Origin of the sequence: Dyadobacter frigoris (genome assembly GCF_005280585.1) — a bacterium.
Classification (GTDB): domain Bacteria; phylum Bacteroidota; class Bacteroidia; order Cytophagales; family Spirosomataceae; genus Dyadobacter; species Dyadobacter frigoris.
Genome location: NZ_SZVO01000011.1, coordinates 1 through 57671, shown reverse-complemented (window position 1 = coordinate 57671; position 57671 = coordinate 1). Strand labels below are relative to the sequence as shown.

46 protein-coding genes (1 of these 46 running past the window's edge) are annotated in these 57671 nt (G+C 40.0%); 17 read left to right on the top strand and 29 right to left on the bottom strand.

Annotation, left to right across the window (positions count from 1 at the left end):
- The 3 genes from argG to FDK13_RS22185 form a co-directional block, all read right to left on the bottom strand.
- Positions 1-728, bottom strand: the 5' portion of a protein-coding gene (gene argG, locus FDK13_RS22195; protein ID WP_137342217.1) for an argininosuccinate synthase. The gene continues 472 nt to the left of window position 1, outside the view; only the first 728 of its 1200 coding nucleotides appear in the window; the start codon lies at positions 726-728; its stop codon lies beyond the left edge, outside the window.
- A gap of 46 nt (positions 729-774) precedes the next feature.
- Positions 775-1017 carry a hypothetical protein gene (locus FDK13_RS22190; protein ID WP_137342216.1) on the bottom strand — a complete coding sequence of 81 codons (243 nt, stop codon included), beginning with the start codon at positions 1015-1017 and terminating at the stop codon, positions 775-777.
- A 162-nt stretch (positions 1018-1179) separates the two neighbouring features.
- Positions 1180-1890: a GNAT family N-acetyltransferase gene (locus tag FDK13_RS22185; protein ID WP_137342215.1), complete on the bottom strand. Its 711-nt coding sequence runs from the start codon at positions 1888-1890 to the stop codon at positions 1180-1182.
- A gap of 360 nt (positions 1891-2250) precedes the next feature.
- Here FDK13_RS22185 and aat point away from each other — a divergent pair, with 360 nt between their 5' ends.
- From aat to FDK13_RS22170, 3 genes are all read left to right on the top strand, one after another.
- Positions 2251-2880 carry a leucyl/phenylalanyl-tRNA--protein transferase gene (aat, locus tag FDK13_RS22180; RefSeq protein WP_137342214.1) on the top strand — a complete coding sequence of 210 codons (630 nt, stop codon included), beginning with the start codon at positions 2251-2253 and terminating at the stop codon, positions 2878-2880.
- A 72-nt stretch (positions 2881-2952) separates the two neighbouring features.
- On the top strand, positions 2953-3984 hold the full coding sequence (gene proB / locus FDK13_RS22175; RefSeq protein WP_137342213.1) for a glutamate 5-kinase: 1032 nt from the start codon (positions 2953-2955) through the stop codon (positions 3982-3984).
- Between the two features lie 5 nt (positions 3985-3989).
- Positions 3990-5240 (top strand): glutamate-5-semialdehyde dehydrogenase, encoded by a 1251-nt coding sequence (locus tag FDK13_RS22170; protein WP_137342212.1) that lies wholly within the window; start codon positions 3990-3992, stop codon positions 5238-5240.
- 15 nt (positions 5241-5255) lie between these two features.
- Here the strand turns inward: FDK13_RS22170 and FDK13_RS22165 are convergent, their stop codons facing one another.
- Together FDK13_RS22165 and FDK13_RS36180 are read right to left on the bottom strand one after the other, a co-directional pair.
- A complete protein-coding gene (locus FDK13_RS22165) occupies positions 5256-5567 on the bottom strand; it encodes a HigA family addiction module antitoxin (RefSeq protein WP_229216162.1) in 312 nt (103 codons plus the stop codon).
- Between the two features lie 25 nt (positions 5568-5592).
- Positions 5593-5736, bottom strand: coding sequence for a type II toxin-antitoxin system RelE/ParE family toxin (locus FDK13_RS36180; protein ID WP_229216179.1), 144 nt, complete (start codon positions 5734-5736; stop codon positions 5593-5595).
- A gap of 260 nt (positions 5737-5996) precedes the next feature.
- Here FDK13_RS36180 and FDK13_RS22155 point away from each other — a divergent pair, with 260 nt between their 5' ends.
- Positions 5997-7085 carry a M20 family metallo-hydrolase gene (locus tag FDK13_RS22155; protein ID WP_137342210.1) on the top strand — a complete coding sequence of 363 codons (1089 nt, stop codon included), beginning with the start codon at positions 5997-5999 and terminating at the stop codon, positions 7083-7085.
- Positions 7086-7109: 24 nt separating this feature from the next.
- Positions 7110-7937 carry an enoyl-CoA hydratase/isomerase family protein gene (locus FDK13_RS22150; protein ID WP_137342209.1) on the top strand — a complete coding sequence of 276 codons (828 nt, stop codon included), beginning with the start codon at positions 7110-7112 and terminating at the stop codon, positions 7935-7937.
- Positions 7938-7998: 61 nt separating this feature from the next.
- Here the strand turns inward: FDK13_RS22150 and FDK13_RS22145 are convergent, their stop codons facing one another.
- From FDK13_RS22145 to FDK13_RS22135, 3 genes are all read right to left on the bottom strand, one after another.
- Positions 7999-9561 carry an Rne/Rng family ribonuclease gene (locus tag FDK13_RS22145; RefSeq protein WP_170982880.1) on the bottom strand — a complete coding sequence of 521 codons (1563 nt, stop codon included), beginning with the start codon at positions 9559-9561 and terminating at the stop codon, positions 7999-8001.
- 267 nt (positions 9562-9828) lie between these two features.
- Positions 9829-10686: a tetratricopeptide repeat protein gene (locus tag FDK13_RS22140; protein WP_137342208.1), complete on the bottom strand. Its 858-nt coding sequence runs from the start codon at positions 10684-10686 to the stop codon at positions 9829-9831.
- A gap of 29 nt (positions 10687-10715) precedes the next feature.
- A complete protein-coding gene (locus FDK13_RS22135) occupies positions 10716-11021 on the bottom strand; it encodes an HU family DNA-binding protein (protein WP_137342207.1) in 306 nt (101 codons plus the stop codon).
- Positions 11022-11180: 159 nt separating this feature from the next.
- On the opposite strand from FDK13_RS22135, the gene mutY reads away from it, so the two are divergent.
- The 5 genes from mutY to FDK13_RS22110 all read left to right on the top strand — a co-directional run bounded on the left by mutY (position 11181) and on the right by FDK13_RS22110 (position 16708).
- Positions 11181-12260, top strand: a complete 1080-nt coding sequence (mutY, locus tag FDK13_RS22130) for an A/G-specific adenine glycosylase (RefSeq protein WP_137342206.1) — start codon at positions 11181-11183, stop codon at positions 12258-12260.
- Positions 12261-12365: 105 nt separating this feature from the next.
- A complete protein-coding gene (locus FDK13_RS22125; RefSeq protein ID WP_137342205.1) occupies positions 12366-13223 on the top strand; it encodes a phytanoyl-CoA dioxygenase family protein in 858 nt (285 codons plus the stop codon).
- 219 nt (positions 13224-13442) lie between these two features.
- The gene (locus FDK13_RS22120) at positions 13443-14633 is read left to right on the top strand and encodes a Gfo/Idh/MocA family protein (RefSeq protein ID WP_137342204.1); all 1191 of its coding nucleotides are present in this window, start codon (positions 13443-13445) and stop codon (positions 14631-14633) included.
- 125 nt (positions 14634-14758) lie between these two features.
- Complete coding sequence (locus FDK13_RS22115) at positions 14759-15235, top strand: single-stranded DNA-binding protein (RefSeq protein ID WP_170982879.1); 477 nt, start codon at positions 14759-14761, stop codon at positions 15233-15235.
- Positions 15236-15391: 156 nt separating this feature from the next.
- Positions 15392-16708, top strand: a complete 1317-nt coding sequence (locus FDK13_RS22110; RefSeq protein WP_137342202.1) for a transporter associated domain-containing protein — start codon at positions 15392-15394, stop codon at positions 16706-16708.
- Between the two features lie 7 nt (positions 16709-16715).
- Here FDK13_RS22110 and FDK13_RS22105 read toward each other — a convergent pair whose 3' ends face one another.
- From FDK13_RS22105 to FDK13_RS22070, 8 genes are all read right to left on the bottom strand, one after another.
- On the bottom strand, positions 16716-20270 hold the full coding sequence (locus FDK13_RS22105) for a VCBS repeat-containing protein (RefSeq protein WP_137342201.1): 3555 nt from the start codon (positions 20268-20270) through the stop codon (positions 16716-16718).
- Complete coding sequence (locus tag FDK13_RS22100; RefSeq protein ID WP_137342200.1) at positions 20267-20689, bottom strand: hypothetical protein; 423 nt, start codon at positions 20687-20689, stop codon at positions 20267-20269. The genes FDK13_RS22105 and FDK13_RS22100 overlap by 4 nt, the downstream gene beginning before the upstream one ends.
- A gap of 135 nt (positions 20690-20824) precedes the next feature.
- Complete coding sequence (locus FDK13_RS22095; RefSeq protein ID WP_137342199.1) at positions 20825-22267, bottom strand: RagB/SusD family nutrient uptake outer membrane protein; 1443 nt, start codon at positions 22265-22267, stop codon at positions 20825-20827.
- Positions 22268-22277: 10 nt separating this feature from the next.
- Positions 22278-25715, bottom strand: a complete 3438-nt coding sequence (locus FDK13_RS22090) for a TonB-dependent receptor (protein ID WP_137342198.1) — start codon at positions 25713-25715, stop codon at positions 22278-22280.
- A 121-nt stretch (positions 25716-25836) separates the two neighbouring features.
- On the bottom strand, positions 25837-26886 hold the full coding sequence (locus tag FDK13_RS22085; RefSeq protein WP_170982878.1) for a FecR family protein: 1050 nt from the start codon (positions 26884-26886) through the stop codon (positions 25837-25839).
- Positions 26862-27416, bottom strand: coding sequence for an RNA polymerase sigma factor (locus FDK13_RS22080; RefSeq protein ID WP_137342196.1), 555 nt, complete (start codon positions 27414-27416; stop codon positions 26862-26864). Before FDK13_RS22080 ends, FDK13_RS22085 begins: the two co-directional genes overlap by 25 nt.
- 234 nt (positions 27417-27650) lie before the next feature.
- On the bottom strand, positions 27651-28307 hold the full coding sequence (locus FDK13_RS22075; protein WP_137342195.1) for a DedA family protein: 657 nt from the start codon (positions 28305-28307) through the stop codon (positions 27651-27653).
- A gap of 52 nt (positions 28308-28359) precedes the next feature.
- On the bottom strand, positions 28360-29154 hold the full coding sequence (locus FDK13_RS22070) for a phosphosulfolactate synthase (protein ID WP_137342194.1): 795 nt from the start codon (positions 29152-29154) through the stop codon (positions 28360-28362).
- Between the two features lie 171 nt (positions 29155-29325).
- Here FDK13_RS22070 and FDK13_RS22065 point away from each other — a divergent pair, with 171 nt between their 5' ends.
- Positions 29326-29796 (top strand): PaaI family thioesterase, encoded by a 471-nt coding sequence (locus FDK13_RS22065; RefSeq protein WP_229216160.1) that lies wholly within the window; start codon positions 29326-29328, stop codon positions 29794-29796.
- Here the strand turns inward: FDK13_RS22065 and FDK13_RS22060 are convergent, their stop codons facing one another.
- Positions 29797-31644, bottom strand: coding sequence for an ABC transporter ATP-binding protein (locus tag FDK13_RS22060; RefSeq protein WP_229216158.1), 1848 nt, complete (start codon positions 31642-31644; stop codon positions 29797-29799).
- Between the two features lie 145 nt (positions 31645-31789).
- Between FDK13_RS22060 and mazG the strand changes: the two genes are divergently transcribed.
- Positions 31790-32623, top strand: coding sequence for a nucleoside triphosphate pyrophosphohydrolase (mazG, locus tag FDK13_RS22055; protein ID WP_137342193.1), 834 nt, complete (start codon positions 31790-31792; stop codon positions 32621-32623).
- Between the two features lie 14 nt (positions 32624-32637).
- Here the strand turns inward: mazG and FDK13_RS35525 are convergent, their stop codons facing one another.
- The 3 genes from FDK13_RS35525 to FDK13_RS22045 all read right to left on the bottom strand — a co-directional run bounded on the left by FDK13_RS35525 (position 32638) and on the right by FDK13_RS22045 (position 37974).
- Entirely contained in the window at positions 32638-32805 is a 168-nt protein-coding gene (locus FDK13_RS35525) for a hypothetical protein (RefSeq protein ID WP_170982877.1), read from the bottom strand.
- A gap of 95 nt (positions 32806-32900) precedes the next feature.
- Entirely contained in the window at positions 32901-34619 is a 1719-nt protein-coding gene (locus tag FDK13_RS22050; RefSeq protein ID WP_137342192.1) for a RagB/SusD family nutrient uptake outer membrane protein, read from the bottom strand.
- 37 nt (positions 34620-34656) lie between these two features.
- The gene (locus tag FDK13_RS22045) at positions 34657-37974 is read right to left on the bottom strand and encodes a SusC/RagA family TonB-linked outer membrane protein (protein WP_137342191.1); all 3318 of its coding nucleotides are present in this window, start codon (positions 37972-37974) and stop codon (positions 34657-34659) included.
- A 317-nt stretch (positions 37975-38291) separates the two neighbouring features.
- Between FDK13_RS22045 and uvrA the strand changes: the two genes are divergently transcribed.
- The 3 genes from uvrA (at position 38292) to FDK13_RS22030 (ending at position 41957) form a co-directional block, all read left to right on the top strand.
- Complete coding sequence (gene uvrA / locus FDK13_RS22040) at positions 38292-41147, top strand: excinuclease ABC subunit UvrA (protein ID WP_137342190.1); 2856 nt, start codon at positions 38292-38294, stop codon at positions 41145-41147.
- A gap of 131 nt (positions 41148-41278) precedes the next feature.
- Positions 41279-41536 (top strand): DUF6364 family protein, encoded by a 258-nt coding sequence (locus FDK13_RS22035; protein ID WP_137342189.1) that lies wholly within the window; start codon positions 41279-41281, stop codon positions 41534-41536.
- Positions 41537-41609: 73 nt separating this feature from the next.
- Positions 41610-41957 carry a type II toxin-antitoxin system VapC family toxin gene (locus FDK13_RS22030; RefSeq protein WP_229216156.1) on the top strand — a complete coding sequence of 116 codons (348 nt, stop codon included), beginning with the start codon at positions 41610-41612 and terminating at the stop codon, positions 41955-41957.
- Between the two features lie 8 nt (positions 41958-41965).
- On the opposite strand, the gene FDK13_RS22025 is transcribed toward FDK13_RS22030, so the two are convergent.
- Positions 41966-42700 (bottom strand): LytR/AlgR family response regulator transcription factor, encoded by a 735-nt coding sequence (locus tag FDK13_RS22025; protein WP_137342188.1) that lies wholly within the window; start codon positions 42698-42700, stop codon positions 41966-41968.
- Entirely contained in the window at positions 42697-43767 is a 1071-nt protein-coding gene (locus FDK13_RS22020) for a sensor histidine kinase (protein ID WP_137342187.1), read from the bottom strand. Before FDK13_RS22020 ends, FDK13_RS22025 begins: the two co-directional genes overlap by 4 nt.
- Positions 43768-44143: 376 nt before the next feature.
- Here FDK13_RS22020 and FDK13_RS22015 point away from each other — a divergent pair, with 376 nt between their 5' ends.
- Positions 44144-47119, top strand: coding sequence for a TonB-dependent receptor (locus tag FDK13_RS22015; protein WP_310588113.1), 2976 nt, complete (start codon positions 44144-44146; stop codon positions 47117-47119).
- Between the two features lie 78 nt (positions 47120-47197).
- Here FDK13_RS22015 and hemC read toward each other — a convergent pair whose 3' ends face one another.
- The 7 genes from hemC to FDK13_RS21980 form a co-directional block, all read right to left on the bottom strand.
- A complete protein-coding gene (hemC, locus tag FDK13_RS22010; protein ID WP_137342185.1) occupies positions 47198-48130 on the bottom strand; it encodes a hydroxymethylbilane synthase in 933 nt (310 codons plus the stop codon).
- Between the two features lie 327 nt (positions 48131-48457).
- Positions 48458-49360 carry a 30S ribosomal protein S6--L-glutamate ligase gene (gene rimK, locus FDK13_RS22005; protein ID WP_137342184.1) on the bottom strand — a complete coding sequence of 301 codons (903 nt, stop codon included), beginning with the start codon at positions 49358-49360 and terminating at the stop codon, positions 48458-48460.
- A gap of 6 nt (positions 49361-49366) precedes the next feature.
- A complete protein-coding gene (locus FDK13_RS22000) occupies positions 49367-49861 on the bottom strand; it encodes an ATP-dependent zinc protease family protein (protein WP_137342183.1) in 495 nt (164 codons plus the stop codon).
- On the bottom strand, positions 49858-50976 hold the full coding sequence (holB, locus tag FDK13_RS21995; protein WP_137342182.1) for a DNA polymerase III subunit delta': 1119 nt from the start codon (positions 50974-50976) through the stop codon (positions 49858-49860). Before holB ends, FDK13_RS22000 begins: the two co-directional genes overlap by 4 nt.
- Before the next feature lie 38 nt (positions 50977-51014).
- Complete coding sequence (locus FDK13_RS21990; protein ID WP_137342181.1) at positions 51015-52205, bottom strand: putative sugar nucleotidyl transferase; 1191 nt, start codon at positions 52203-52205, stop codon at positions 51015-51017.
- A 124-nt stretch (positions 52206-52329) separates the two neighbouring features.
- Positions 52330-52596: a type B 50S ribosomal protein L31 gene (locus FDK13_RS21985; protein ID WP_137342180.1), complete on the bottom strand. Its 267-nt coding sequence runs from the start codon at positions 52594-52596 to the stop codon at positions 52330-52332.
- A gap of 131 nt (positions 52597-52727) precedes the next feature.
- The gene (locus FDK13_RS21980) at positions 52728-53642 is read right to left on the bottom strand and encodes a sugar phosphate isomerase/epimerase family protein (protein WP_137342179.1); all 915 of its coding nucleotides are present in this window, start codon (positions 53640-53642) and stop codon (positions 52728-52730) included.
- A 452-nt stretch (positions 53643-54094) separates the two neighbouring features.
- On the opposite strand from FDK13_RS21980, the gene FDK13_RS21975 reads away from it, so the two are divergent.
- Positions 54095-56539: a ribonucleoside-diphosphate reductase subunit alpha gene (locus tag FDK13_RS21975; protein ID WP_137342178.1), complete on the top strand. Its 2445-nt coding sequence runs from the start codon at positions 54095-54097 to the stop codon at positions 56537-56539.
- Positions 56540-57671 lie beyond the last annotated feature (1132 nt).

Here is a 57671-nt window from a genome sequence, read left to right as displayed (position 1 = left end):
GCCAATTTTTGAATGGCGTTAACCGGATTTTCGAAAGTTTCTCCTGCTACACCTTTCAATTCACCTTCAACAAATTCCAGCGTAATAGTTTCGGGTTCAGTTTTAGAAACCTGCGTTGGCCATGCTTCTTCCGGAAGATATTTTTCAGAAGTTAAAGTCTCTTTTCCTCCAACCGAAGTTCCCCAAAGTCCTTTGTTGATACTGTATGCTGCTTTCGCCCATTCGCGGCCAACGCCTTTTTTCGTCAGATATTCAATTTCAGCCTCACGCGAAAGCTTCAAATCACGGATTGGCGTAATAATTTCAGCTTCCGGAATGATAATACGGAACGCCATATCAAAACGAACCTGGTCATTTCCTGCACCTGTACTTCCATGTGCAATCGCAGTTGCGCCAATTTCTTTTGCATATTCAGCAACAGCAACTGCCTGAAAAACGCGCTCAGCACTTACGGAAAGTGGATAAGTATTGTTTTTCAAAACATTACCAAAAATCAGATATTTGATACAATCATTGTAGTAATCTGCTGTTTTTGAAATAGTAGCATGATTTTTCACTCCTAATGAATAGGCATTCGCTTCAATAGTTTTAAGGTCTTCTTCTGTGAAACCACCGGTGTCAACCAAAACTGAATAAACTTCATAGCCTTTATCTTCGGCTAAATACTTTACACAAAATGAGGTATCCAATCCTCCACTAAACGCTAATACTACTTTGGGCTGTGACATTCTATTTATTAATATGATTCTTGTTCTATTTAAAACTACCTAAATGTTACTTGTTGACTTTATTTGAACTGGGTTTTGGAATTGAAAAGTGCTTCTTTTCATATTCAATTGCTAAAATTGCAACTGCCTCCAAAATATCCATTGCTTTTTTCCTTTCGGAGCTATTTTCTATTAAATCGGCATCAACTAAGGCATCAATAATATTACTGGCATTCTCAAAATCGTCCTGATTAGTAATCGGTTTGATTACTATTTCGTCCAAATTGATTGAAAGTTTTTTAGTTTCCATTTAGTGTGTAAAAGTACTTAAGTATTCCCGAATTGGGAAAAGCTTATTCCCTTAATACTATTTTAATTCAGGATATAACGAAAAATACCTCGCATCGGAGTTTAAAAGCTGCCGGGCGAGGTATTTAGAATGATATAATAATCAATAATATGAGTGCTGTACTTAGTGTACGAGCACCGCCTCGGCATTTTTCTTTTTGGCACGTTCTTCCCTTCGCAACAAAATACGTTGCTTTATACGCATCCAACGCTCGTAAAGGCTGGATTCTTTCAGGAAATCCCAAGTGTCTTTTTCCGGTTGTGCCTCGGTTTTTTTATGTTCTTCAGGATTGTACATCATACCAGTACATAAACAATGTTTTCTGCCGGTACGGGTAAGTACATCATAATTTACACAGCTGGCGCAGCCTTTCCAGAAAGCGTCATCCGCAGGAAGTTCACTGAATGTAACAGGTTCATAACCAAGATCGGAGTTGATCTTCATTACAGGCAAGCTGGTTGTGATACCAATAATTTTGGCATCCGGATATTTTAGACGTGAAAGTTCAAAAGCTTTTTGCTTGATCGCTTTTGCCATACCACTCTGACGAAAGTCCGGATGTACGATAAGCCCGGAATTGGCCACGAACTTTCCATGTTCCCAGGTTTCGATATAACAAAAACCAACCCACACGCCTGTATCAGTTGTGGCAATAATCGCTTTTCCTTCTACCATTTTTTCCATGATATAAACAGGAGAGCGTTTTGCTATACCAGTACCACGTTTTTTGGCACTCTCTTCCATTTCAGCACAAATTGTATCTGCGAAATGGAAATGATTTTCATTGGCGGTTTGTATAATGAACTTACTGCCTACTACTTCGGTATTTTTCATTTATTAATTTACTGACGAAAATTGTTCGAAACAAAAATTAAATTCCCAGAAAATTACGATGGGACGTTTCAAAAATTTAAAAAAGATAGGGATAGAAGTTTTACCACATAGGTAAACAAGAGTTAGACGGTCCTGGGGGACCTAAACCTGAAAGGTGTAGTATGAAGCACAGTATGTATTCCGTTGCTATTCATTTGGTTTGTTGATCCGTCTAAGAGGATGCAAATTTTGTAAAAAAAAATGTTACTTGAAAGAAACATGCATTATATTTTTATAGTTCGTCCAACAGAAAAAATATTCGGGAGTAACGACAAATTTTTTAGCTTGCATCAGTCTTATGAATTTGAATGAATTTTTGGAATGACAACCCTGACAGCTGACGATCTTCTTTACGGATACATCAATGGAATTTTTCCAATGGCAGAGCCGGATGGAACAATTTATTGGTATTCACCTGATCCCAGGGCCATTATTCCTATAGACTCCTACAAACCACATAAGTCACTACGCCCGGTCATTAATAAAAGAACTTTTGAAATTCGTGTAGATTTTGATTTTGAAGGTGTCATGCACGGATGCGCCGGTCCGCGCGTGCAGGAAGACGGAACCTGGATTTCGAGCGATATTATTTTTGCCTATACCAATTTACATAAACTCGGTTACGCGCACAGCGTAGAAGCTTATCGTGAAAATAAGTTAGTTGGCGGCTTATATGGTGTTTCCATTGGTGGTGTATTTTTTGGCGAATCCATGTTTTACAGTGAAGCAAATTCTTCCAAAGTAGCTTTTCACTATCTGATAGAAATTCTTCGGGCCAACGGTTATCAGTTACTGGATACCCAGTTTATCAACGATAATGTTTTGCGATACGGAGCGATCGAAATCCCACGAACGGATTACATGGAAAGATTAAAAAAAGCACTTCAGTTAAACAGGAAATTCCTTTTAAATCCTCCGCAAATTCCTTCTTCCAAACATTCTGCTTTTTAATAACCGGGTAACTAAGTAATTTTAGCCTGAAAAGTTAATCTCAGAGTAAGAAGTATTTTAAGTATTCACAAAGTGTCAAAACCAATTCTTGTTATCAAGTTCGGGACGGCGTCTATTACGCTTCCTTCCGGAGAGCCCGATGTTACGATTATTTCAGAAGTAGCCCGTCAGGTTTCATTACTGCATCCCAGATACCGCATCATCATTGTTTCATCAGGGGCGGTGGGTGCCGGAAAAGCTTATATCAATGATTATAAGGGAACGATGACGCAGCGGAAAGCGGCAGCGTCTGTTGGAAATCCCTTATTGGTTGGACTTTATGCTAATTATTTCGCACCCAATGGAATTTTTATCGCGCAAAGTCTTTGTGAACGTCAGCATTTTGCGAACCGCAATAAGTTTTTGCAGCTGAAAAATACGTTCGAAGAATTATGGCAGAATAACATTATTCCAATTGTTAACGAGAATGACGTTGTCAGTGATCGTGAGTTGAAATTTTCGGATAATGACGAACTGGCAACTTTACTGGCAGTCGGTTTTGGAGCGGAAACGTTGATGTTCTGTACTTCGGTAGGAGGATTGCTGGACGAAGCCGGAAATATTATCGGGAACGTATCCAATGTTAATGAGGTTTTTAAATTTGTACGAACGGACAAATCATTCCTTGGATTGGGCGGAATGGCTTCCAAATTGACATTCGCCAAACTTGCTACCCGTATGGGAATCAAGGTTTTCATTTTTGGAATGAAACAGCAAGACGAATTATTGAAAGCGCTCGAAGGAAAAGCAGGTACCGAAATTAGTCCTGAAAAAAGTACGCTTTCTGCAAGAAACCGCTGGTTAGGAAGTGGAGGATTGGTTTCAGGAAGATTGCAGGTAGACGAAGGTGCAACCAAGGCTTTACTGAAAAGAAAAAGTTTGTTAGCAGTCGGTGTAATCGAAGTAACAGGAGATTTTGAAGCCGGTGAAATTATTGAAATATATTCTCAGGATGATGAAATGATCGCGGTTGCACGCGCCAGAGAAACATCCGGTGCTATAAAAGTGAATTTGAAAACATTGAATTTTGAAGTGGCACACGCCAACGATATCGTTTTATTATAATGGAATTGGAATCTATAATACCTCTTTTAAAAGCAACGAAAGACGCCTCAGTGGCGGTTCGGAAATTATCTGACAAACAGAGAGCAGATTTGCTTAATGCCTTGGCTGAAAAGGTTTTGGCAAATAAGGCCAACATCATCATTGAAAACCAAAAAGACCTGGTATTGATGGATGATGCCGACCCCAAGAAAGACCGTCTGCTTTTGAATGAAAAAAGGATTATAGATTTAGCGCAAAGTCTGCGCGATGTGGCTGCGTTGCCGGATCCGACGGGAGAGGTTTTGTTGGAAAAGACAATAGAGCAGGGAATGTCGTTGAAAAAACTGACCGTTCCGCTTGGCGTGGTTGGTGTTATTTACGAATCCAGACCGAATGTTACATTGGACGTAGCGTCGCTTTGTCTGCGTTCCGGAAATGCCTGTGTTTTGAAAGGTGGAAAAGAAGCGCATTTTTCAAATACTTATCTTGTAAGTTTGATCCATGAAAGTCTTGCTGAAATGGGAATTGATCAAGCTGCGGTCATGCTTTTGCCGACGGACCGGAAATTTGTCAATGAACTTCTGACGGCGACTAAATATGTAGATATTATCATTCCACGCGGTTCAGAAGGACTTATCCAATTTGTCCGTAAAAATTCTCTTGTACCAACGATTGAAACCGGAGCAGGCGTTTGTCATACGTATGTGGACAAAACAGCGGATCTTGAAAAAGCGAAGAATATCGTAGTGAATGCGAAGGTTTCCCGTCCTTCTGCTTGTAACGCGCTGGATACTGTGCTTGTCGATCGTGAAGTTGCTGCTGCGTTTTTACCAACATTGAAAGAAGATTTTATAAACTGGAATGTAGAAGTTTTCGCGGATGAAACTTCCTTTGAAATTCTTGAAAAAGCGGAATATCCATTTTTGAAAAAAGCAGAACCGGAAGATTTTGGGAGAGAATTTCTTGACTATAAATGCTCCATCAAAATTGTTGATGGATTAGATGCGGCGATTGATCATATTTATAATTTCTCATCAAGTCACTCCGAAGCAATTATTTCCAAAGATGCTAAGGCGATTGAAAAGTTTTTGAATGAAGTAGATGCGGCGGCTGTGTATGCCAACGCTTCAACCCGTTTTACAGATGGCGGCGTATTTGCTTTGGGCGCTGAAATCGGAATTTCAACGCAGAAACTGCACGCTCGCGGGCCTTTTGCTTTGGAAAAGCTGGTGACGGAAAAATGGGTGGTGAGAGGGGATGGGCAGATTAGAGCCTAATATTATTTCTTGTCACTACGCAGATTCTAATGTGCGTGGCGACAAGAAATGTCTAACCTCACTTTTGTTTACTTTCTTATCGGCATGCCACAGATCGTAATCAGATTGTAATTTTACCCAAAACTGGGGCGTAGAACCAAACGCTTCAGATAATCTGATCGCCATTTGTGAACTTATTCCCTGGCGTTCATTTAAAATTGCTGAAACGGTACTTCTCGTTACACCCAGTCCCTGTGCGACCGTCGTAATCGTTAATGAATTTCCTGTTTCTTCTTTTATTCCTTCCATAATATCCCGAATCATAGATCCTGGATGTGGGGGTTTCATGCCTCGATTTATCATAGTATTGCTATTACTGGTAATCAATATAGTCGACGTCAAAGACTTGCTCGTTTTTCAGCCTGAATATAATTCTAAAATTCTTATCAACCTTAACTGACCAAAAACCTTTCAATTCTCCTGTAAGCTGGTGAAGTGCCCACCCGATCTGATTCATATCTTCGATGGTCAACGACTCGTCCAAACGATAAAGGATTCTTCTAATTTTTCAATATGATGAGGTTGTAATTTGGAGGAATCATCTTTTTCGTAAAATAACCTAAGACCTTTGTGTCGAAAGTTTATTATCATAACACGAATACAGAATAGAACGTTTAAGATAAAAATAGATTTGACGCGACTGCGATTTTACGTCACTCTTGTGAATCCTTTTTTTATACCTTTGCCCAAAATATTGTTGTACCAGATATCCCAAATATGTCTTCATTAACTGATTCTGAAAATATCCAAAAACTTACACAGGAAGTAATTTCTTTACTTAAAAAGCTGATTGAAACACCATCATTCAGCAAAGAAGAAGAGCAGACGGCTGCCTTAATCCAGGATTTTTTCAGACAAAAAGAGATTTCTTTTCAAACTAAAAAGAACAATGTCTGGGCTTACAATAAATATTTTGATGCTACAAAACCAACAGTTCTTTTAAATTCTCATCACGATACGGTCAAGCCAAATAAATCCTGGACACTGGATCCATTTCAGGCTTTGGTTGAGGATGATAAGCTTTTTGGTTTGGGAAGTAATGATGCAGGTGGCTGTCTGGTTTCATTGATCGCTACTTTTTGTCATTTTTATGATCGTGAAGATCTAACTTATAATATTGTGATCGCTGCGACTGCTGAAGAGGAAATTTCGGGAAAAGAAGGTCTGGAAATTGTTGTTCCTGAGCTTCCGGAAATTTCTTTTGCGATTGTGGGAGAACCAACGGAAATGCATCTTGCCGTAGCTGAAAAAGGTTTGCTGGTACTGGATTGTACTGCAAAAGGAAAATCCGGACACGCTGCACGAGAAGAAGGAGATAATGCGATTTATAAAGCGATCCAGGATATTGAATGGATACGGAACTATAAATTCCCAAAAGTTTCCCCGACTTTGGGACCGATAAAAATGTCGGTTACGATCATTAATGCTGGAACGCAGCATAATGTGGTGCCCGATAGTTGTGTTTTTACGATTGATGTAAGAGCAACGGATCAATATACTCTGGAAGAAATCATTGAGGTGATTCAGGAAAATATTCAGTCCGAAATAAGTGCACGTTCGATTCGCTTGCGTCCTTCCAGCATTCCTATGGAACATCCGATCGTGCAGGCCGGCTTGAAACGCGGAAGAACGGCTTATGGCTCACCAACAACTTCGGATCAGGCATTGCTGGATTGTTCGTCTTTGAAAATGGGGCCGGGACATTCGGAACGCTCGCATACTGCCAATGAATTTATTTATCTGCATGAAATTGAGGCTGGTATTTTGCAATATATCAGTATGCTGGAAGAGGTTGTTACCATGTGATTTTCTCATTAACGTTTATTTATTATGCTTTTTTTCAAAGAAGAAGACGTTGAGAATTTTGATACAGTTCAGTTTCTGTATATCAAAACTTCTTTGAAAGGAAATGTTTTTGAAATAAGACTTAACCGGCCGGAAAAACGAAATGCCTTCACGCCGACGATGGCGAATGAAATTGCATTTGCGCTGGCTTATGCAAAAAGTCAGATTGAAGTTCGATGCATTATCTTAAAAGCAGAAGGCCCGGTTTTTTGTGCCGGAGCTGATCTTAACGCTTTTCATGATAAGTCAGCAGATCAAAAAAATCAAACACTTCCCGAACCGATAGAAGAAGTAAGGCTGGGTGACACTTTTGCTTATTTACACAAACCGTGCATTGCCCAAGTTGAAGGTTCTGTGTTTGCAGGAGGGTTTCTAATCATCTGCGGATGCACTTTTGTCATCAGCGTACCAGACGCAAATTTCAGTTTGCCCGAAGTCAAAAGAGGAATTTGGCCCATGCAGGTCATGGCATCATTACTTGACATTATTCCAAAAAGAAAAATACTGGAAATGTCGATAACTGGAAAAAGTTATTCGGCAGAAGAAGCGCTTTATTTAGGTTTAGTCACCCAGATAGCAGAAAAAGAAGTCATTGAAAAAGAAGTCAATAACCTTGCGGATCTAATTTGTTCAAATGCTCCATACGCTATCAAAGCAGGAATGGAGACACTTCAAAATTTATCAGAAATAGACGAAGACAAACGCCATAGTTATCTAAAATCCCAATTAGAAAATCTCCTGAAATCGGAAGACGCCAAAGAAGGCACAGCCGCATTCAAAGAAAAGAGAAATGCTATCTGGAAAGGAAAGTAAAAGGAAATCACCGGATATCTCTCAACGAGCCAAAACCGAAAGCTGATTGCCGACCGCCTTATTAGCTTCCCGGAACGATTTCAATTTCTTCTCCATACTTATTGTGGAATTTAAAATCGATGACGCCTAATGAAGTATCCTTGATCAATTTCACCCAGGTTCTGTATTGGAAGAACCATTTTATTTGTTCGGAAATTAATCCCTTGGTAAAGTAAGCGTAAATAAACGGATGAAGCGCGATGGTAATGCCACGCTCATTTTGTTTGGAAAGAATATAATCCAGATTAGACAAAATAATATCCGTTACCAGAATACTCGCCTGAATTGTTCCCGTACCGCCACAAGTAGGGCAGGTTTCGCGGGTTACAATATTCATTTCGGGTCTTACACGCTGACGTGTGATTTGCAGTAACCCGAATTTAGAAAGCGGAAGAACCGTATATTTTGAACGGTCTCCTTTCATTTCGTCGCGCATCATGTCAAAAAGAACGCGTTTATTTTCCGCTTTCTTCATGTCAATGAAATCGACAACGATAATTCCACCCATATCACGCAAACGTAATTGACGGGCAATTTCCTTCGCTGCTTCAATGTTTACACTGAGCGCAGTAGCTTCCTGATCTTCTTCCGAATTGGACTTATTTCCGCTGTTCACGTCAATCACGTGCAAAGCTTCCGTATGTTCAATGATCAGATAACCGCCGTTTGGCAAACTTACCGAACGGCCAAAAAGAGATTTAATTTGCTTCTCTAAACCGAATTGTTCAAATATCTTGTTCTTGCCGTTATGCAGTTTCAGGATATTTTCTTTATCCGGCGCAATGTTGTGGATGTAAGCTTTAATGTCCTCGTAAACTTCTTTTGAATCCACCGTAATACTGTCGAACGATTCGTTCAGCATGTCACGGATTATAGAAGAAGCACGGTTCATTTCACCGATCACACGGTCACGAGGCTTGGCATCACGAAGCGCTTTGATACCATTTTCCCATTTGTCAAGACAGTCCTGAAGATCTTTGTTCAGTTCATCTACATCTTTTCCAGTGGCAACGGTACGGATAATGACACCGAAATTGGCTGGTTTGATGGAGGACATCAGTCGCTGCAAACGCGTTCTTTCCTGTTTGTCAGTAATCTTTTTCGAAAGGTTTACTGAATTTGAGAAAGGAACCAAAACGATATAACGGCCTGCAATGGAAATATCGCACGATAGGCGGGGACCTTTTGTTGAAATAGGTTCTTTAACAATCTGAACCAGAATAGCCTGATTCTTAGAAAGTACTTTATCAATCTTGCCAAGTTTCTCAATTTCAGGTTCCATTTTGAAGTTATTCAACTTCCCGGAATTGACACGCTTGGAAATTACATCTTTGGTTAATTTGTTAAGAGAGTTGATGTTAGGCCCTAAATCCAGATAATGCAAAAAAGCATCCTTCTCAAACCCCACGTCTACAAATGCGGCATTAAGCCCAGGCACGAGCTTCCTAACTGTACCAAGGTAAATATCCCCAACGGTAAAGCTCTGATCCGGTGTTTCGACGTGGTATTCTAACAGACGTTTATCCTGCAAAAGGGCTATACGTTCTCCCTTTTGAGTAGAATTTATTAGTAATTCGTTACTCAATGTTCAACCAACCAAATGGCTATATAAAGTTAATACTCAACCTCCTGCTTTACATTTAAAGACAGGCAACATATATATCGTAAGAGATAATATGACCGGATTCATAATATATACAAATCCGGTCATATATCAATTATTTCTTCTTATGTCTATTTTTTCTAAGACGTTTCTTTCTCTTGTGAGTGGAAATCTTATGTCTCTTTCTTTTCTTTCCGCAAGGCATAAATTTATGTCGTTTATATAATAAAAAATAATTGTTTTACTTATTTAATTGTCAAGACGCTCCTGAAGTTCGATAAGAGCCTGTTGGATAACGGGATCTTTCTCTTCTTTTTTTACTTCTGCCAATACTTTACGGGCCTCATCTTTGTTCCCTAATTCAACAAGTGTCAATCCCAGATAGAATTTTGCCTTTGTATTAGCAGGGTTGTTAGTCAGTATTTGTCTGAATCTGTCTGCTGCTTTCGAGTATTGATTCGAACGCATAGATAGAATACCAAGATTAAACAAAGCTAGTTCATTTGTGGGATCCGTATCCAAAACTTCGCGCAACATCAAAATTCCCTGCATCGGGTTTTCAGTATTCACGTAAGTCATGGCCATATTAGCTTTCGCGGCTAGCAGACCAGGATTTTTTTCAATTGCTTTGCCATAAAATTCACGTGTTTTGTTACCCAGGCTTTTCGCTTTGGCATCATCAACGGCAAATCCATATGCTTCGTAATAGCGGTCACCAGCTTTTGTGATATTCTCAACAGAAGGCGATAACCGGGCTACTTTTTCGGCATAACTGGCGGCGCTGTCAAATTTTTGAAGTTTGGCAAACGTGTCAGACAATTTTAATCCGGCAGCTATTTTGTCTTTTCCGGTTGCCTGATTGAAGCCACTTCTCAGCAGAGCAACATTCTTTTGTTGTTCTGGGGATAAAGTGGCTCCATCATGCATCTTTGAGGGAGTTTCGGATGCCGGAGTAGCTGGTGCGGAAGCACCTGGCGCTGTCGCAGCCTGACTCTTCTCGGTGTCCACTTCTTTTGCTTTTGTATTCACTACCACCTTCGGAAGACTGTAAAGTGTTCCAACCAGGGCCAATGCCAATACACAAGAAAGAATTATAGACTTTTTCATACTGTTTTAATCAAACCTATTAAGGCAAATTATTTTTCAGCCAGATCTTTCAATTTGTCACTCACTTTAACTTGCTCAACAAAAACTTTTGCCGGCTTGAAGCTTGGTACATAATGCTCGTCAATGATCATTGAAGTACCTTGTGAGATATTACGAGCTACTTTACGGGCACGCTTTTTATTAATGAAGCTACCAAAACCTCTAACATAAAGATTTTCACCGTCCGCAAGCGAGTCCTTTACTACGGTAAAAAACGATTCTAGCGTTTGTTGAACATCGCCCTTGTCTACACCTGTTTTCTCGGAAATTTGTGCGATTACGTCTGCCTTAGTCACTTTGATTGTTTACTTTAAGTGGATATTATTTCGTTTATTTATTTCCTCCTCTAAATTTTGGGAACACAAAGGTAGGGTAATTTTACCATAATTTAAAAGGTTAGCATTTTCATTTTTTTTCTAATTGGTTAAAAAACAGTGTATATAAGTCAAAACGTTATGCTACCCGATCATTTACAACTACTTGAATTTAACGCAAAACTCAAATCCTGGTACCTCGAAAACCACCGTCCGCTGCTTTGGAGACAAACTACGGATCCATATAAAATTTGGCTTTCGGAGATAATCTTGCAACAAACACGTGTAACTCAGGGCACTCCGTATTATGAAAAGTTCCTGATTACCTATCCGACAGTATTTGATTTGGCAGCTGCTGATGAGCGGGATGTGTTAAGACTTTGGCAGGGCTTGGGGTATTATTCACGCGCCAGAAATATGCATTATACTGCGCGTCACATTGTGGAAGAATGCGAAGGTAAATTTCCGGAAACGTCTATAAAACTTGCCAAGCTGAAAGGTCTAGGCGCTTACACGGCTGCTGCGATCGCTTCTTTTGCTTTCAATGAGGCTGTGCCTGCTATAGACGGAAATGTGTATCGGGTGATGTCTCGTTTGTTTGGAATTTTTACTGATATATTAAGTTCAGGAGCAAAAAATGAATTCACAAATCTGGCAAAACAGATTATTCCTCAGGACGATCCTGCTACTTACAATCAGGCAATGATTGAATTTGGTGCATTGCAATGTGTACCTGCTTCGCCGAATTGTTCCGTTTGTCCTTTTACTTATATGTGTTATGCATACGAGTTTAATATGCAGAACAAGCTTCCGGTCAAGATGAAAAAGAATGCGGTGAAAAACCGGTATTTCAATTATTTTATTTTACAAAAGGGCGAAAGTCTGGCGATGCATGAGCGCTTGAAAAAAGATATATGGAAGGGTCTGTATGATTTTTATTTGATCGAATCCCTGGCAGATATCAATAATCCTGACGATCTGCCGGAAGATAAATTTCTGGAAGACTGGAAACAAAAGGGACAATTGCGGCAGGTTTTGAAAGAATACACACATTTACTTACGCATCAAAGATTGACTGTAAGGTTCTGGTGGATTACAATTGCCGAAAATGAAGTTGTAGATCTGCCATTAGGCATGGCATTTTATTCCAAAAATGAAATTGAAGAATTGCCAAAACCTATTTTAATGGATACGGTATTGAAAGAGGAACTGTTTTTATAGACGTTATTCTTGCAAAGTTATTTTTCAGTTTGATATGAGTATTGTTAAACAGAATTGTGTTTTTAATAATATGAATTTGTACTGAACAAATAACGATTCAAAACGATGGCGAAGATCAATTTAAATGAAGAACAAATTGAAGCCTATCACCGCGATGGCTTTTTGGTAGTCAAAAATCTTTTTTCTCAGGAGGAAATTGACAAACTATATAACAGCGCAATTGAAAATTCCATCATGCAGAAAAATGCAATGGATTTGAACGATCAGACCGGGAAGAAAACAAAGTTGTCTCTGTGGTTTACTCCGGGAAATGATGTTTTCGGTTACCTGATCCGAAGCGAGCGAATGATAAATTCAGTTGCTCAGTTGTTGGGTCAGGAAAGTGCAGTTTGTCATTTTCATACCAAACTGATGCAGAAAGAACCAAAGGTCGGTGGAGCCTGGGAATGGCATCAGGACTATGGATATTGGTATAAAAATCAATTTCTATTTCCCGATCAAATGATGAGTGTGATGATTGCTTTGACGTCTGCTAATAAAGAAAATGGATGTTTGCAGATCATCAAAGGTTCACATAAGTTGGGCAGAGTCAATCACGGTTTTGCGGGCGAACAAGTTGGCGCGGATATGACGATGGTCAATAATGCACTGGAAACCATGGATTTGATCTATTGTGAAATTGAACCGGGCGACGCGTTATTTTTTCACAGTAATCTCATGCATCGTTCCGAAGCAAATTTATCCGATAAACCTCGCTGGTCATTGATTTCTTGTTACAATTTACAATCGAATTTAGCATATGCCGAAACGTCCACTTCCTGGCGAATTCCGGTAGATATCGTTCCTGATCATGCTATTACAGAATGGAACGCTACCCCATTTGGAAACGCTGACTTTTTGAAAAAGGAGGATGACCCAGCATTGAAAACCACAGGGTGGGAGAAAGATGTAAAAACGAATTGAGGAAAGTTTATTGAAATGAATTATTTCGGTGCTCTGCACCTTTGGCTCGATTTGGGCTAATATATTTCTACAAATATTTTGGTGCTCGGCACCTTATCTGGCAGAGGTACAGAGTACCCCAATAATTGTAGAAATTGAGAAGAAAAAGATTTTTCAAGGTGCAGAGCACCGCAATAAACCTGAGATTCTCTTTTATAAAAACTAACCATATTAATAATTATGCAGAAAATTGCCATGCTCGGTTCCGGATTCATCGGGCGTTTTTATGCGGAATCTATTCATGGTCAGCGCGGCCGCGATCGGGTTGTTGCGATTTATGCGCGTCGGGAAGAAAGCGCAAAGAAATTCGCGGATGATTATGGTTGTGATTTTTGGTCCATAAGTATGGAGGAGATTATTTCCAGCCCAAGCGTAAATATGGTATGCATTGCGCTGCCAAATAATCTTCACGAAGAGGCCGTGATGCTTTGTGCAAAACATAAAAAGGCCGTTGTTTCCACAAAACCTTTAGGAAGAAATGCCGATGAAGCACTTCGTATGATGCGGGCTGTGGAAGAAGCCGGAATTTTCGCCGGTTATTTAGAAGATCTTTGTTATAGTCCGAAATTTTTGAAGGCGCTGGAAAGCGTCAAAACCGGAGCTTTGGGCAGGATCATCTGGGCGAAATCCAGAGAAGCACATCCTGGCCCGCACAGTGAATGGTTTTGGGATATCGAACAAGCCGGCGGTGGATGTATTCTGGATTTAGGATGCCACTGCATCGAAATTTCCAGAAACTTTATAGGGAAAGATATTCGTCCGGTAGAAGTAATGTGTTGGGCAGATACGCAGGTGAAGCCGATTGATGCCGAAGATCATGCGATTGCTTTGGTTAAATATGAAAACGGAGCGATAGGACAATTCGAAGTGAGCTGGACTTTCCGGGGTGGGATGGATTTACGTGATGAGGTCATGGGAACAGAAGGAACGATCTGGATCAACAATTTTCTTCGCACTGGATTTGAAATGTATAGTTCCGGCAGTGGCGGCGATTATGTAGCGGAAAAAGCGGAAAGTAAAAGCGGCTGGCTTTTTCCTGTCGGCGATGAGGTGAATGATCTGGGCTACAACCATATGTTTACAGATATGTTTAATGCGGCAGAAGAAGGCCGGGACGCTGCCGAAACTTTTTACGACGGTTATGTTGTCAATGCTGTAATTGATGCTGCCTATCGATCCTCAAAGACGAAGTTGTGGGAGAAAGTTGAGCTGCCTGTCTGGCGTGGTCAGGAAGGCGTTACCAAGCCATCAAATTATGTTGAATATGATGAGGAACATTATCTGATCAAACAGGAGGTAACGCACGATGGCCGCAATAAACTAATCCTGAAAAATAAAAAAACAGGGAAAATTAGTGAACATGATATTTGAAAATCCGATTCAGATAACTGGAAAACAGGTATGTTCAATTTATGCGAAATTTGAATTTGCATATTTGAACTAATATCCGGTATATTGAATTTAATTATCCACAATCATCACAAGCGCACAAAATCATGGCAAGTGTTAACAAAGTAATCCTTATTGGAAATTTAGGCAGCGATCCGGAAGTTCGTTATCTGGAAAGCGGATCTGCGGTAGCAAAATTCAGTATTGCTACAACCGAAGCATACACAAACAAAAGCGGCGAGAGAGTTGAGAATACGGAATGGCACCGCATTGAGCTATGGGAAGGACTTGCGAAAGTCGCTGAGAAATATCTCAAAAAAGGCAATTCTGTTTATATAGAGGGACGGCTTCGTACAGATAACTGGACGGATAAAGAAGGTGTGCAGAAATCCGGCGTGACCATTCGTGCAAATAGTATGACATTGTTGGGAGGGCCAAATTCTGGCGGAGCAGAAAATAACAATCAAGGTACTCCAAATAATGCCCAGTCATCAGCTCCAAAACAAAATCAGGCACCACGATCTTCAGATCCAATTCCGCCATCGATGGCAGCTGGAAATGACGATGACGATTTACCATTCTGATTTTCAACGGAATTCTATCCGAAAATCATGTTTATTTCCATCTATGATGAAATTAGCAATACTATTTTTGGATAGAATTCTTATATTGCATAGCGCCACGGCCTTTACTTCTGCACGTGGACCTGCAAGGTTTATTATGAACTTTTCTTACTCTTTGTGAAAGAAACTGCCGACAGTGACGATCCGTTGTCCCGAAAGCGTACTGGGATTTTTTATCCCGTCAAAAGTGCGCTTCCTTTAATAACAGGGATGGTTATACCCATTGACCGTTTTGCCGTTTACGAATTAATTCTTGTCTTCCTACTCTTGGCTGTATCGCTCTTTCTTTCCGGAATCAGAGCCTCTTACGCAACAGCCGGCGCGATGGAAAATCCTTGGGAACGAAAAGGAGTTTCCGACGGACATCTGCCAACACGCATTCAGCAATTAGCACTTTCTATTATTCAGCGCGGAGTAACATTGCTCGCTTTGTTACTGGCTGCAAGGTTCACCTGGCTGCAAGTTCAGAATAATGAGGAAACTATTTTTCAATGGATTTCCTTGGGAACTTTGGCTTTCTGGATTTGGCTGGACGTAATTATAAGATTTCATGCAGCCAGAAATGCCGCTGAGTTTATTCCCAAAATAGCCGGGACCACGCATTTTGTCATCAAAGTATGTGAGCCGTTAACGAAACCCATTACAAAACTTGGCTACTTTTTTGGAATTTTAACTCCGGAAGGGTCAGAAATTTCCACTGAAAGACTGGAAGCAAAAGCGGAAAGCGAAGAAGAAACCGATTTGTTAAGAGGGCTAGCAAATTTCCGGCAAACCAATGCCAGAAAAGCAATGCAGCCGCGTATGAACATCAACGCTTTTGACATCGAATTGAATTTCCATGAACTAATGGATAAAATCAATAAATCAGGATATTCGCGTGTTCCGGTTTTCAGAGATACTCTGGATAGCGTTGAAGGTATTTTGAATGTGAAAGATCTATTGCCGCACTTACATCATAACGAACATTTTAACTGGCAAAAATTACTTCGTATTCCTTATCTGATTCCGGAAAGCAAGCGACTGGATGATTTGATGAAAGACTTCCAAAGTCGTCGTGTGCATATGGCTATCGTTATCAATGAATACGGAGGAACGAGTGGTTTGATAACTTTGGAAGATATTATTGAAGAGATTTTTGGTGATATTAATGATGAATACGATGAAGAAGATGAAGTGAATTACACCAAGGTTGATGAAAATACGTATGTTTTTGAAGGTATGGTTTTGATCAACGATTTATGTAGAATCCTGAATCTGGAATCAGATTATTTTGACGAAGTTCGTGGAAACAGTGAATCCTTAGCCGGACTTTTGCTCGAACTTTTTTCAAGATTGCCTCGAACGGGTGAAATTGCAACACACCGGGATATTACTTTCAAAGTGCAGTCGGCCGATAAGAAAAGGATTAAAAAAGTAAGAGTTCTGGTAGGTTAGAGACCGTTTATTTGAGTTTTGAAATATCAACTATCCGAACAGCTCCTTTTGAATTATAAATTTTGATACCGGCTAAGCTTTCTTTTTGAATTACTAATACACGTGAAGATTGTGACAAATAACCCGAACCATAATTCCATTCATGTCTTCTTTTATTACCATTTTTCAAAGTGATTTCCGCCCGGCTGTCGGTGGGTAAAGGTTGAATTTTTACTGTTTCTTTCCCAGTCTTTTCAGAAGCAAAAACTTTGAGCAAATCATTATTTTGAGCTGCAAGAATCAAGCGACTGCCGTTATTCAAGGATAATTCGGCCAAACCTTTTCCATCACCCTCCACCAGAAATCCACTTTTGGCAGAGGAAACCGGTGAGAAATCACCTTTCCCATTTCCGGTAAGAAGTAGTCCGTTAAACGCATCCAGCCGCCCGCTGATTGATTCCGGAGCATAAGAGTTTCCCGTTAAAAGTAAGTCCAAATGACCGTCATTGTTATAATCGCCGCTTACACTTCCGTACACCGGACCTAATTGCGCAGCTATCGGTAACGCTTTTATTTTAAATTTCCCATTACCAAGATTTTCAAGAAAAATACTTTCCATTTGCTCACAACTCAGTTTGACGGCGTCTTTTAACTCGTCTTTTGTGAAAATGTCTTTCATTTCTGCTTGGGCATAATCTCCATAATAAACGAAGCGTTTTTTGAGGAAATTCATCTGGCTAGTCATTTCGTCACGTGGATGAATAGGGTATAAGCTCTCGCCTGCATACCGGAACATTACCGGATCCATAGTTCCGCTTTTGTCAAAATCTTTGGCGAACATCGTAAGCGGTCTGGTTACTGATGGACGTTCTTCGGAGTTTAATCCTACATTTCCGGCAACGTAATCCATATCCCCGTCTTCATCAAAATCACCTGCTGTTAAGCTATTCCACCAACCATTTGTATTTGTCAAACCGGTCGAAGAAGTTATATTAAACAACTTTCCATTTTTATTTTTCAAAAAAGTCAGCGGCATCCATTCACCTGTAAGGATTAAATCTGTCCAACCGTCATTGTCAAAATCCGTCCAGAGTGATGTGGTAACCATACCGATATTTTTCAATTCCGGACAAATCTGTGCTGTCATGTCAGTGAACTTTCCGTGATCATTTCGGAGAATTGAGCTTTTGGGAGAAGTTGGATATTGACCCGGCGTAAGTCTGCCGCCTATAAATAAATCCAGATCACCATCTTTATCAAAGTCAATTGCGTTAACAGATGAGCCGCTTGTTGTATTGATAGGTAAGGCGGATGGATCCAGTTTGAAATTTCCTTTTCCATCGTTCAAATAAAGACGATCCTGGTAATATTTTGAATCAATCGGGAACTCGCTGCTGCCGCTGACGATGTACAAATCCAGATCACCGTCCAGATCCGCATCAAAAAGCAACGTGCCCATATCTTCTTCAAATTTTTGCTCTTTGGTCAACAGCTTTTCAATAAATTTTTGTTTTGCATTTTGAATGAAAAAACTTCCGGAATGATGGAAAGCGCCACCAATGTAGAAATCTTCACGGCCATCTCCATTAATATCACCAACCGCAATTCCCGGCCCGTTTTGAGATAATAAATGCGGTAAAAGGGGCTGGACTTTAAAATCAATATATAATTCTTCTTTATGTGTATAATGAATTCCCGAAATTTCGGAAACTTCTTGAAAAATCGGGGTTGGTATTATATGCTTTATTTCCTGAGTTGTTGTCGCCTTACTATAATCAATTTTTAAAATCTGATCAGAAGAAATATTTGTTAGCAATTGCGTTTTTTTATCAGGCCAAACCACACGCACAGAATCTACTTTCGTATTTTTTCCAAGACCAAAATGCAGCGTGTTTTCAACCGTAGACTGATAACCCCGGTAAGGGGAATGTTCGATAAACTGTTTTTCATTTTTAGTATAGAGCGTCACTTTGGCTCCAAAACCATACGGATTCTCTTTTGTTCCGTTAAGTTTTATGCGCAGATAATGATGATCCGGAAGTTTGTCTGAGTGGTTTTTATAGACAAAAGCTTCGTGATCGATATTGTTGATAATTAAATCAAGATCGCCGTCATTATCCAAATCAGCATATGCAGCACCGTTTGAAAAAGAAGGCGTATCAAAACCCCAGGATTCTGATTGGTTTTTAAAGGTGAGATCTCCGTTATTCTTAAATAAATAATTGGCAACATGCGCACCTTCTACTTCTTTCAGAGCCTGAACGGTTGGCGCATTATTAATATTTCCAGACTGGATTTGCTCCTGATATTGCGCCATTCTGTAAACCACAAAATCACGGTTTGTTATATCTTTTGGATATCCGTTGGTGATCATCAAATCCCGTTTTCCGTCATTATCATAGTCAGCAAACAACGCGCTCCAACTCCAATCAGTAGCCTGAATGCCTGAAAATCTTCCGATCTCGCTGAAAAAAGGGTGGTTTGTTCCAGGACGGTTTCCATTGTTATGCTGTAAAGTATTACGCATAAATTGTGGCTGATAACCCATCCGTTGTTCTGAAAGAAAGCGGTCATAATTCATTAACCCGAACATGTTTTTTCGCCGTGTGTTTCCTTCCGGCAACATATCCAGCGTTACAAAATCCACCAGCCCGTCGTTGTCAATATCAGTCGCATCGTTACCCATGGCAGAATAACTTTGATGACGGAAATAGTTAGTGATCTCATTTTTGAAGGTTCCGTTTTGCTGGTTAACATAAAGCAGATCATTCGACAAATAATCGTTGGAAACATACACGTCCGGCCAGCCATCTTCATTAATATCGACAATGGAAACACCTAATCCAAAACCTTCGGTAAGAATATTGGTTTCTGTTGAAACGTTTGTAAACTTTATCTGACCATTAATTTCTCCGTCATTCCGATATAATTTGTCGGTACTTAATGCCGAACCGTCTGTGCGTTTGGGCCGGATTACATTGGGGCCTTTTCTTTCCATGACGTTTACCACCAGAAAAACATCCAGATCGCCATCTTTGTCATAGTCGAAGAAAGCTGCTTGGGTGGTGTTGCCAGCATAATCAAGACCATACTTTTTCGCTTCTTCAATGAAAGTATTATTTCCTTTATTGATGTATAGCAAATTTGGACGAAGTGTGAAATCTTCATTTACTAAACGTGGCCCTGCCCGGCAAACATAAATGTCTAAAAAGCCATCGGCGTTAATATCGACCATTGAAATTCCACGGGACCAGCTATCAGCCAATGTGATTCCTGATGTATTGGTAATATCCTCAAATTTTAAATTGCCTTTGTTAAGAAAGAGACGACTTTCAGCCATGTTTCCACCCATGAAAACATCCTGTAAGCCATCGTTATTGATGTCGCCAACACCAACGCCGCCGCCATTGTAAAAATATTCGTAGGTGAGGATGTTGAGTTTTTCATCCTCTTTCAGATCATTGGAGAAATTGATTCCGGTTTTGCCGGAGGGAAGTAATTCAAATAAATTATTCTGATTCTTTTTTTTGCAGGTTAAGAGAGCACTGCTAATAACGAAAAGTAAGATCAGTTTTTGAATCATTTGGATGCGGTACTATCGGCTGATATTTTAGAGAAAAAACGAACTTCATACAGTTCCTGGTTTTTACCCGGAAGATATGGTTTTTGATGCTTTTTCAGCACAAGTTTGTCATTGTCCAGTTTGAGAATTTTGTAGCCATTCAAAAAAGTACCGGCTGAATCCAGATAAACGAGCGAATCAGATTTCAATATTTTGTAGTTATACTTTCTGAATTCCTCTTTTCTCCGTTCAAAAACAACACCATCTTTGGTATACTCAAAATGCGACCAATGTTCATCCTGCGAATCATTGGTATAAGTGAGGCCATTAACAAAATTTGAAATGGAATCCGTCTTCCAGGTGCCCAGAATCTGTTTTTGTTTTGACACACATTGCGTCAAAACAAAAATTAACAGAAAGGCTATAACAACTTTTTTCACGCTAATTTAAAACATTTCAATTTGAAAAGAGAAAGAAGCCAGCTTTTAAAAGGACACGCCCAATGTTGACTTCTTTCTCAAAAGGCCAGGAACATTCCTGAGCCACATTAACCATTAACAATTAACCCTTAACAATTAATAATTGCTATTTTGGATTAACACACCATTACTCAAATCCACTTCACGTTGTGGAAGCGGGAAATAATAATGTTTTGGTTTTACAAAATTACGACTTGGTTTGTAAGGCCCGCGGGCAATTTTATAATGAGCCGAAATATCGATCAGTCCAGCTTTATCCCAACGCATCAAATCCTGGTGTCTTTCATTTTCACCAGCAAGTTCCACGCGGCGTTCGTGCATGATATCTTTCATGGTAGCGCCAGTAATTGCTTTCAGGCCGGCACGTTTTCTAACCAGGTTCAATTCCGTATCGCCGCTTTGTCCTGAACGTATTTTTGCTTCTGCCGCTAAAAGATAAACATCAGCAGAACGAAGAAAAGCAGCATTCAGACTCTGATCCATATCACCGGTTGCAGTAAACTGCGAATATTTCTTAAACGCATAACCCGTTACACGCGTCATGTCAGCCGTGAATTCAGTTTCTCCCAAAGCACCTCTTTCTACCTTATCGCCCGGACTGAAAATTGAATATGCCAAACGTGGATCACCTTTTTCAAATTCACTGACAAGATCCTGGATAGGTTCATGAAAACCCCAGCCTCCGAAAGTTTGTGGTGTATGATAAAAAGCAGGCGAGTTGTCCGTCGTCCAGCCTGTTTCATATTGAAGTGAAAATAATGTTTCTGTATTATTTTCGGTCGTGAGTTCAAAATTCTGATTATACCCGGTTGCTAATTGATAAGCAGCGTTGCCGGTAACTTTTGTACTGGCTTCAATTGCTTTTGCCCAGTTTTCTTCATAAATATAAAGTTTTGCAAGAAAACCATATGCAGCGCCTTGTGTGACGCGACCTGCTTCTGTTGCGCTGTAAGATACAGGAAGCAAGGTTGCAGCTTTCAGGAAATCTGCTTCTGCCTGGGCACGTACTTCTGCCAAAGTTGATTTTGGTTTGTTGAAATTCAATGCAAGCGCATCAGCTTCCAAAAGGATTGGTACTTCGCCATAGATCAGCGAAAGTCTCCAATAGACAAAACCCCTCAGGAAATATGCTTCGCCCAGACTGCGGTTGCGCAAAGCTTCATCCATCGTCACTTTCGGCGCGTTGATCAATACCGCATTGGCTCTGGAAATAACCTCGTATTTCGTAGACCAGGTTGCCAGAATATGTGAATTGGAAGCATCGAAGGTGAAATTTTCCAACGCTGTTTCATCCGAATGGTCACCAGCCCGGTTCATATCATCCGAGCAGTTATCAAAGGTATATTCGGTATGTGCGAATCCGTCTTCATTAAGTAGCGGAGCGTAAATGGCATTCGTGGCAGAAACCACATCGTCGCCATTGCGCCAATATTGCTGGGAAGTAACCTGTCCGTAAGGGGTTGTATCGAGTAAATCTTGCTGGCAACTCATAAACGTTGCGAGGAAAATATATCCGGCTAGTATCGTTATCTTTTTCATAGGGTTTAGATTAGAATGATAAAGTAGCTCCGATTGTCCAGGTGCGCGCCAACGGATATTGAGCGTAATCAACGTTAAGCTGGCTGTATTTCTGTCCGCCCGCGGCATATCCAATCTCAGGATTAAGGCCGGAATATTTAGTAAAGGTTATAATGTTCTGACCCGTTACATAAACCCTTGCCTGCGACATTTTCAGTTTGCTTATCACCGTTTTTGGAACCGTATATCCCAGAGTCAGATTTTTCAAACGAAGGAAATCTCCTTTTTCTACAAATAAATCGGATGGTCTGTAATTTCGGTTTCCGTTGTCAATACTTACCCGCGGGATTGAGTTGCTGGTGCCTTCTCCATGCCAGCGATTTTGTTCTTCCGCATATAAGTTGAAAGAATAACTTGCATCAAGTCCCTGCATACGGTCTGCATTATAGATTTTTGATCCACCAACACCAACAAAGAATAATGTCAGGTCAAAACCTTTGAAATTAGCACCTGCTGAAAAACCATAATTTATTTTAGGCTGAGGACTGCCTATGATTGTTCTGTCCTGATCATCCACAACACCGTCCTTATTTAAATCCAGAAATTTGACATCACCTGGTTTAATTTGACCGTCTGTTTTGCGGGAATCATTAGCAATATTAGCATCTGAATCGATTTCTCCCTGATTTTGGTAAATTCCATTCGTTTTGTAACCATAAAAGGTACCATAGGGATGGCCTTCATAAGTTCTGACGATTTCCTGCTGACCTCTTCCGTATAATTGCGTTGCAAGGAATCCTCCCGGAGTTGCCAGTTTCGTAATTTTGTTTTGGATAAGTGTAGCATTACCGCTTATGTTCAGTGTTAAACCGCCAATGGAGTGACGATAAGAAGCTTCAAATTCCAAACCTTTATTTCTTAACTGACCTATATTCTGATCAGGAATTGTAGCAGTTCCGATAGTTCCAACGGCCGGAGGAGCTAAAAGCATCTTCTTTGTATCCTTGATAAAATAATTGGCAGAGAAATAAAGACTGTTTTTTAACAGGCCAGCCTCTAATCCAAAGTTAGTCATCTCTGCCGTTTCCCAACCAATATTTGTATTGGCAAGTCTGCTTTGCGCTGCACCGGAGATGAAATTTTGAACACCGCCGTTACCAAATGCATAACGGTAAGAAGAGTTGATCAAAGCAAGATATTGCAGAGAAGCAACGTTTTGGTTCCCCAATTGTCCCCAACCTCCTGTCAGCTTGAAATTGCTGAAAAAGGGAAGTGCATTTTTGAAAAACGATTCTTCTGAAATTCTCCACCCGGCAGAAAATGCTGGAAAATAACCCCATTGGTTACCTGGCGTAAATTTGGAAGACCCATCACTACGAACCGTTGCAGTAAGTAAATAACGATCCCGGAAGGAATAATTAACTCGCCCGAAAACAGAGCCAAGTGCATCATAACTGCGGCCGCCGTTCCCACCATCATTTTGAGAAATGGAAACGATAGTTCCTGCGTATTGCATATAACGCAAAGAAGGATCTTCACTTGCAAAATCACGCCCGCGCTGATTGGAATAAATGTCGTTGAAGGTTTGGGAAGTGTAACCCGCTACGACATTAAGGGAATGCTGACCAAATTTTTTGTCATAAGAAAGAAAATATTCCTGTAAAAACGACCAGTTTTTGTCATGGCCCAAATTCAACTGATTGTAAGAATTAGTCCTGAACTGATCATTGATTTTAATATCAAAGGAATGGGTTTCACCAAAGGTGGCATCCATGGCAAGATTTGCACGAAGTTTTAATCCTTCAACAATTTCCAACTCGCCCGTTACACTTCCTAAAAAACGATTGCGGATATTGTCCTGATCCTGATTATCTATCGTGAAAACTGGATTATTTATATCTCCGAAAGCACCAATTCCCTGCGTTGAGCTGTAAGATCCGTCTGCATTTTTAACCGGCAAACCTGGATGAAAACGAATTGCGCTCCAAAGTAATCCTGTTTGAGAAGACTGCGTATCAGGAGAAGTATTGTGTGTATTGGTAAACTGGAAATTCTGCCCGATTTTAATTCTCGAACCAATTTTGTGATCCGAATTTATACGAAAAGTCAGTCGTTTGTAATTTGACTTTCCAATAATTCCTTTTTCATTATAATAACCACCTGATAATGAAAAAGATGAATATTTGCCACCACCCCGAATCGATGCGTCATAATTTTGTGTAACGCCTTGTTTCAAAATTTCGTCCTGCCAGTTAGTTAACTGAGTTTGATATTTTGCATCGTTCCAAATCGCAGGAATCGGTAATCCGTCATTTGTATACGCTTCTCTTTTTAAGGATGCCAACGTTGGCGCGTCTAAAACATCAAGTGTTTTGATACGGTTGGTAACACCAACATATCCGTTAACAGTCAGGTTAATCGGATTGTCAAATTTTCCGCGTTTTGTTGTGATAATGATTACACCATTTGCAGCACGTGTTCCATAAATTGCTGAGGCAGAAGCATCTTTTAATATTTCAATCGATTCGATGTCGTTTGGATTGACATCGTTCATCGTTCCCGAAGGTACACCGTCGATTACAACAAGAGGAGTAGAGTTATTGACAGTACCAAAACCACGGATTTGAATCGAACCAGCGTCGCCGGGAGCACCACCATTTCTGACAATATTAACCCCTGCTGCTCTTCCCTGAAGTGCTTGTTGTGCTCCTCCTGAAGGCAAATTTTGAAAATCAGCTCCCTTAATAGAAGAAACTGCACCCGTTACATCTTTCTTTTCCTGAGTACCATAACCTACAACAACCACCTCTTTCAGTGCGCTTACATCCGGGGCCAGCGAAATATTGATAACATTATTTTTATCTGAAACCATTTCCTGGCTCACATAACCGATAAAAGAAAATTTCAACGTTACTGCGCCGTCGCCTACGGTTAACTGGTATTCGCCTTTCTCATTCGTTGAAGTTCCGGACTGGCTGCCAACAACCAGGATATTCACGCCCGGCAAACCTTCCCCTTTTTCATCTACCACTTTTCCTGATACTTTACGCTCAATTAACTGGTTTGGGAAAATGATTCCTTGTGATTGTATCGCTGTTCCTGACGCCTTTTTGCGAAGCAAAATCCGGGTTGTTCCAACTACTTCATAAGATACGTTGATAGGCGCAAGAATCTGATCCAGTACTTTGTTCAACGGACCTTTTAATTCTTTCAGTGAAGTATTTTGAATTCCCTGAATGCTGTTGGTGCTGTAAACAAATTTCACATCAGCCTGTTTTTCAATCAGATTAAGGATCTTCTTGATTTCCATAGATTCCACTTTGAGCGAAATTTCCTTGCTTAGCAATTCCTGTCCGCGGAGCGTGTGTGCCGTAGAAATTCCACAGCATAAAATGAAAATCAGCAGTTGTTTGGCAGTAGCACTTACTACACTATAAACAACCCGATCATGGGGTATTTTTCTATTCATAGGTTAAAAAGTTTTCCGGGTTATTGACATTTAAACATTAAGCATTCCGTTGGTTTTCAACAGCGATATTTACAGGTAATAATTGCATTATAGTATTTCCGTATATTTCTGACCCGCTCATTTATTTTGAGCATCCTTCTCCACGTACAAAAAGTGTTGTTCCACGTCTTTCATAAGTTGCGTTAAGCGATTTACAGATCAGATCTAGCTGTTCAAACAAAGAAAGATCGGTAAGATCACCGGTGAATTTGCAGGCTTCAACTGCATCATTTTCAATGACAATATCAATTCCGTAAGCTTTTTCAAGTAATGAAAAGGTTTCTTTAACCGGCGTTTCCAAAAATGTAAATCCATAAGCAACCCGTATTTCGGAGCGATTGATAACCGGATTCTCAACAATGGCCAATTCCATCTTTTTTGATTTTTTGTCAAAAATAATTTTCTGATTTCGGGTTAGAATAACTCCGTTGCTATTGGATGAAGCTTTGTCTGCCACTTCATAAACCGAAACTCGGCCGGTTGCTACCAGAACTTCAATGGAACGGGCATCGTCATAAGACTTAATAGTAAAACTGGTTCCCAAAACTTGTGTCACCAGATTTTCAGTAGATACGACAAACGGCTTGGCCGGGTTTCTTTTTACCTTAAAAAATGCTTCTCCATGCAGATATACCAATCTGCGTTCGTCGCCAAAATGCTCTGGAAAACTAATGCTGCTTTTCTCTTTCAAAATCACGATACTACCATCTTCAAGAACAACCCGTTGTGGTTTTTTTGAAGTATTTTTTATCTCAACAACGCCCTGGTTTCCCAATGTTTCAAGTTTCAAAACATCTGAATATTCAGACTTTTTCAGAAAACCCCAACTTCCCAAAAGAATTAAAATTGAAGCTGCAATTCCTTTTATCCACGGTAAAAAACGAATGTAAGCCGGCTCGCGAATTGTATCGGTATATAGTTTTTGCTTAATCCTTTTTCCTATTTTTTCTTTTTCAATCTCAAAAACAGGCGACTCGTTGAAGGGATTATTTTCCAGATATTCGTTTATAAACTTTTCCTCATCCGGCGATTGTTCACCGGAAAGGTATTTTTGCAATACTATATCAAAATCGAATTGATTCATTTCTTTTTTCTGGTGTCTTCGTTTCAGTTTTGCGTGTGATAGATCCAAAGATGATCTTTTAAAACTTTGAGCGATTTGGTAATATGGTATTCAACAGCTTTTTCTGATAAATTCAGCTCCTTTGCGATTTCCTTTACCGATTGGTTCTCAAACCGGCTAAGCTGGAAAATTTTGCTCGTTTTTTCAGGAAGTTTTTTCAAAGCATTGTCCAGTGCCTGTGAAAGATCTGTAAACTCGGCAGTGTTTTCGGTTAAAGCATTTTCCTGCATTTTTTGCAAAATGATGTATTCCTTATACTTCCTCCACGTAATTTGTGACTTGATAAAATTGGTAATCAAATTTTTCATTGAAATAACCAGGTACGAACTCAGATGCCTGATATTACTTTGTTCACGGCGGTTCCACAGACTTTCAAACAAATCATGAACCAGTTCTTCTGCTTCTTCTTTTGTACCGATTTGATGGTAAGCTATACAAAATAACTTGTACCAATACCGGTCATAAATCTCCCCAAAGGCAAATTTATTGCCTTCGCTGAGTTCTATAACCAGCTGTTCATCAGTTAAAATTCTGTTCATTAAAGTTTCCGCTTTCAGGAATACAAAGGTATGGTCAAACAAAGATTAAAAACCCCTAAACAGTTTTAAGATTTTTTGAATTTTTTTTGAAGTAGGACATATATTCTAAATTTCCTGATATAAGTAGCCGATGGGTTCTGCATAAAAAAAAACCTCCCAAATCATTGGAAGGTTTTTCCTGAATTTTATTTTGAACAAAAAGCCGATGGCTAATTGCCGAAAGCCGAAGTGATATTAGGCAGTTTTCGGTTTTGCCATTTTACTTTTAAAAAACTGAAATATCATTGGGAGAACCGAGAATCCGATAATTCCGAAAATAACGAGTTCGAAATTCTTTTTCACAATGTCCATGTTACCGAAGAAATAGCCAAGCAGAGTAAGTGATGGAACCCAAAGAACGGCTCCAAGTACGCAGTAACCTATATATTTTGAATAATTCATACTTCCCGCACCCGCAACAAAAGGAGCAACCGTGCGGACGATTGGGATAAAACGGGCCATAATTACAGTGCTTCCGCCATGTTTTTCATAAAAAGCTTCTGTCTTTTCAAGATATTCTCTTTTCAGGAATAAAATCCGTTCTCGTTTTTTTATTACACCGCCAAACTTTTTACCCATGAAATAATTGACGTTGTCACCCAAAAGCGCAGCGATTATTAATACCACAATAATCAGCAAAACATTAAGTCCTGTTCCTTCATTAGCCGCAATTGCACCGGCTGCAAAAAGAAGCGAATCGCCAGGAAGCAGTGGCATGATTACCAGACCGGTTTCTGTAAAAACGATCAGGAAAAGAATAACATACGTCAGCGTACCATACTGTTGTACAATATCAAACAAATGCTTATCCAGGTGAAGGAAGAAGTCAATAAACTGCTTTAATAATTCCATGGCTTTAAAATTTGACCAATTAAGTTATGAGATGAAAGATGAGTTAAAACAGTTATTTTGAATCAATTTTCCATTCTTTTTTCGTTTTTGCATTCAAAAAATGATTGAAAGTATCTCCACGCAGTCCCAGACGAATTGTCTCCAAAGGAATAAGCTCACTTGGAGCAATATTCCCCAGGTTTACATTCGATCCTAAAAGTTTAACAAACCAAACCTGCTGCGATTTTTGCGGTGCTTCCCAAAGCATTTTTTCAAAAGGAATTTGTGTCAAAATCTCTTCTACCAAGCCTTGGCGCACTTCACCGCTTGCTCTGAAAAGTCCTACATTTCCTGATTCTCTTGCCTCTCCGATTACTTTCCACGCACCAGCTTCCAGTTCAGACTGAATAAGCTGAATCCATTTATAAGGTGGAATGATTTTGTTTTCATCTTTTGATCCAACTTCCGACAACACAGTTACCTGCGTAGCCAGTTTGCGGATATATTCACATTTTACATCCTGAGCCATTTCAACGGATCCGTCAGAAACTTCTGCAAATTTCAGATCATATTTATCCAAAAGTTTGCGGAAGTCATCAAACTGATTTCTTACTACAAAGGCTTCAAATAAGGTTCCGCCGAAATAAACAGGAATACCGGCATTTTTATAAACGGCCAGTTTTTCATTCAGATTGGATGTAACATAGGAAGTGGCCCATCCCAGCTTTACGATATCTATAAATCCGGAGGCGCTGGAAATCATATCTTCGGTTTCCCTGATACTAAGCCCTTTATCCATAACCATCGTAATTCCCTTTTCACGAGGCTTTTCAGAACGGGAAGGAATCTGTGATAACGTAAAATTCATATTTGGATACTCTTTTAAGTCTTCGAAAAACTCGGGCAAAGGTAGCAATTACCTTTGATACGTAGCAATTAAATCCATAGTATTGACATGATTCTCTGCGTAAATCTGTGTTAATTACTATTTTCCAATAATATACCGCTGTATATTTACTTTTCTTAATGATTATTTAAAATGAAGGAATCTTTGAAACCCGATCAGGTTAACGACAAAACCCGTTTAGAATATATGCAGACTTTTATCGGAAAACCGATGGAGGGAAGTCATTCCCCTGTTGGCAGATGGCTTAACGGAACGCTGCTGGACATTCAGGAAGGAAACATGAAAGTAGAATTTGTTGTAAGAAAAGATATGTCGAATCCGATGGGAATATTACACGGAGGCATTGCAGCTACGATTTTAGATGAAGTAGTAGGTACCATGGTATATGCTTTGGGAAGAGAATTTGCTTTCGTTTCTGTTAACCTGAATTGCGATTTTTTGAACGCTGCAAAAGTTGGAGAAACAATTTTTGCCAGCGGAAATGTAATTCGCACCGGCAAAAATATTGTACATGTAGAAGGAAGTATTGTCAGCGCCGAAGGTGTGATTATTGCAAAATGCACAAGTAATCTCCTTCAAACCGGATTTAGAATTCCATCCTGATTATAAATATCCCTGAGCCTGTAACTGGAATAATTCAGCATATTTTCCGCCGATATTCAGTAACTCGTCATGTGATCCGAACTCGATCAGTTTCCCTTTTTCAAGGAATAGAATCCGGTCAGCCATTCTGACGGTTGAGAATCGGTGAGAGATAAGTACCGCCATTTTTCCATGGATCAGCTCACTGAAGCGTTGGAAAACCTGATGTTCGGCGCGGGCATCGAGGGCGGAAGTTGGTTCGTCTAAAACAATAAGCTGAGCATCTCTCATGTAGGCACGTGCCAGAGCGATTTTTTGCCATTGCCCTCCGGAAAGCTCGGTTCCTTCCTTAAACCGTTTTCCTAAAACCTGTTCGAAACCGTTCGGTAGCTGGGCAATTAATTCATTGGCCATACTCATTTCTGATGCAATTTGAATCGCTTCTTTATTATCAATATTTTCAATGTCTCCAACCGCAATGTTGTCGGAAACCGTCATTTCGTATCGGATATAATCCTGGAAAATAATGCCAATGTTGGCCCGGAGATCAGCCAGCTGGTAATCTAAAATGTCAATTCCGTCAATTAAAATCCGGCCTTCTGTGGGTTTGTACAAACAGGCAAGAAGTTTTACCAAAGTGGTTTTCCCTGCACCGTTTTCTCCAACAAGCGCCAGTTTTTCTCCTGGATTTAAAGTAAAAGAAAGATTTCTTATCGCCCAGAAATCATTGTCAGGATATTTAAAACTGACATTTTCAAAAGTTATTCCCTTTTGGATAGGCCGCGGAATTAAATTACCGTTTTCGTTGGCCAGAATTGTTGGTTCAATTTCAAAAAACTCAAAAAGATCTTTCAGATAAAGTGCGTTTTCTGCAATGCCGGAAAACCTGCTCATGATACTTTGGAGCATTCCGTGCATTCTTTGAAAAGAACCGGAAAGAAAAGTCATGGTTCCTATCGTAATCAACCCGCTCAATGTTTGCATTAATACAAAAAAGTAAGCGGCATAATAAGCCAACGTTCCAATGGCCGATAAAAAATATCCCCAACTCGCCCGACTAATAGAAATTTTACGATTGGCGAGATAGTATTCTTCTGAAAGTTCCTTAAAACGTTTCGCCAGATAATTTTCCAGACCGAAAACCTTGACTTCCTTCGCCGTTTCGGCACTTGACCCGAGGTAGCGTAAATAATCCAGTTCTCTTCTTTCAGGTGTCCAGCTTCTCGTAAGTGAATATGTTTTTTCGTTAAAATGTGTTTCTCCTAAAAAGGATGGGATAACGGCAATAATGAGAATAAGTATCAGCCAGGGATTGAAAACGATCAAACCTGCACCCAGAGAAAGCAGCGTTAGAATATCCTGAATTTGCGCCAATGTTTGAGAAAGCAATACGGTTCTGCCGGAAGTTTGGCGACGGGCGCGTTCCAGTTTGTCATAAAAAACAGGATTTTCAAACTGATATAAATCCAGTTTTGCCGCGTGATGGACAAGATCAACAGAGGTTTTATTGGCGACCAGATCTCCAAGTAAACTGTCAAATAAATTGATACAGCGGTTTAATAGATCTGAAATTATAGTTAATGCAAGTTCGGCACCAACAAGCAGCCACAAATAATTATGGGAATCGCTGTCATTATTAATCAATCTGACAACTTCATCAATGATTTCTTTACCAATGTAAAGCATCAATAAAGGAAGAGCGGATTTGATAAGCCGGAAAAAAATATTTCCCAGGGTCAGTAATTTGTTTGTTTCCCAGACAAGTTGGAAAAAGCGTGGGAGATTTTGTAAAGCAGAAAATCGCTTTTTAAAAGATTGTGAAGACGAGGAAATTGATTTAAAAGATTCAGTAGCAGGGATTTTCTTCAATAGATATTATTAAGTTGGTGATACTCAATTAATCGTTTTAATCAGAAAAAAGTTCGCTGATTTTGACCTCATCGTTTTAAGATCTTCGCATAGAGACTTTACTCAATTTATTATGTTTTAAACGCTGAAACCTTACCTTTGAATTATGGAAAAAAACTTCATCGATTTGCCCGAAAGCCGTCAGCAGCAACTTATGGCATTTGACCGTTTGCTTACTATCATGGATGAATTACGGGAACAATGTCCCTGGGACCGTAAACAAACTTTGGAAAGTTTGAGGCATCTGACAATCGAAGAAACGTATGAATTGTCGGATGCAATTCTGGAAAATGATTTGCCTGAAATAAAAAAGGAGCTGGGAGACGTTCTTTTACATATTGTTTTTTATGCCAAAATCGCTTCCGAAAATAATCCGGAAACCGGAGTACGGTTTGAAATTGCTGATGTATTGACAGGAATTTGTGATAAACTAATTTCACGCCATCCGCATATTTATGGAGATGCAAAAGCAGATACCGAAGAACAGGTCAAACAGAATTGGGAAAAATTGAAATTAAAAGAAGGAAATAAATCTGTTTTATCCGGAGTTCCCGCGTCTTTGCCGGCGCTTGTAAAAGCAATGCGTATTCAGGAAAAAGCGCGTGGAGCAGGATTTGACTGGGATGAAAAACAGCAGGTTTGGGAAAAGGTAGAGGAAGAATTGCAGGAGTTTAAGGAAAATTTTGATATTGAAACGACAGAAGTAATTGATCAAAAAGAAGCAGAAGCGGAATTCGGTGACTTATTATTTTCGTTAGTTAATTATTCAAGATTTGTAGATATCAATCCTGAAACGGCATTAGAACGTACCAATAAAAAATTCATCCGCCGTTTTCAATACATGGAAGAGGCGTCAAAAGCGGATGGGAAATCGCTGACGGAAATGACTTTGACCGAAATGGATGAGTACTGGAATCAAGCGAAAGCACTGAAAGTTTAAGGGAACGCGCTCAGTTACATATCATTTTCTTTCAACATTCTTATAAAATCGTCTTCGTAAGCTTTTACTGCTTTCAGCAATTCATCCAGTTCTTTTTTCTCTGGTGTTCCTGGTTTTGCTCCGAAAATTTCATCAATTCTTTCGGAAGCTTTTTCATACTCGCTTTCGTTTTTCAGTGTCATATTATATCTGCTTTTTAATATTTCGATACAAATTTAACAATAAAAAGCCGACTCAAATGAATCGGCTCTTTTATTGTTAAATTCAACCTGATGTTCTAATATCCACTATTTTGCGTCAAAGTAGGTTTTCCGCCTACCTGGCTGTTTAATATTTCCTGAATCGGGATCGGGAAATATTCATGCTTTCCTTTTACAAACTGAGATCCTTTCAGATAGGCACGTTTGGTACCTTCAACCAGATAGTAAGCATTCATTGTCTCGGCAGCAATTCCCCAGCGAACAAGGTCATAGCGTCTGTTGCCTTCCATTCCAAGTTCAAGACGTTCTTCAAATCTGACAGCTTTACGGGCATATGCCTGATCTGGCCAAGTGGTGCTGTACTCTTTGATTACATAATTAGCAGCAGCTGTTCCGTCAGCATTTTTTACAAAACCTTCCGGTCTTGCAGCTCTTGCACGAATCTGGTTTACATAGGCTCTTGCTTTGTCAAGGCTACCTATTTCCGTTTCAATTTCAGCAAGCCACAGTAATACCTGCGCATAACGTATCATACGGAAGTTATTGGCATTTAAGCGGTTATTGGAAGCGAACGAAGGATCAGCTTTGGCTGAAACGTGTTTCTTCGGAGAATAAGGGCCTCCGTATGTTTGATCTCTAACATAGGCTTTCCCAGGATGAACGCCCCAGTCAAGATATGGAATGCCACGACGGCCAACTGTCCAGTCCAAACGAGGATCAAGTGGTCCTGTATAAGGTGTAAACGGCGCCGTTGATTCAATTCCCTGATCGTTTGGAATATCAGAATTGTCGTAAGTATCTAATAACGGCAATCCGTTTGCATCCGTTTTGAAAGCATTAACCAGATTATTAGAAGGCTGGAAAAATCCGCAGCAGGTTGTAAATGCACCACCACCATATGGATAATTCAATGTCGATCCGATATTACCGTTTTCTCCACCGGCAGCACCGTCGTTCACTGAATATTCTACTTCAAAAATTGATTCTGCATTGTTGTTTGTACTAGCCTGGAAATTGTCGTGGTATTTTGCCATAAGACTGTATTTCCCGCTTGCAACAATCGCTTCCAGAATTGTTTTTGCTTCTGCATATTTTTTCTGGAACAGATATACTTTGGACAACAGCGCACCCGCAGCCCATTTTGTAGGGCGGCCTGGCTGAGATTGTGAAGTTGGCAAAACATCATAAGCTGCTTTCAAATCTGCTTCAATGTTTGGATAAATATCTGTGCTGTTCGGCAATTTAGTACTTTCCAGATTGTTGGGATCGTATGTTTTATCGTCGATGTAAGGCACCATGTTATACATTTTCTTCAACTCGAAATGGTAATTTCCACGAAGAAAACGAGCTTCGGCTGTTATTTGAGCGCGTTCTGCATCTGTAAAATCAGTGGCTTTGGCCAAATTTTGAATTACATCATTTGAACGGGCGATACCATCGTACATACCTCTCCATTTTCCGCGGAAATAGATATTATCAGATGCAATATTTCCTGTTTCAATTAAAGATATAGGCGGCTGGTCACCCGCATTGGTACCTTTATGTGCATCATCTGAGGCAACACTTCCGTACACCCAGTTATCAGCCCCAACATTGTAAGACCGGTAAGCACCTTCGGCTGTTGCCCAGCCATCGAGTAGGGCATACGCCCCTACCAGCAAAGCATTTACGCCTATTTTGTTTTGTAAAGTTGTTGAGCTAAGTGCTGCTTTTGGACTTACATCCAGAAACGAGTCTGAACATGAACTCAGGATTCCCAGAATAACGGCCGAGAATAGTATGGCAATTTTTTTCATCTCTTTATAAAATTAAAGTTTTGCTAAGATCAGGTGATTAGAAACTTACGTTTAGTCCAACGATATACTGTTTTGATGCAGGATATGATCCGCCGTCAACGCCAATTTGCCTGTCATTACCAGCGCCATAGTTACGAAGGTTAATCTCTGGATCCATTCCTGAATATTTCGTAATAGTGATCAGGTTCTGGCCCTGAACATAAATGCGGCAAGGTCCCAGTCCCAGTTTAGAAGCAATACTTTTTGGCAGTGAATAAGTCAGCTGAATATTTTTGAAACGGAAATAAGAACCTTTTTCCAAATAATAATCAGAAGGAAGAATACTAACCTGATCGCTTGAATTCAGCTGAGGAAGGATAGCACCCGGATTGCCCGGTCTCCATGATTCGTTCAGCATACGTGTACTTTTGTTTCCAAAGAAAGTAGGGAAATCGGTCCAGTATTTTACGTAGTTGAAGATTTCATTACCCTGCACACCAGCTCCGAACAAAGCAAGTCCGAAGTTTTTGTAATTCACATTAATGTTAAGACCGTAAGTGAATTTCGGGTGAGGATTGCCAATGATGCTCAAATCTTTGGTATCAATTACTCCATCACCATTTACATCGACAAATTTGAAACGGCCAGCTCTGTTTTCATTTGAACCCAGATTGTTTTTAGGAGCTTCTTTTGCTTCTGCATCAGTCTGGAAAATACCGTCATGTTTATAGCCAAAGAATGATGAGATCGGGAAGTTCTGTTGTGTTACAACAAAGTTCTGGATACGCTCATCGTTGATACCAAAATACTGGGTATTGGGATCACCGTTTGTTTTGGTTACCAGGTTACGGTAGGTACTTACATTGGCTCCGATCGTATAAGTAAGATCTCCGCCAAGCGTTGCTCCATGATAATTTAAACCAAGATCAACACCACGGTTTCTCATAGAACCGATATTTTGGAAAGGCGCAGCAGCCACACCAGCTGTTAAAGGAGGAGATACCGGAAACAACATATCGGATGTTGTACGTGTGTACCAGTCTAAGGCCAGGTCAAATTTTCCTTTGAAAAAAGCAGCATCCAAACCTATGTTGGTAGAAGTTGTAGTTTCCCATTTTGCTTTTACATTACCAAATTGCACCAGTTCATATCCCGGAACAGCAGAAGTTTTTGCACCGTTCAAGTCATAGAAAGATAAAGCTGGGTTTGTAGCATATTGTGTAAAGGAGTTATAATTCCCGATTTCCTGATTACCTGTTTGTCCCCAGCCAACTCTAAGTTTGGCATAAGACAACCATGTAGCCGATGATTTTGCGAAATTTTCTTCAGATAAAACCCAGCCACCACTTACAGCAGGGAAATAGGCAACACGGTTAGCAGCAGCAAATCTTGAAGAACGGTCACGACGAACAGTTGCATCAAATAAATATCTGCCTTTTAAGCCATAGCTTGCGCGTGCAAATTCTGATGCAAGTCTCCAGTTGGCAGCACCTCCGTTGTTTGTCTGAACACCTGTTCCTGCGCTTAAGTAACGATTATCCAATCCATCAACCAGGAAATTTGTACGTGTCGCGTCAAAGTTTTCGTAATAATTTTTGATAGACTCAGTACCGGCAATAATGTTGAATTTGTGCAGATTGTTTAACACAATGTTATAAGTCAAAGTGTTATACCATGTCCAGGTCCATTCGTAGTTATTGGTCGTCGTTAAACTCTGTGTACTTCTCGCTTCCGCAGATTCAATATCTCTTGGCGTGTAGTTACGATAATTGTACAGGTTATAATCAATACCAAAGCTTGATTTTGCCGTAAGATTTTTAAGGATATCAATCTCTGCATAGGCATTACCAAACAAACGAACTTCGTTTTGACGATTATCCTTGTTTCTAACCAATAGAGATACAGGGTTAACCGAGTTATCGACGTCGGTACCACGTGTTCCTGCAAAATTTCCGGCAACATCATAAACAGGAACGATAGGCGGTACACGGTAAGCAAAAGTAGTAGGATTGCTTTCGTTGCTGTTTCCGTTTGGCTGGCCAACTCTCGAAGCATAACCAACCTGGAAATTCTGTCCTACTCTGATTCGCTTATTGACGTTAAATTCTGTGTTGGAACGTAAAGTATAACGTTTAAAACTTGTATTGATCATAATACCTTGTTGGTTGAAATAATTCAACGACATGGCATAACGACCACTTTCCGTTCCACCGGAAACACCGATCTGGTGATTCTGGATTGGTGCTGGCTGATAAATTTCTTTCAACCAGTTTGTTCCTTCTTTATTTGCTTTGGTAATCAGCCATTTTGTTTTGTTAAAATCAGCTGAATTTACGTCTGTGGTGTAATTAACATAATTACCGTTGGCATCCTTTGCCACTTTTGGATCACCTTCATAAGTTCCCGAAGGAAAAATGTAATCCGGAATTTTAGGCGTAGCTCCATTACCAAACTGTGCGTGAGTCGGATATGTTAATGATGTTCCTGCCGGAAATGCACCGTCAACCATTTTTGCCTGGTTAATTGTATTCGTTCTTGCTTCCCAGGTTAGGTCTGCATATTGTTGTGTGTTCAACATGCTCAGTAATTTTCCAGGACGTTGTGTTCCGTAATAAGTGTCATAAGTAAAAACCGGTTTCCCAACTTTCCCTCTTTTTGTAGTAATGATAACAACACCATTACCAGCACGTGATCCATAAATAGAAGCTGCAGATGCATCTTTCAAAATCTGCATGGATTCTATATCATTAAGGTTCAGCGTGTTCAAAGTATTGGACACACCATTTGCCCCAACACCTTTTGTTGGAACTCCATCAACAACATATAGGGGTGAGTTGTCATTGATTGTTCCAAATCCACGAATACGTACTGAAACACCACCGCCAGGGCTGTTTTCATTACCAATAACCACACCCGGCACTTTTCCTTGCAATGCCTGCCCAAGGTTAGTTGATGGTGTACTTAATAATTGTTTAGCATCCAAGGTTGCTACTGCGCCCGTAATTTCCTTTTTAGATTGCGACCCATAACCGGTTACAACTACTTCGCTCAGGTTTTTAATGTCATCAACTAAGCTGACATCAACAACAGATTTTGTGCCTACAACAATTTCTTGTTTGCCAAAACCAATAGAAGAATATACAAGTATGGCACCGGAAGTTTTTAAATCAATCGCATATTTTCCGTCGGCATCTGTTACGGTACCGGTAGTTGTTCCTTTTACCGTTACATTAACACCGGGTAAGCCAATATTGTCTGTGGAGGAAACAACTTTGCCCGTGACGCGTTTGTCCTGGGCAGATGCTTCAATGCTGCTAAAAATTGCCAGAAGCAATAAGGTAACAGTAAGAAATAGGAATCGTAAATTTTGTTTCATAAATGGGGATTTTGTTAAATGTTAAAAAAGTATTAGTTATTGTCAAGATAATATTAAAAGTACGGATTGTTTGTAATAATATGCTATACGTAAGGTATTATTTTTATAAATAATAATAATATATAATTGGTTACATGATTGTATTTTATTATAAATATTCAATACGCAAACGTTTGCACAGCGCCCGAAATCTGGCTTTCACACAATTCGAAATATGTAAAAGCATATGAATAATCAGGAGCGTTTTTGCAACTCAACATGTACTTTTGTGGTTATCTATTGAGAGCATTACACGGATATAAATCAACAGGATCATTTTGAAACAATTGAACGGAATTGAACTCGCAGAGCAGGACCTGATAGAAGTACAGGGCGCCCGTGAGCATAATTTGAAAAATATCGATGTCAGCATTCCACGGAACAAACTGGTGGTGGTAACAGGTATCAGCGGCAGCGGTAAATCCTCCCTGGCTTTTGATACTATATATGCTGAGGGGCAAAGGCGTTACATGGAAAGTTTTTCAGCTTACGCCCGTGGTTTTATCGGAGAAATGGAGCGGCCGGATGTAGATAAAATCAGTGGATTGTCGCCGGTTATCAGTATTGAACAAAAGACAACTTCGCGGAATCCACGTTCAACAGTTGGAACAGTTACAGAAATTTATGACTTCCTGAGGTTATTATATGCAAGAGCGGGAGAAGCGTATTCTTATGTAACGGGCAGGAGAATGGTGAAACAATCACAGGATCAGATTGTGAACCAGCTGATGACTCAGTTTTTAGGACAAAAAACGATTCTTTTGGCCCCGGCAGTCAAAGGGAGAAAAGGACATTACCGTGAGCTTTTTGTTCAGATTGCGCGGCTTGGCTATACCAAAGTGCGTGTGGATGGAGAAGTTCAGGATATTGTTCCGAAAATGCAGCTAGATCGTTACAAGGTTCACGATATTGAGATTGTTGTGGACAGGGTCGTGCCAAAATCAGAATCAGAAGATCCCCAATCTCGTTTTCGTTTGAGCCAGTCTGTTGCTACGGCTATCAAACAGGGAAAAGGTGCGTTAATGGTTTTGGATGAAAAAGGAGAGACGTATTATTTCTCACAAAACCTGATGGATCCGGAATCGGGGATCAGTTATGACGATCCTTCTCCAAATAATTTTTCGTTCAACTCGCCTTATGGTTGGTGCCCGACATGTCAGGGATTGGGTTTGGTGGAAGAAATCACAGAAGATTCCATCATGCCGGATCGCAAATTGTCCATCAGTAAAGGTGGAATTGCACCGATGGGAGAATATCGGGAAGCCTGGATTTTCAAACAGTTGGAAGTTTTGCTGAAACCTTTTAAAGTAAATCTTACAACGCCACTTGAAAAATTCCCGGAAGAAGCGATAAAAGTTGTGTTTTATGGAAGCGAAGAACCGGTGGCGGTTCCCTCGAAAAAATATCCGGGAACGGAATGGGATACCAAATTCGACGGAATTATTAATTTCCTGAAACGTCAGCAGGAAACCGGGAATGACAAAATCCAGGATTGGCTTAAAGATTTCATGACAATCAATACGTGCCCGGAATGTAATGGCAAGCGTTTGAGAAAAGAATCTTTGCATTTCAAAGTGGACGGAAAAGATATAGCAGATCTGTCAAACCGTGATGTGCGTGATTTGTCGAATTGGCTGGAAGGATTAGAAGATCGCCTGGAAGAAAGGCAAAGAATTATTGGTCACGAGGTTTTGAAAGAGATCAGGAAAAGGGTTGGTTTCTTATTGGATGTAGGGCTTGATTATCTGACTTTGAACCGTGCGCTTCGTACGCTTTCTGGTGGTGAAGCACAACGAATAAGATTGGCAACGCAGATCGGAACGCAGCTTACCGGTGTTTTATATATCATGGATGAGCCGAGTATCGGACTTCATCAGAGGGATAATGTCAGGCTAATCAATTCTTTGAAAAGTCTCCGTGATCTTGGAAATACCGTTTTGGTAGTAGAACATGATAAGGATATGATGCTCGCTTCGGATTACATCGTGGATATTGGCCCTGGCGCTGGCCGCCACGGTGGAAATGTTGTAGGCGCCGGAACGCCTGAAGAATTTCTGAAAAACGGATCTTCAACGGCTGATTATTTAAGTGGAAGACAAAAAATTGAAATCCCGAAAGTTCGTAGAAAAGGCAATGGAAATTATCTTTCATTAAGAGGATGTACGGGCCATAACCTGAAAAATGTGACCATGGCATTTCCATTGGGCACGATGATTTCGGTTACCGGTGTAAGTGGAAGCGGGAAATCATCCTTGATTCATGAAACACTTTTTCCATTATTAAACCATCATTTTTATAAGTCAAGAAGAGAACCGCTTGCTTATAAATCCATTGAAGGTTTGGAACATATTGATAAAGTTATTGAAGTTGACCAGTCACCGATCGGGCGGACGCCACGTTCTAATCCGGCTACTTATACCAATCTTTTTACCGATATCCGGACGCTTTTCGCAGAATTACCGGAAGCGAAAATCCGTGGTTACAAACCCGGACGTTTTTCTTTCAATGTAAAAGGAGGAAGATGTGAGGATTGTGAAGGCGCAGGAATGAAGCGGATTGAAATGGATTTTCTGCCGGATGTGCATGTGAATTGTGAAACCTGCAAAGGAAAACGCTTTAACCGTGAAACGCTGGAAGTTCGATTTAAAGGAAAATCGGTAGCAGATATTCTGGATATGACGGTTGAAACCGCTCTGGATTTCTTTGAAAACCAGCCCCGGATTTTGAGAAAAGTACAAACACTTTTTGACGTAGGTTTGGGCTATATTACACTTGGACAACATGCTACAACGCTTTCCGGTGGTGAAGCGCAACGTGTGAAATTGTCTGAAGAATTATCAAAACGTGATACAGGAAAAACACTTTACATTCTGGATGAGCCTACAACCGGTCTGCATTTCCAGGATATAAAACATCTTCTGGTCGTTCTTGACAAACTGGTTGAAAAAGGAAATACGGTTTTGATCATTGAACATAATCTGGACGTTGTCAAAGTTTCTGATTATGTAATTGATCTTGGGCCGGAAGGTGGTGCGCTTGGAGGAAAAATTATTGCCGAGGGAACACCTGAAAAAGTTTCGAAAGTAAAAGGTAGTTATACCGGATTTTTCCTGAAAGAGGAATTGAAGGGATAGGTTTAGGCGTAAGTTATTAGCGGTTAGGACTTAGCTATTGATTAAGCAGTCGGGTTTTGGGTAGTTGTGCTCAGTTCTGGCTGCTTTTTATTTGCTAATTTGTTATATTGCAGGTATAACTTTATAATAATATGGATACGAAATTAATCTTAAAGCTGGATAAAAATGTTATTGAGAAGGCAAAGGAATACGCTAGTTCTCATAAACGAAGTTTATCTGCAATTATAGAATCCTATTTACAATCCTTAACGGGAATAGGCGATACAGACAATATTGAAGAAATTGAAATAACCCCCTTTGTAAAAAGTATGTCATCAGGATCAAAATTGCCACCTGATTTTGATGATAAAAAGGAGTATCGGTCTCATTTGGAAGAAAAATATAAGTGAAAGCTAAATTATTCCTTTGATACAAATGTAATGATGGATTTGCTGTCTGAAAGGCTCCCATTTTACAATTCGATTGCGAAAATTACTTCGCTTGCAGATAAGGGGGGAAATAATAATGGTTGTTTCTGCTTTGTCTTATACGACAATAAATTACTTATTGACTAAGATCGATAGTGTTGATATTGTTCTTGATAAGCTTCGGAAATTTAAGATTATTTCAGAAGTGGCAGTGCTTGACGATGAAATAATTGAAAAAGGATTAAATTCGAATTTTTCTGACTTTGAAGATGCAATTCAATATTCAAGTGCCTTGAAAGCTAATTGTCAGATTATTATCACAAGAAACACAAAAGACTTTAAAGAATCTGAATTACCAATAATGACTCCGGATGAATTTTTGGCGAGTATTAAGAAGAAGTAATTTAATCCTCACATCCACTTACTCAAAAACTGACTAAAATTCTCCTTATACTGATCGCTCACCGGAATGGTTACTGTTCCAATTTGGATCGTATTCCGGGTAACAGCCCCAATTTTATCAAGATTGACGATAAACGACCGGTGTACCCTCATGAATTTTGCTGGAGGTAATTTTTCTTCCAAAGCTTTAAGGCTGGTAAGCGAAAGAATTGGTTTCGTATCTGATTTTAAGATAACCTTGACATAATCTTTTAGACCTTCAACATACAAAATATCGTCGTAAGCGATACGGACAAGCTGATATTCTACTTTCAAAAACAAATAATCTTCCCTCATTTCTGGTGCTGAGCCATTGGCAGCCCGTTGAACAAGGTCAACATAAGCCTTTCCTTTCGTAGCGGCTTTCAGAAATTCCTCATAATTGAAAGGCTTCAACAAATAATCGAGCGCATCCACGCGAAAACCGTCTAATGCAAATTGGTTAAATGCAGTAGTAAAGATAATTCTCGGTCCCTGATTTCCTGATTTTTCAATAATCCTCGCCAGTTCAATTCCTGTCAGATCCGGCATTTGTATATCCAGAAATATCAGGTCAACCGATAGGTCATGAATAGCTTCCAGCGCTTCCACAGCACTTGAATATTTGGCGGCCAGATTCAGAAATGGTGTTTTGTTGATAAAAGCACAAACCAAACCCAGCGCGAGAGGCTCATCATCTACGGCGATGCATTGTAATACGCTCATGCAGTTTGCAGTTCCAGATGTACTTCAAATTCTTTTTCGTTGGTATTTTCGCTTACGTCCAGCTGGTATTTTCCAGGATAAAGTAAATCCAGTCTCCTCTGCGTGTTGGTAAGCCCGATTCCGTTACTGTCATCCAGCAATGTTCTTTTTTCAGTAAATAAAGTATTCCGAACATCGATATAAACTTTTTGGCCTTCCTGCCATATTTTAATATCAATATTACTTGGCTGAACCGCACTCACACCATGTTTAAAGGCATTTTCAATAAAAGGCAAAAACAGCATTGGCGCTATTGAAACATCATGTAAAGGGACAGGAGGTTCTAAATTTACACTAACTTTATCTGTAAGTCTGAGCTGCATCAGTTGAATATAATCCTGGGCAAAAGCGATTTCCTGACTAAGTAAAACCGTACCATGCTGGGTTTCATAAAGTACATAACGCATCATCCGGGAAAGTTTGTGCAGCGCTTCCCGGGCTGCCTCTACATCAATAACTGTTAGTGCGTATATATTGTTTAATGTATTAAAGAAAAAATGCGGATTGATCTGCGCTTTCAGAAACGATAATTCTGAATTTATTTTTTCCTGTTCAAGATTTTGTCTGTATTGTTTATCGCGCTCCGCATTTTGCACAGCAGCCACACTGGTGCTGATACCAATGATGATCAGTGCCGTAAGCATTGAAAAATAGTCAAGCCTGTCGTGTGATTTTTTATCCCCGTTCGCTTCCCGTGCCAATTTGAAGGCGCGGTCCATTTGTTCGGAATGATTAATATAAATTTTCACCTGCTCCATCATCACAGCCAGCAAAAGCACAGATACAATATTGAATAATATAAAGCGCCAATAACGGTTTTTAGCCAGAAATCGGGGAAACCAGAAATATACATTCAGATAAAATATAGTAATCAGTAGCGAAAATAAAACCGCCTGTTTGATCCAGAATGAACTAGGAAACTGAATTTGCCAGCTTAGCGGCTGCCACATGAGAAACAAGGCCAGAAAGCTCCAACCCAAAAGGTGTAAAAAAAACGGAGGATATTTTTTAACTGTGGGAGTATCCATGCATGTATTTTTATTCAACGCTGATTAAACCATTCGATCACGATACAATCTTACTGTGAAAATATCAAAGTGCCTAGTCCAATCGATCAAAGTAAGTTATAAATCGACGGTTAGGCTAAGAGCGTCTACGAGTGTATTCCGTAAAATCATTAAATGGGGAAATGAAATACTGGAATAGTTATTTAATATATATGAAAAACAGGGGTTTGTGTAATATTCCCTATAAGTCAGTGGTATTCGATTCCCTCTCATCGGCCAGAAATGCCTTTTGATCGGTGTTACCTACCTTTCCATCTATTGCCTTTTTTTTACAGTTTAATAGCTACTTATTTTGAACTTGATTTATACACGATATATTGCCCCAATAACCATGAACATGAAGAAACGATTTACATTACTAGCACTGATCCTTGGACTGACAACTTCTGCATTTGCACAGTTTGGCGGTGGCGGTGGAGGTGGCGGAGGCCGTCCAGGCGGAGGTGGCGGTGATTTTCAACGCGGAGGCGACAGACAAAAAGCGGCTATTCCGGGAACACTTGATGATGCACCAAAAGGAAATGGAAAAATAAAAGGGATTTTGCTGGATTCTCTTACTAAAAGTCCTGTCGAATTTGCAGCATTGGCGCTTATCGACGACAAAACAAATACGCCTGTCGATGGTACTACTACTGATGAAAAAGGGGTTTTCAGCATGACCAAGGTTGCTTCCGGAAATTTCAAGATTTTGATTTCTTTTATCGGGTATAAAACAAAAACGATTAAAGGTGTGAAGATTGACAAGAAAACGGAGCTTGATCTTGGCTCGATCGTACTTTCACCGGACATCGTTCAGCTGAATGAGGTTCAGGTTGTAGGTATGGCGCAAATGATCGAGGAAAAAGTGGACCGTCTGGTTTACAATGCTGAAAAGGATATTACAAGTAAAGGTGGTGACGCAAGCGATGTAATGCGTAAAGTGCCAATGCTGACTGTGGATTTGGATGGAAACGTTTCGCTTAGGGGAAACTCAAACGTGCGCGTTTTGATCAATAATAAGCCGTCAACGATGGTTGCAACCAGTGTTGCGGATGCTTTGAAACAAATTCCTGCAGATATGATCAAGTCGGTGGAAGTAATTACTTCGCCGTCAGCAAAATATGATGCGGAAGGTTCTGGCGGTATCATTAACATTATTACAAAAAAGAGTACGATACAGGGGGGAACGTTGAATCTGGATACTGGTGTTGGTAACCGTGGTTCGAATTTAGGTTTAAGAGGAAATTATCGCACAGGAAAACTTGGTTTTAGCTTGGGAGGTTTTGGTCGATTCAACTATCACCAGCCGGGAAGAACGGATAACTTGCAAACGGGTGATGGTTTCTCAGTTTCACAAATCACAAAATCTAAAAATAACGGTGCTTTTGGTTCTTACAACTTGGGAATGGATTATGAAATTGATAAGAACACGACAATTTCAGCTGGTATTCGTTATGGTTTAAGAAATGCACTTACGCCGCAAACTATTTTGACAAATAATACACAGGGTAGTGTTACGAAATCTTCTTACCGTGATGTTAACGTTAAAGATTTGTCTGGAACATGGGATATTAATGTTGATTATATCAAAACATTAAGCAAACCACAGCAGGAATTAAGTATTCTTGGTCAGTTCAGCCGCAATAACCGGACGAACGATTACGACGCGGATCTTTATTCTTATAACAACAATGTAATTGGTGAGGTTGTAGGCCAGTCAGGAAATAACAACAAGAGCTCAAACCAGGAAAGCACAATCCAGATCGATTATGCTACCCCGATTAAAAATAATCAGTTGCTGGAAGTTGGAGGAAAAGGAATTTTCCGTCAGGTGATCAGTAATTACAATTATTTTACCAATAACGTACAAGATTCAATTAGTAGCCTTAACTACGATCAGAATGTAGGGGCCGGATATGCATCTTATACCCTTACCACTAAAAGTAAATTCACAGTTAAGGGGGGGGCACGTTATGAATATACAACCATCGATGCAAAACAGGCAGAAGGTGGAAATCTTAACTTGCCTTCTTATGGTAATTTGGTGCCAAGTTTGAATATTTCTAAAACTTTTGGAAAAGGACAAACTATCAAATTAGGTTATAACCGTCGTTTACAGCGTCCGGGAATTCAGTTCCTGAATCCAAATACCAATGCAGTAAACCCGCAGAATATTACGAGAGGAAATCCAAATCTTAAACCTGAATTGACAGATCAGATCGAATTGGGAACAAGTTTCTTCAAAAATAGTTTATATTTCAATGTCTCTACTTTCGCCCGTTTCACGAACGGATCGATTGAAAATATTCGTACAACCAGCGAAACCGGCGTAATCACAACGACTTACGGAAACATTGGAGCGAAGCAAAACTACGGTGGAAATATCTTCGGTAACATTACACTATTTAAAATCTGGTCCGTTGGTGGAGGTCTTGACGCATATTATGTAAACCTGAAAAATAATAGTCCTGTTGTCGCACTTCAATCGCATAACAGTGGCGTAGTTGTAAGTGGACGTTTTCGTACCGGTGTTACTTTGAAAGGTGGCTGGGGAATCCAGGGTGGAGGATTTGCAAGAGGAAAAGAAGTGCAGCTGCAAGGTTCGGCCGGTGGTTTCAGAATGTATGATCTTGGTATCAAGAAAGATTTCAAAAATAAAAGAGGAAGCTTGGGTTTGGCCATGGAGAACTTCCTGACCAGTGCGCTTAAAATGAAAACGGATCTGTCGTCCGCAACATTTGATCAGGTTAGTACCATGTATCGATATAATCGTGGTTTCCGCCTTAACTTCTCATACCGTTTTGGTAAAATGACTTTTGTTGAAACTAAACCACGCAAAAGGAAATCTGTTAGTAACGATGACCAGAAAAGTGATGGTGGTGGAAATGATGGTGGTGGTGCCCAGACTCAACAAGCAGCTCCGGCAGCTACGCCGACTATCACGCCGGGAGCAACAGGTGGTCGTACGCAAGGTGGTTTTAACCGTCCACAAGGACAAGCTGGTATGGCTACTAAAACAGCTGCGGATAGTACTTCACGCAAAATGGGCATTAGGCCTTCAGGAGCAATTGACAGCACTTCAGCAAGACCGGCAGGTATGGATTTACTACCAAAATCGGATGGCACGATGGGTAAAATGGACAGCACAATTGTAAAACCGGTTATTACCAGTCCTGCAACGCCAGCGGACAGTACTTCTGAAAAGAAACCGGAAATAGTAATTCCAGCCGGAACAACAGATAGTACGCAGAAAAAACCGGCAGTTATTGTTCCTGCAACGCCGGCAGATAGTACAAAAAAACCCGCAGAAACTGTTCCTCCGATTAAAAACTAGAATCGGCTCTTCATGAAAAAAATCCCCGTTTGCTATACGCAGACGGGGATTTTTGCTTTTTATTAAAAACGATAAAAATTATAAAGTACCGTTCTGGGTTTTGATATCTTTTAAAATGCGGTCAGCTCCTGCTTCCAGTAATTCATCCGCCAGCGCGGTGCCGAGTTCCTCCGGAAATGCAGTTGACCCACTTTCTGAACGACGAATTAATTCCTGGCCATCCAGACTTATGATACCGCCGGAAATTGTAATTTCATCATGATTTAAAATCGCCAAGGCGAAAACGGGAATACTGCAACCACCTTGTAAACGTTTTAAAAATGCTCTTTCTGTTCTTAAACAGATTTCTGTCTGTTCGTGATTAAGCAATTTTTTCAGGGTATCCTTTTTATCCTGTGACAGAGAAACTGAATTTTCAATAGCCACACTTCCTTGTCCGACGGCAGGTGTGAATTCGTCGAGTAACAAATGTTCAGCAATTGATTCGTCATACTCCATGCGATGAACTCCTGCATACGCTAAGAGCAAAGCATCACATTGTCCTTCTTCGAGTTTACGAAAACGGGTTTGCAAATTGCCACGCATATCTACGATTTTGATATGCGGATAATAATGTTTCAAAATGGCAATTCTTCGGGTGGAAGAAGTTCCTACAACAAAAGATTCTCCGCTGCCAAGAGAAAGATCAGTATTATGACTTACCAAAACATCGTTCGCATGTTCTCTTTCAGTGAAGGCGATCAATTCGAAATCATCATCCAGATGCGATTGCAAATCCTTTGCACTGTGAACTGCAATATCAATATCACCGCTTCTCAGCTGATCTTCCAGTTCCTGGGTGAAAACGCCTTTACTTCCGATTTTGGATAAAGAACGATCCAGGATTTTATCACCTTTTGTTTCAATGATTACAATTTCGGTAGCCACTCCACCTTTTTGAAGCAGGTTTTGAACATAATATGCCTGCCAAAGAGCTAATTTACTACCGCGTGTTCCTATTTTAATATGCATGATTTATATAGCTGTTAGCTTTTGGCTATTAGCGCTTATAAGTTAATTCTCTATTGGTTTCGAAATTGGAAAATGAACATTTTTATAATCCTTTACAACAATTGACAAAATTTCCAGTTCATCCAATTCTGCTGAGTCGGGAATGATTTCCAATTACATTAAAGAATATATTCTTTTTAACGATTGCTCGTATTGTTCATCATTTTTTATTGGAGCTATCATAACCTACCGTTATTTGATCGTATTCTTTATGCGTTCCAAAAAAGAAATACAAAGATACAGTGCGGTACTAAAATTGGTCACAATTTGACAGCAATATTTAATTTTCTAAACCCCAACCGTATCTCCTTCATCTGTAACTATTTTTTCTTCAATATAAGCAACAATCAAAGAGGCAATATCAATCCCGCTGATATCTTCAATTCCTTTTAGTCCGGGTGAAGAATTTACTTCCATTACCAACGGTCCGCGTTCGGATTGTAATAAATCAACGCCTGCAATTCTGACACCCAAAGCTTTGGCAGCTGCGATAGCGGTGCGTTCTTCTTCCGGGGATAATTCTACGGCAAAACCTTCGCCGCCGCGGTGCAGATTGGAACGGAAATCACCTTCATGCCCCTGACGTTTCATTGCTGCGACGACCTTATTACCAATAACAAAAGCGCGGATATCTGCGCCTTTGGATTCAGCGATAAATTCCTGGATAAGGAAATTGGCGCGTAAACCGTAAAAAGCTTCAATTGTGGATTTGGCTGCCTTGGTAGTTTCGGCCAGTACTACGCCAACTCCCTGCGTTCCTTCCAGCAATTTAATAACAACCGGTGGTCCGCCAACCATATTAATCAGCTCGGTAACCTGCGCCGGATTTTTGGCAAAAACAGTTTTTGGAATATCCACACCCGATTTTGCAAGTACCTGCATACTGCGCAATTTATCCCGTGACCGTAAAATTGCTTGTGATTTTACGGTTGTAAAAACTTTCATCAATTCAAACTGTCTCACAACAGCACAGCCAAAAGCATTCACTGAAGTCCCGATTCTTGGAATGATCGCGTCAATTCCCTTTACCGCTTTTCCTTTATAAACAACAGTTGGTTTTCCTCCTTCAATCATGACAAAGCACTTGACGTGGTCAATAACCACAGCCTGGTGACCTTTCTGTTTGATTGCCTCCACCAGACGCTTCGTTGAGTAAAGGTCAGGATTGGTGGATAATACGGCGATTTTCATATAAATCTAGTGGATTAAACGAGTAGGGTTGGCCTCAGAATCAGGATTCTTTTTATGTCTGATTTTGTCAGCATTTTGTTTGGCCGAAAGATCTTTTTTTGAAACATCAATCAAAAAACGTCCTTTTAATAATTTACGTCCAAGAAGAATTGGATAGCTCATTTTTTTACGGTTCGCCAGTGAAAACTCAGTACGTATTTTCCGGCCGAAAATAGTGATCTGTGTTTTGATCACATATCTTTTTTCTTCCTTTCCGGAAGAATTTCTGACAACGGTTTCTTTGAAATCGCTCACGGTATAGGATTGTTCCGGCGCACCTTTTTTTACATCAAGGTAAAAACATAATCTTTCATGCTCACCTTCTTTAATAAGCTTTACGCGTGCACAGTGAATTGCCGAAGTAGTTGCTCCCGAATCAACACGGACGGGAACATGGTACCAGCCAAGTTCTGGTAAATCTACAATATCGGTTGCGCCGATAAGCTCAATTTTTTTCTTCATCTGCGTTGAAAAAATGGCGCAATGGTTAATGACAAATCAAGGAAAACCATTTTCGCCCGTACGTTTCGTTCTATGTGGTAATAAGCAACGTTCACTTCCTGAACCATATTTTCCAAAGCGTCGAAATTAACTGCTTTTGAAAAATTCTGCACGAAAGTAAGTTCTTCCTGCGGAACCCGCAACAGTTCGACCGCTCCCTGGCTCCATACCAGCATATCACGGAAAAGCCGTAAAGCATATTCGAAAAGCCCTTTTTGCTTTTCTTTATTCATACCGTCAAAGGCATCCGCCAGCTTTACAAGGCTCGCGACATCATATTTATAACAATACCGCATCCATTCTGCAAACCATGCTGAACGGTCATCTGAAGTTTCATTGACGAGGCGAAGTGCCTCCGATAAATTCCCATCACAAAGATAGGCAATCTGGTTTGCTACGGTCTCACTGACAGCTTGTTGTTTTAAAAATTGACGGACTTCTTCATCAGAAAAAGCAGGTACGGCAACACGTTGTGTTCTTGAAATTATAGTAGTGATCAATCTGTCGGATTGATCACTTACCAGTAAAAAAAGTGTTTTATAAGGCGGTTCTTCCAGAATTTTCAGCAAAGCATTTGCCGAAGATGCATTCATGATCTCCGGCTTCCATATTAAGAGAATTTTATATTCCCCCTCGTAAGATTTAACTGAAAGTTTTTTCAGGATTCCTCTGGCTTCTTCCACTGAAATGTTTCCCTGCTTGTTTTCAGCAGTAATAAAATCCAGCCATTCTGGCAAAACCCGATATGGCGTTTCCAGCAGAAATGTCCTCCAAAGTGGTAAAAATGCTTCGCTGGTATTTCCACTAACTTTTTTAGAAGTAGCAATCGGGAAAATGGAATGAAAATCCGGATGGATTAATTTGTTCATTTTTGCACACGACGCACAAACGCCGCAGGCATCTTCCTCACTCCGGTTTTCACAATTTATATAGGTAGCAAATGCCAGTGCCAAAGCTAAGCCGCCGCCGCCGTTTGCACCGTCGAACAACAGTGCGTGAGCAAGATGGCTTGTTTGCACAGAACGGATCAGTGTTGATTTAATTGGCGCCAGTCCTGGAATATCTTTAAAAAGCACGTTGGATTTTAGTTAATCTATTTCTTTATTTAATAATGTTAACGCTGGTTTTTTGTTTGATCAAAAACCTGTTTCACTATTTTTTCATCTGTTTCGTCAAATTTAATACCTCGCCGGCTGACCGTATCTTTGGCAACTGCGATTGCTTTTTCAAAACGGTATTCGGTAAATCCTTCTGCATTCCCACCCCAGGAAAACGAAGGAATATGTTTGGATTGAAATCCGGCTCCGAAAACATTTACACTTACACCAACAACGGTTCCGGTATTAAACATGGTTGAAATTCCGGCTTTGGAATAATCGCCCATAAATAATCCGCAGAAAAGTAAACCGGTACTTTCCGGTTTTCCTGTAATATAGCTGTGCAGTTTTACCGCGGTATGATCATTTTTCAAATTTGAGTTATTTGTATTCGCGCCCAGGTTACACCATTCGCCCAATACTGAATTTCCCAAATACCCATCATGGCCTTTGTTACTATACCCAAAGATAACACAGTTACTCACTTCGCCGCCAACTTTGCAAAAAGGTCCGACAGTAGTATTCGGCCGGATTTTTGCTCCTTGTGCCAAAACCGAACTTTCTCCAATCGCAAAAGGTCCCTGAATGATAGCGCCCTCCTGAATGGACGCATTTTTTCCAATATAGATCGGCCCGTTCTCTGCATTTAAAATCGCAGCTTTGATTAGGGCTCCTTCTTCTATAAATATGTTTTCGGGATTATAGCAAAACGTGAAAGGGTCAGTCAGTTTTGCTGATTGTTTTGCTGCCGTAATTTTGGCAAAATCAGCTTTTATCTGCGCGCCGTTATTTAGAAATATATCCCAAACCTGGCGGATAAGAATGATTGGTTCTTCATAATAATGCTTATCCAATATTATGGAATTAGCTGCCGGAGTCCAGTCAGGAGAAGATGTTCTTACTGCAAGAATTTCGTTTTCTTTTGATAAAAGGACAGATTCGGGAGAAAGTTTTTCAATCGCTTCAATTAGTGAAGCGTCCGGACAAAGTGCCCCGTTAATATAAAAATTGTCTTCGGACTTTATAAGCGGGAAGCGATGTCTAAGATGGGATTCAGTCTGATATGAAATCTCGCTTTTGAGCCACTTACTCCATTTTTCAGCGATAGTCCAAATACCACAACGGATTCCTGCAACCGGCCTTGTGTATGTAAAGGGTAATAATTGTAACCGGATTGTTGGATCGTCGAACAAAATGATACTACGCATATTCAGTTTTAGTATGTATCACCAAAGTTCGGCCATTTTTTCGTTACGGACAAAAAAAGAAAGCAGTCTCTGAAGCTTTCGCTTAGAGACTGCTTTCTTTAAAGCACTTAATCTTTAATAAAAATTAAGCTTCAGCTTCAGTAGTTTCTTTTGTACCGTAACGTTTTCTGAATTTATCAACACGTCCCGCAGTATCAACAAGTACATTTTTACCTGTGTAGAATGGGTGAGACTTAGAAGAAACCTCAACTTTGTAAACAGGATAAACTGTTCCATCTTCCCAGGTAATGTTTTCGCTGGTTTCGATTGTCGAGCGTGTAATAAATTTAAAGTCACTGGATAAATCCCAGAATACTACTTCTCTGTAATTGGGATGAATATCATTTCTCATTTGTATATGCAATTATGTGTTCGATACAATTCTCAAAAAGGATTGCAAAAGTAAAAATTCTTATCTATTAAACCAAGTAAATCTGAGTTATCTTTCTCAATATCTACGCGATGGGTCTAAATTGTTCAAAATCAGACTTCGCTAATCTGCCTTTGTAGTACCTCAATGCCTTTTTTAGACTGACTATCGAAATCCTGATACACGAAACATTCTATGGAAAGTCCTCCTTTATATTTTATTTTTTTCAAAGCACTTAAATAGGGTCTGAAATCATCTCCGGCAACTCCGGGGGGCGTGCGGTCCTTTTTTTCAGCAATATGGCAGTGAACAATATGTTTGCCGAACTTAACAATCTGGTCGGCTGACTCATCTTCTTTTGACATATGGAAGATGTCACAAAGCAGTTGAAAAGACGGGCTGTTAACTGCATCAATTATTTCAACGCCTTCGGCTAAACTATTTATAAAATTGGTTTCTCCCCGGTTAAGAGGTTCAAGCGCAATCTTTACACCATATTTTTCAGCAAGCGGGGCCATTTTTTTACTTAATTCTATATGTTGTGCTTTCGCTTTATCCCGGTCAAATCCTTCCGGAATTATCCTGGATGCGCCGCTGCCAAAAACAATATATTTTGATCCGCATTCCTGTGCTCTTTTCAGGGCTAGATCTGTCCGTTGTAAAATGGCTTCATGGTTAGCGTCCGGCCCCAAAGTTTTTAGTTGTCCGGGCAAAAGGATCACATAAGAACGGATTGGGAACTTGTCATCTTTTAATTGCTGAAGATTTTTGGCATACTGCATATCGCCGTCTTTGGGAATAAGAAATCCGCCGACAGATTCTTCTATATAAGAACAGCCATACTGTTTAAGTAAGTCTGCTTTTTCATAAGATGCATAAACACCCAGGGGTAATGAAAATTTGGACAGATTGTTGTCAAAATCTGCGGCATGTACAAGCGTTTCTGCTCCTATTGCAAAACCTGCGGATAAACCAGCGGTTTGTTTCAAAAATGTTCTTCTTGACTGATGCTTAAAAGGCTTGTTCATGAGGCTAAATTTGCAGTTGTTGAAAAATAGATTTGAATAAAATAGTTAAAGTAATGTGTAGAGAAATATACCCTCATTTTTGAAAAAGTTTACAAATTTTAAATTTTACCATAAAATAAATTTTGTATAATTTACTGAATATCAATTGTTATTATGATTTATATTTCCTATTTATGTGTTAGTAATGAAAAAAAAGTTGTCAATTTTTTTTGAAAATTGAAAAGAAAAATTTTGTAAAAATCTTTTGTGCTTATTTTTTTTCTTAAATCACTTGTTACGAGAATCTTAACAATTTGATAAATTAACCTATTGAAATTTGTGCTTTAAAAAGCGTATTTCAGAGTTGCACTTTCGATTTATTTTGAGTTATTTCAAAGAAATTTTTACCATCTCCTCCATAAGACTCATTAACAACTTTAAATCTTTCACCTCAGAAAATAATTCACATGTCTATGTACGTAATAAAGCGTGACGGTCGCCGTGAGTCGGTAAAATTCGACAAAGTGACTGCCCGTATTGAGAAGCTGAGCTATGGCCTCGATAATAATTACATCCAGCCGATAGAGGTAGCAAAAAAGGTTGTATCCGGAATTTATGACGGCGTTACTACTGCCGAACTGGATAACCTTGCCGCTGAAACAGCCGCTTCCATGACTACCAAGCATCCGGATTATGCTATTTTAGCTGCCCGTATTGCGATCTCAAATCTTCATAAAAACACATTGAAGTCGTTTTCGGCAACAATGAAACGCCTTTACACTTACGTAGACGGGAAAACGGGTGAAAATGCTTCACTAATTTCAAAGGAAGTTTATGAAGTGATCCGCCAGAATGCATCTTTGCTTGATTCTACTATTATATATGACAGAGATTATGCTTATGACTATTTTGGTTACAAAACACTTGAAAAATCTTACTTATTAAAGGTAGACGGTAAAATCGTAGAACGTCCCCAACAAATGCTGATGCGCGTTGCGATCGGCATTCACCAGGAAGATGTTCAGGCTGCGGTTGAAACTTATCATTTGTTGTCCGAAAAATGGTTTACCCACGCCACACCTACTTTATTCAATGCAGGAACACCGAAGCCGCAAATGTCTTCATGTTTCCTTTTGACGATGAAAGAGGATAGCATCAACGGTATTTATGATACTTTGAAGCAATGTGCATTAATTTCACAGTCCGCCGGCGGTATTGGTTTAAGCATACATAACGTTCGCGCAACCGGTTCTTATATTAAAGGTACCAATGGAATGTCCAACGGTATTGTCCCTATGCTTCGGGTATTTAATGACACGGCTCGTTATGTAGATCAGGGCGGTGGAAAACGCAAAGGTTCTTTTGCTATATATATGGAACCTTGGCACGCAGATGTTTTCGATTTCCTTGATTTGAGAAAAAATCATGGTAAGGAAGAACAGCGTGCACGTGATCTTTTCTATGCTATGTGGATTCCTGATTTGTTCATGAAGCGTGTGGAGGCAAATGATACCTGGTCATTATTCTGTCCTCATGAATGCCCGGGACTTGCTGATACGCATAGTGAGGAATTTGTAAAGCTTTATGAAAAATATGAGCTTGAAGGAAAAGCACGTAAAACGATAAAAGCGCAGGATCTTTGGTTTGCTATTCTTGAATCGCAAATTGAAACAGGTACACCATATATGTTGTACAAAGATCACGCGAATTCTAAATCAAACCAGAAAAACCTGGGAACGATTAAGTCTTCAAACCTTTGTACAGAAATCATGGAGTATACTGCTCCTGATGAAGTAGCGGTTTGTAACCTGGCTTCGATCGCATTGCCGAAATTTGTGGAAATGCAGGCAGACGGTTTTTATCGTTTTGATCATCAGAAATTATATGAGATCACGAAAGTGATTACCCGCAACCTGAACAAGATCATTGATCTTAATTATTATCCTGTTCCGGAAGCTGAAAATAGTAACAAAAGACACCGCCCGATTGGTATCGGTATCCAGGGATTAGCAGATGCCTTCTGCATGATGCGTATGCCTTTTGATTCGGATGAAGCGCGTCAATTAAACAAAGATATCTTCGAAACCATTTATTACGGTGCGATGGAATCTTCCATGGAATTGGCAAAACTTCATGGTACATACCAAACCTGGGAAGGAAGTCCAATTTCACAGGGTATTTTCCAATTTGATATGTGGGGTGTGAAACCCGACAGTCAGCGTTGGGATTGGGAGAAATTGAGAAAAGCTGTTATTCAGAATGGTGTAAGAAATTCTTTATTGCTTGCTCCAATGCCAACAGCTTCTACGAGCCAGATTTTGGGCAACAATGAATGTTTTGAGCCATTCACTTCCAATATATATGTAAGACGCGTTCTTTCAGGGGAATTTGTAGTTGTGAATAAGTATCTGTTGAAAGATCTGGTAAGACTTGGTCTTTGGGATGAGGAAATGAAAAATAATCTTGTTCGTGCCAGCGGTTCTGTTCAGGCTATTCCAAATATTCCTCAAAATATTAAGGATCTGTACAAAACGGCCTGGGAAATTAAGCAGCGTAGTATCCTTGATATGTCGGCTGATCGCGGCGCATTTATTTGCCAGTCACAATCACTTAATATTTTCCTTGAAGAGCCGAATTTTGGGAAGCTGACTTCCATGCATTTTTATGCGTGGAAAAAGGGACTGAAAACAGGTATGTATTATCTACGTACTCGTGCAGCTTCGGCTCCTGTTCAATTTACTTTGGGTAAACAGGCAGAAGCGCAGATCGAGCCAGTTACAGAATTGGTAGCTGAAAAGGAACTGAATTATGTTCAGTATGCAGAAGATCATACAAAACCAGTTGCTGCCCGTGACAGTCGTTCGGACATGCAGTGCTCGCTGGATGATCCGGAAGGATGTGAAGCTTGCGGGTCTTGATCTGATGGATTACAATATAATGAACGGGCTCTCAGTTTTAATTGAGAGCTCGTTTTGTTTTAACGGGCGTTGTTATAATCAGGTATAAAGTCTGACGAGCTTCTTCATTGGGGGGGATAAAAATTAGCCATAAATCATGAAAACATACATGACAGTTCTTCGGGCAGTATTAATGCTCACAACGATATCCTTATTAGCACTTGGGGCACTATTCTCTTATAAAAACTGGGCAGGCAGTAAGAATCTATTGTGGGTTGGGTTATTACTTTTCATAATTATGATTGGCGATCATTATATAAATAAAAGAGTTCGTCTTAGACGAGATAGCCAATCTCCCAAAGACAATTAGGTTAGACTTAATTTAAGAGATAGTCCAATATAAGAAAGGCTTTATCTGTATTTTTCTTTTTGGGTTTTACTTTTAACCTACTTCGATGCTAATCGTATTATTACCCTTCCAAACAATTCCGAATTATCGAGCTCCTTGTGAGCTCCCTGTTTCTAGCATGAAACAGATCTCGTGATTTCCCGGGCACCTTGTGAGCCTCCTGTGCACAATCCTTGAACAAAGGAGCTGAACGATACTTTCTCTTTCGTTATATATAGGTTTAAAAGTAGCGGAGGGTAAAATTCACGAATAACCCGGAGCCTATAACCCGGAACACCACATTTCTCTCTCCTTATATCTAGGTATAAAACGAAGGGTCAAATGACCTATTCATGCCGCTTGGGTTATTTCTTGMCSCCAATCCACTATTGAAGTTCTTTTTGGGGTACCYCTATRAGGAACCAACGCCCGCTTTACGACGCATTCCGTGCCTGTTTTGCTTTCYAACCCCCTCTATTCCCAAAAACCTTAAAAAAACTTTCGTTTGAACCGCGTTGAAATTCAGCTTCTTACCAAATAAAGTAAAAAAATATTGCAAATACTTTGACCTGGCACTTGCGTAAGAAAAAAAAGAGGTGCACCTTTGCACTCCCAATCGGGTAGTACGGCGCTGAGAACGATCATCGCCACGAGTTTCGGAAGATACGGAGCAGAGTTCTTTGACATGATGAAGAGAGTAAGAAGATAGTACGTTTAAGAAGATAACGTGGGATCTTTCGGGATTACCACAAACAAAAATTTACA

Coding starts and splice junctions, on each gene's coding strand:
- FDK13_RS22190 (WP_137342216.1), bottom strand. CDS start 1,017: ATGGAAACTAAAAAACTTTCAATCAATTTGGACGAAATAGTAATCAAA.
- FDK13_RS22185 (WP_137342215.1), bottom strand. CDS start 1,890: ATGAAAAATACCGAAGTAGTAGGCAGTAAGTTCATTATACAAACCGCC.
- aat (WP_137342214.1), top strand. CDS start 2,251: ATGACAACCCTGACAGCTGACGATCTTCTTTACGGATACATCAATGGA.
- FDK13_RS22165 (WP_229216162.1), bottom strand. CDS start 5,567: ATGAAACCCCCACATCCAGGATCTATGATTCGGGATATTATGGAAGGA.
- FDK13_RS36180 (WP_229216179.1), bottom strand. CDS start 5,736: ATGAATCAGATCGGGTGGGCACTTCACCAGCTTACAGGAGAATTGAAA.
- FDK13_RS22155 (WP_137342210.1), top strand. CDS start 5,997: ATGTCTTCATTAACTGATTCTGAAAATATCCAAAAACTTACACAGGAA.
- FDK13_RS22150 (WP_137342209.1), top strand. CDS start 7,110: ATGCTTTTTTTCAAAGAAGAAGACGTTGAGAATTTTGATACAGTTCAG.
- FDK13_RS22140 (WP_137342208.1), bottom strand. CDS start 10,686: ATGAAAAAGTCTATAATTCTTTCTTGTGTATTGGCATTGGCCCTGGTT.
- mutY (WP_137342206.1), top strand. CDS start 11,181: ATGCTACCCGATCATTTACAACTACTTGAATTTAACGCAAAACTCAAA.
- FDK13_RS22125 (WP_137342205.1), top strand. CDS start 12,366: ATGGCGAAGATCAATTTAAATGAAGAACAAATTGAAGCCTATCACCGC.
- FDK13_RS22120 (WP_137342204.1), top strand. CDS start 13,443: ATGCAGAAAATTGCCATGCTCGGTTCCGGATTCATCGGGCGTTTTTAT.
- FDK13_RS22115 (WP_170982879.1), top strand. CDS start 14,759: ATGGCAAGTGTTAACAAAGTAATCCTTATTGGAAATTTAGGCAGCGAT.
- FDK13_RS22105 (WP_137342201.1), bottom strand. CDS start 20,270: ATGATTCAAAAACTGATCTTACTTTTCGTTATTAGCAGTGCTCTCTTA.
- FDK13_RS22095 (WP_137342199.1), bottom strand. CDS start 22,267: ATGAAAAAGATAACGATACTAGCCGGATATATTTTCCTCGCAACGTTT.
- FDK13_RS22090 (WP_137342198.1), bottom strand. CDS start 25,715: ATGAATAGAAAAATACCCCATGATCGGGTTGTTTATAGTGTAGTAAGT.
- FDK13_RS22080 (WP_137342196.1), bottom strand. CDS start 27,416: ATGAACAGAATTTTAACTGATGAACAGCTGGTTATAGAACTCAGCGAA.
- FDK13_RS22075 (WP_137342195.1), bottom strand. CDS start 28,307: ATGGAATTATTAAAGCAGTTTATTGACTTCTTCCTTCACCTGGATAAG.
- FDK13_RS22070 (WP_137342194.1), bottom strand. CDS start 29,154: ATGAATTTTACGTTATCACAGATTCCTTCCCGTTCTGAAAAGCCTCGT.
- FDK13_RS22065 (WP_229216160.1), top strand. CDS start 29,326: ATGAAGGAATCTTTGAAACCCGATCAGGTTAACGACAAAACCCGTTTA.
- mazG (WP_137342193.1), top strand. CDS start 31,790: ATGGAAAAAAACTTCATCGATTTGCCCGAAAGCCGTCAGCAGCAACTT.
- FDK13_RS35525 (WP_170982877.1), bottom strand. CDS start 32,805: ATGACACTGAAAAACGAAAGCGAGTATGAAAAAGCTTCCGAAAGAATT.
- FDK13_RS22050 (WP_137342192.1), bottom strand. CDS start 34,619: ATGAAAAAAATTGCCATACTATTCTCGGCCGTTATTCTGGGAATCCTG.
- FDK13_RS22045 (WP_137342191.1), bottom strand. CDS start 37,974: ATGAAACAAAATTTACGATTCCTATTTCTTACTGTTACCTTATTGCTT.
- FDK13_RS22035 (WP_137342189.1), top strand. CDS start 41,279: ATGGATACGAAATTAATCTTAAAGCTGGATAAAAATGTTATTGAGAAG.
- FDK13_RS22025 (WP_137342188.1), bottom strand. CDS start 42,700: ATGAGCGTATTACAATGCATCGCCGTAGATGATGAGCCTCTCGCGCTG.
- FDK13_RS22020 (WP_137342187.1), bottom strand. CDS start 43,767: ATGGATACTCCCACAGTTAAAAAATATCCTCCGTTTTTTTTACACCTT.
- FDK13_RS22015 (WP_310588113.1), top strand. CDS start 44,144: ATGAAGAAACGATTTACATTACTAGCACTGATCCTTGGACTGACAACT.
- hemC (WP_137342185.1), bottom strand. CDS start 48,130: ATGCATATTAAAATAGGAACACGCGGTAGTAAATTAGCTCTTTGGCAG.
- rimK (WP_137342184.1), bottom strand. CDS start 49,360: ATGAAAATCGCCGTATTATCCACCAATCCTGACCTTTACTCAACGAAG.
- FDK13_RS22000 (WP_137342183.1), bottom strand. CDS start 49,861: ATGAAGAAAAAAATTGAGCTTATCGGCGCAACCGATATTGTAGATTTA.
- FDK13_RS21990 (WP_137342181.1), bottom strand. CDS start 52,205: ATGCGTAGTATCATTTTGTTCGACGATCCAACAATCCGGTTACAATTA.
- FDK13_RS21985 (WP_137342180.1), bottom strand. CDS start 52,596: ATGAGAAATGATATTCATCCCAATTACAGAGAAGTAGTATTCTGGGAT.
- FDK13_RS21980 (WP_137342179.1), bottom strand. CDS start 53,642: ATGAACAAGCCTTTTAAGCATCAGTCAAGAAGAACATTTTTGAAACAA.
- FDK13_RS21975 (WP_137342178.1), top strand. CDS start 54,095: ATGTACGTAATAAAGCGTGACGGTCGCCGTGAGTCGGTAAAATTCGAC.